The 56391-nt window shown below is 60.4% G+C and carries 53 protein-coding genes and 4 tRNA genes (2 of these 57 only partly in view); 30 read left to right on the forward strand and 27 right to left on the reverse strand.

Translation table 11 applies throughout. The features are described from left to right. From msrQ to LOY31_RS24550, 6 genes are all read right to left on the reverse strand, one after another. Positions 1-540, reverse strand: partial view of a protein-methionine-sulfoxide reductase heme-binding subunit MsrQ gene (msrQ, locus tag LOY31_RS24525; protein WP_221535427.1) — the 5' portion only. 84 nt of this gene lie to the left of the window's left edge; only the first 540 of its 624 coding nucleotides appear in the window; it begins with the start codon at positions 538-540; the stop codon falls past the left edge of the window. Continuing rightward, positions 540-1553, reverse strand: coding sequence for a protein-methionine-sulfoxide reductase catalytic subunit MsrP (gene msrP, locus LOY31_RS24530; protein WP_085608663.1), 1014 nt, complete (start codon positions 1551-1553; stop codon positions 540-542). Before msrP ends, msrQ begins: the two co-directional genes overlap by 1 nt. Before the next feature lie 62 nt (positions 1554-1615). Then, positions 1616-2473 carry a CDP-diacylglycerol--serine O-phosphatidyltransferase gene (gene pssA, locus LOY31_RS24535; protein ID WP_007959662.1) on the reverse strand — a complete coding sequence of 286 codons (858 nt, stop codon included), beginning with the start codon at positions 2471-2473 and terminating at the stop codon, positions 1616-1618. A 147-nt stretch (positions 2474-2620) separates the two neighbouring features. Next, positions 2621-3637, reverse strand: coding sequence for a ketol-acid reductoisomerase (ilvC, locus tag LOY31_RS24540; protein WP_007959661.1), 1017 nt, complete (start codon positions 3635-3637; stop codon positions 2621-2623). A gap of 48 nt (positions 3638-3685) precedes the next feature. After that, positions 3686-4177 (reverse strand): acetolactate synthase small subunit, encoded by a 492-nt coding sequence (gene ilvN / locus LOY31_RS24545; RefSeq protein WP_003176102.1) that lies wholly within the window; start codon positions 4175-4177, stop codon positions 3686-3688. Between the two features lie 2 nt (positions 4178-4179). Further along, positions 4180-5904 (reverse strand): acetolactate synthase 3 large subunit, encoded by a 1725-nt coding sequence (locus LOY31_RS24550; protein WP_085608788.1) that lies wholly within the window; start codon positions 5902-5904, stop codon positions 4180-4182. Positions 5905-6304: 400 nt separating this feature from the next. Between LOY31_RS24550 and LOY31_RS24555 the strand changes: the two genes are divergently transcribed. After that, positions 6305-6721 carry a DUF4124 domain-containing protein gene (locus LOY31_RS24555; protein WP_007959651.1) on the forward strand — a complete coding sequence of 139 codons (417 nt, stop codon included), beginning with the start codon at positions 6305-6307 and terminating at the stop codon, positions 6719-6721. Between the two features lie 18 nt (positions 6722-6739). Here LOY31_RS24555 and LOY31_RS24560 read toward each other — a convergent pair whose 3' ends face one another. The 3 genes from LOY31_RS24560 to mrcB are packed head-to-tail and all read right to left on the reverse strand — an operon-like array spanning position 6740 to position 10162. Then, entirely contained in the window at positions 6740-7075 is a 336-nt protein-coding gene (locus tag LOY31_RS24560; RefSeq protein ID WP_064599443.1) for a YqcC family protein, read from the reverse strand. Then, the gene (locus LOY31_RS24565; protein WP_007959642.1) at positions 7075-7821 is read right to left on the reverse strand and encodes a hypothetical protein; all 747 of its coding nucleotides are present in this window, start codon (positions 7819-7821) and stop codon (positions 7075-7077) included. The genes LOY31_RS24560 and LOY31_RS24565 overlap by 1 nt, the downstream gene beginning before the upstream one ends. 16 nt (positions 7822-7837) lie before the next feature. Beyond that, complete coding sequence (gene mrcB, locus LOY31_RS24570; RefSeq protein ID WP_007959641.1) at positions 7838-10162, reverse strand: penicillin-binding protein 1B; 2325 nt, start codon at positions 10160-10162, stop codon at positions 7838-7840. A 118-nt stretch (positions 10163-10280) separates the two neighbouring features. Between mrcB and LOY31_RS24575 the strand changes: the two genes are divergently transcribed. From LOY31_RS24575 to LOY31_RS24590, 4 genes are all read left to right on the forward strand, one after another. After that, positions 10281-11837, forward strand: coding sequence for a bifunctional aminoglycoside phosphotransferase/ATP-binding protein (locus LOY31_RS24575; RefSeq protein WP_221535425.1), 1557 nt, complete (start codon positions 10281-10283; stop codon positions 11835-11837). 91 nt (positions 11838-11928) lie between these two features. Then, the gene (locus tag LOY31_RS24580) at positions 11929-12273 is read left to right on the forward strand and encodes a pentapeptide repeat-containing protein (protein ID WP_007959639.1); all 345 of its coding nucleotides are present in this window, start codon (positions 11929-11931) and stop codon (positions 12271-12273) included. Between the two features lie 220 nt (positions 12274-12493). Further along, positions 12494-12766 (forward strand): TfoX/Sxy family protein, encoded by a 273-nt coding sequence (locus LOY31_RS24585; RefSeq protein WP_003228231.1) that lies wholly within the window; start codon positions 12494-12496, stop codon positions 12764-12766. 15 nt (positions 12767-12781) lie between these two features. Then, positions 12782-13564, forward strand: coding sequence for a Crp/Fnr family transcriptional regulator (locus tag LOY31_RS24590; protein ID WP_221535424.1), 783 nt, complete (start codon positions 12782-12784; stop codon positions 13562-13564). Between the two features lie 226 nt (positions 13565-13790). On the opposite strand, the gene LOY31_RS24595 is transcribed toward LOY31_RS24590, so the two are convergent. The 4 genes from LOY31_RS24595 to LOY31_RS24610 are packed head-to-tail and all read right to left on the reverse strand — an operon-like array spanning position 13791 to position 17337. Then, positions 13791-14642 (reverse strand): ChaN family lipoprotein, encoded by an 852-nt coding sequence (locus LOY31_RS24595; protein WP_221535423.1) that lies wholly within the window; start codon positions 14640-14642, stop codon positions 13791-13793. 21 nt (positions 14643-14663) lie between these two features. Next, a complete protein-coding gene (locus tag LOY31_RS24600) occupies positions 14664-15431 on the reverse strand; it encodes a heme ABC transporter ATP-binding protein (RefSeq protein ID WP_085608668.1) in 768 nt (255 codons plus the stop codon). Next, positions 15431-16414: an iron ABC transporter permease gene (locus LOY31_RS24605; RefSeq protein WP_176247740.1), complete on the reverse strand. Its 984-nt coding sequence runs from the start codon at positions 16412-16414 to the stop codon at positions 15431-15433. Before LOY31_RS24605 ends, LOY31_RS24600 begins: the two co-directional genes overlap by 1 nt. Before the next feature lie 50 nt (positions 16415-16464). Next, the gene (locus LOY31_RS24610) at positions 16465-17337 is read right to left on the reverse strand and encodes a hemin ABC transporter substrate-binding protein (protein WP_221535422.1); all 873 of its coding nucleotides are present in this window, start codon (positions 17335-17337) and stop codon (positions 16465-16467) included. A gap of 162 nt (positions 17338-17499) precedes the next feature. Between LOY31_RS24610 and LOY31_RS24615 the strand changes: the two genes are divergently transcribed. After that, positions 17500-17817 (forward strand): Rieske (2Fe-2S) protein, encoded by a 318-nt coding sequence (locus tag LOY31_RS24615; protein WP_221535421.1) that lies wholly within the window; start codon positions 17500-17502, stop codon positions 17815-17817. Here LOY31_RS24615 and sfsA read toward each other — a convergent pair. Beyond that, positions 17814-18527 (reverse strand): DNA/RNA nuclease SfsA, encoded by a 714-nt coding sequence (sfsA, locus tag LOY31_RS24620; RefSeq protein WP_221535420.1) that lies wholly within the window; start codon positions 18525-18527, stop codon positions 17814-17816. The two genes, LOY31_RS24615 and sfsA, sit on opposite strands and share 4 nt — an antisense overlap. After that, on the reverse strand, positions 18527-19699 hold the full coding sequence (locus LOY31_RS24625; RefSeq protein WP_007959618.1) for a pyridoxal phosphate-dependent aminotransferase: 1173 nt from the start codon (positions 19697-19699) through the stop codon (positions 18527-18529). Before LOY31_RS24625 ends, sfsA begins: the two co-directional genes overlap by 1 nt. Before the next feature lie 334 nt (positions 19700-20033). On the opposite strand from LOY31_RS24625, the gene dksA reads away from it, so the two are divergent. The 14 genes from dksA to LOY31_RS24695 all read left to right on the forward strand — a co-directional run bounded on the left by dksA (position 20034) and on the right by LOY31_RS24695 (position 39276). Beyond that, the gene (dksA, locus tag LOY31_RS24630; protein ID WP_007959616.1) at positions 20034-20477 is read left to right on the forward strand and encodes an RNA polymerase-binding protein DksA; all 444 of its coding nucleotides are present in this window, start codon (positions 20034-20036) and stop codon (positions 20475-20477) included. 83 nt (positions 20478-20560) lie between these two features. Beyond that, a complete protein-coding gene (gene gluQRS / locus LOY31_RS24635; protein WP_085608673.1) occupies positions 20561-21457 on the forward strand; it encodes a tRNA glutamyl-Q(34) synthetase GluQRS in 897 nt (298 codons plus the stop codon). A 77-nt stretch (positions 21458-21534) separates the two neighbouring features. Next, positions 21535-21711: a hypothetical protein gene (locus tag LOY31_RS24640; protein ID WP_003176118.1), complete on the forward strand. Its 177-nt coding sequence runs from the start codon at positions 21535-21537 to the stop codon at positions 21709-21711. After that, positions 21695-24649 (forward strand): sensor histidine kinase, encoded by a 2955-nt coding sequence (locus tag LOY31_RS24645; protein ID WP_007959612.1) that lies wholly within the window; start codon positions 21695-21697, stop codon positions 24647-24649. The genes LOY31_RS24640 and LOY31_RS24645 overlap by 17 nt, the downstream gene beginning before the upstream one ends. A 22-nt stretch (positions 24650-24671) precedes the next feature. Then, positions 24672-26108, forward strand: a complete 1437-nt coding sequence (locus LOY31_RS24650; protein ID WP_258712311.1) for a sigma-54 dependent transcriptional regulator — start codon at positions 24672-24674, stop codon at positions 26106-26108. A 734-nt stretch (positions 26109-26842) separates the two neighbouring features. Further along, positions 26843-28243 carry a polynucleotide adenylyltransferase PcnB gene (locus tag LOY31_RS24655; RefSeq protein WP_007959609.1) on the forward strand — a complete coding sequence of 467 codons (1401 nt, stop codon included), beginning with the start codon at positions 26843-26845 and terminating at the stop codon, positions 28241-28243. A gap of 3 nt (positions 28244-28246) precedes the next feature. Continuing rightward, positions 28247-28732: a 2-amino-4-hydroxy-6-hydroxymethyldihydropteridine diphosphokinase gene (gene folK, locus LOY31_RS24660; protein ID WP_258712312.1), complete on the forward strand. Its 486-nt coding sequence runs from the start codon at positions 28247-28249 to the stop codon at positions 28730-28732. Positions 28733-29052: 320 nt separating this feature from the next. After that, a complete protein-coding gene (gene panB, locus LOY31_RS24665; protein ID WP_039771642.1) occupies positions 29053-29853 on the forward strand; it encodes a 3-methyl-2-oxobutanoate hydroxymethyltransferase in 801 nt (266 codons plus the stop codon). Next, a complete protein-coding gene (gene panC / locus LOY31_RS24670; RefSeq protein ID WP_221535416.1) occupies positions 29850-30710 on the forward strand; it encodes a pantoate--beta-alanine ligase in 861 nt (286 codons plus the stop codon). Before panB ends, panC begins: the two co-directional genes overlap by 4 nt. A gap of 349 nt (positions 30711-31059) precedes the next feature. Beyond that, positions 31060-32724 (forward strand): glucose-6-phosphate isomerase, encoded by a 1665-nt coding sequence (pgi, locus tag LOY31_RS24675; RefSeq protein WP_007959603.1) that lies wholly within the window; start codon positions 31060-31062, stop codon positions 32722-32724. Positions 32725-32838: 114 nt separating this feature from the next. Then, the gene (acs, locus tag LOY31_RS24680; RefSeq protein ID WP_258712313.1) at positions 32839-34776 is read left to right on the forward strand and encodes an acetate--CoA ligase; all 1938 of its coding nucleotides are present in this window, start codon (positions 32839-32841) and stop codon (positions 34774-34776) included. 102 nt (positions 34777-34878) lie between these two features. Beyond that, positions 34879-35895 (forward strand): class I SAM-dependent rRNA methyltransferase, encoded by a 1017-nt coding sequence (locus LOY31_RS24685; RefSeq protein ID WP_258712314.1) that lies wholly within the window; start codon positions 34879-34881, stop codon positions 35893-35895. A 133-nt stretch (positions 35896-36028) separates the two neighbouring features. Continuing rightward, positions 36029-38980 (forward strand): DUF748 domain-containing protein, encoded by a 2952-nt coding sequence (locus tag LOY31_RS24690; RefSeq protein WP_258712315.1) that lies wholly within the window; start codon positions 36029-36031, stop codon positions 38978-38980. Next, on the forward strand, positions 38980-39276 hold the full coding sequence (locus LOY31_RS24695; protein ID WP_258712316.1) for a DUF2845 domain-containing protein: 297 nt from the start codon (positions 38980-38982) through the stop codon (positions 39274-39276). The genes LOY31_RS24690 and LOY31_RS24695 overlap by 1 nt, the downstream gene beginning before the upstream one ends. A 167-nt stretch (positions 39277-39443) precedes the next feature. Here LOY31_RS24695 and LOY31_RS24700 read toward each other — a convergent pair whose 3' ends face one another. Together LOY31_RS24700 and LOY31_RS24705 are read right to left on the reverse strand one after the other, a co-directional pair. Then, positions 39444-39800: a BON domain-containing protein gene (locus tag LOY31_RS24700; RefSeq protein ID WP_007959598.1), complete on the reverse strand. Its 357-nt coding sequence runs from the start codon at positions 39798-39800 to the stop codon at positions 39444-39446. Positions 39801-40097: 297 nt separating this feature from the next. Then, positions 40098-40520, reverse strand: a complete 423-nt coding sequence (locus LOY31_RS24705) for a pilin (protein WP_007959597.1) — start codon at positions 40518-40520, stop codon at positions 40098-40100. A 226-nt stretch (positions 40521-40746) separates the two neighbouring features. On the opposite strand from LOY31_RS24705, the gene pilB reads away from it, so the two are divergent. From pilB to yacG, 5 genes are read left to right on the forward strand one after another with little or no spacing between them, the layout of a single operon-like run. Further along, positions 40747-42447 carry a type IV-A pilus assembly ATPase PilB gene (gene pilB / locus LOY31_RS24710; protein WP_221535412.1) on the forward strand — a complete coding sequence of 567 codons (1701 nt, stop codon included), beginning with the start codon at positions 40747-40749 and terminating at the stop codon, positions 42445-42447. Between the two features lie 2 nt (positions 42448-42449). Then, the gene (locus LOY31_RS24715) at positions 42450-43667 is read left to right on the forward strand and encodes a type II secretion system F family protein (protein WP_258712317.1); all 1218 of its coding nucleotides are present in this window, start codon (positions 42450-42452) and stop codon (positions 43665-43667) included. Between the two features lies 1 nt (position 43668). Further along, the gene (locus LOY31_RS24720; RefSeq protein WP_258712318.1) at positions 43669-44541 is read left to right on the forward strand and encodes an A24 family peptidase; all 873 of its coding nucleotides are present in this window, start codon (positions 43669-43671) and stop codon (positions 44539-44541) included. After that, complete coding sequence (gene coaE, locus LOY31_RS24725; protein WP_007959586.1) at positions 44538-45161, forward strand: dephospho-CoA kinase; 624 nt, start codon at positions 44538-44540, stop codon at positions 45159-45161. The genes LOY31_RS24720 and coaE overlap by 4 nt, the downstream gene beginning before the upstream one ends. Further along, the gene (gene yacG, locus LOY31_RS24730; protein WP_007959585.1) at positions 45158-45358 is read left to right on the forward strand and encodes a DNA gyrase inhibitor YacG; all 201 of its coding nucleotides are present in this window, start codon (positions 45158-45160) and stop codon (positions 45356-45358) included. Before coaE ends, yacG begins: the two co-directional genes overlap by 4 nt. 6 nt (positions 45359-45364) lie before the next feature. Here yacG and LOY31_RS24735 read toward each other — a convergent pair whose 3' ends face one another. Together LOY31_RS24735 and LOY31_RS24740 are read right to left on the reverse strand one after the other, a co-directional pair. After that, positions 45365-45580 carry a hypothetical protein gene (locus LOY31_RS24735; RefSeq protein WP_007959584.1) on the reverse strand — a complete coding sequence of 72 codons (216 nt, stop codon included), beginning with the start codon at positions 45578-45580 and terminating at the stop codon, positions 45365-45367. 65 nt (positions 45581-45645) lie between these two features. After that, a complete protein-coding gene (locus LOY31_RS24740; protein WP_221535409.1) occupies positions 45646-46335 on the reverse strand; it encodes an energy-coupling factor ABC transporter permease in 690 nt (229 codons plus the stop codon). Between the two features lie 133 nt (positions 46336-46468). Here LOY31_RS24740 and LOY31_RS24745 point away from each other — a divergent pair, with 133 nt between their 5' ends. The 5 genes from LOY31_RS24745 (at position 46469) to LOY31_RS24765 (ending at position 49825) form a co-directional block, all read left to right on the forward strand. After that, on the forward strand, positions 46469-47095 hold the full coding sequence (locus LOY31_RS24745) for a DUF1780 domain-containing protein (protein ID WP_007959580.1): 627 nt from the start codon (positions 46469-46471) through the stop codon (positions 47093-47095). Further along, a complete protein-coding gene (locus LOY31_RS24750) occupies positions 47092-47619 on the forward strand; it encodes an MOSC domain-containing protein (protein ID WP_258712319.1) in 528 nt (175 codons plus the stop codon). Before LOY31_RS24745 ends, LOY31_RS24750 begins: the two co-directional genes overlap by 4 nt. 51 nt (positions 47620-47670) lie before the next feature. Next, positions 47671-47844, forward strand: coding sequence for a DUF3094 domain-containing protein (locus LOY31_RS24755; protein ID WP_007909875.1), 174 nt, complete (start codon positions 47671-47673; stop codon positions 47842-47844). 63 nt (positions 47845-47907) lie between these two features. Further along, positions 47908-49206, forward strand: a complete 1299-nt coding sequence (locus LOY31_RS24760) for an NAD(P)/FAD-dependent oxidoreductase (RefSeq protein ID WP_064599500.1) — start codon at positions 47908-47910, stop codon at positions 49204-49206. A 211-nt stretch (positions 49207-49417) separates the two neighbouring features. Then, the gene (locus LOY31_RS24765) at positions 49418-49825 is read left to right on the forward strand and encodes an EF-hand domain-containing protein (protein WP_258712320.1); all 408 of its coding nucleotides are present in this window, start codon (positions 49418-49420) and stop codon (positions 49823-49825) included. A 72-nt stretch (positions 49826-49897) separates the two neighbouring features. Here LOY31_RS24765 and LOY31_RS24770 read toward each other — a convergent pair whose 3' ends face one another. From LOY31_RS24770 to rluD, 8 genes are all read right to left on the reverse strand, one after another. After that, a complete protein-coding gene (locus LOY31_RS24770; RefSeq protein WP_258712321.1) occupies positions 49898-51523 on the reverse strand; it encodes a methyl-accepting chemotaxis protein in 1626 nt (541 codons plus the stop codon). A 160-nt stretch (positions 51524-51683) separates the two neighbouring features. Next, positions 51684-51760: transfer RNA gene (locus LOY31_RS24775), tRNA-Pro, on the reverse strand. Positions 51761-51857: 97 nt separating this feature from the next. Continuing rightward, positions 51858-51933: transfer RNA gene (locus LOY31_RS24780), tRNA-Lys, on the reverse strand. A 5-nt stretch (positions 51934-51938) separates the two neighbouring features. Beyond that, positions 51939-52015, reverse strand: a tRNA-Pro gene (locus LOY31_RS24785). 9 nt (positions 52016-52024) lie between these two features. Next, positions 52025-52100 (reverse strand) — tRNA-Asn (locus LOY31_RS24790). 298 nt (positions 52101-52398) lie between these two features. Beyond that, positions 52399-54963 carry an ATP-dependent chaperone ClpB gene (gene clpB / locus LOY31_RS24795; RefSeq protein WP_258712322.1) on the reverse strand — a complete coding sequence of 855 codons (2565 nt, stop codon included), beginning with the start codon at positions 54961-54963 and terminating at the stop codon, positions 52399-52401. A 129-nt stretch (positions 54964-55092) separates the two neighbouring features. Next, complete coding sequence (pgeF, locus tag LOY31_RS24800; RefSeq protein ID WP_258712323.1) at positions 55093-55815, reverse strand: peptidoglycan editing factor PgeF; 723 nt, start codon at positions 55813-55815, stop codon at positions 55093-55095. Continuing rightward, positions 55812-56391, reverse strand: the 3' portion of a protein-coding gene (gene rluD, locus LOY31_RS24805; protein WP_007959567.1) for a 23S rRNA pseudouridine(1911/1915/1917) synthase RluD. 383 nt of this gene lie beyond the right edge of the window; 580 of the gene's 963 nt are visible here — the last part of the coding sequence; the start codon falls outside the window, past its right edge; its stop codon occupies positions 55812-55814. The genes pgeF and rluD overlap by 4 nt, the downstream gene beginning before the upstream one ends.

Genomic DNA, 56391 nt, shown 5'->3' on the forward strand with positions numbered 1-56391 from the left:
AAGGAAAACACCTATAAAGGCATAGATTGCCCACTCCTTAAGATCAGCACGCACAATCCACAACATATGCAGCAATCCCAACCCGAGAATCACATACACCAGCCGGTGCAACTTCTTCCAGCGGGTACCTAAACGGCGCTGACTGTATCGGTTGGAGGTAATCGCCAATGCAAACAACCCCAGAAAACCCAGAGCACCCACAATGATGTAGGGACGTTTGCGCAGCTCGACACCGAGTTGCGACCAGTCGAAACCGAGAATGAACGCCATATAGCTGCAAAGATGCAGAACCACATAGGCAAAACACCAGAGCCCCAACTGACGGCGCACGGCAATCCACCCGGCCCACCCCGTAAGTTTCTGCAGCGGCGTCATACTCAGGGTGATCAACAGCAATACCAATGTCCCAAGCCCTAGCCGATCAACCAGAACCTTCCCCGGATCTGGCCCAAGCAGATCCGCAAAAGCCTGATAGAACCACAACAGCGGCCAGATCGCCGCAGCCAGGAAAACGCCTACGCGCCAGATCGGATATCGCATCAGTAGTTCTTCCGCAGATCGAGCCCTGTATATAAAGAAGCGACCTCATCCGAGTAGCCGTTGAACATCTGCGTATCACGCACATTCGGCTTGAACAGACTGTTAGGCAGTCGCCGCTCCCGCGCTTGAGTCCAGCGTGGATGGTCGACAGTAGGGTTCACATTCGCATAGAACCCGTACTCATCCGCAGCAATGCTCTGCCAGGTTGTCTTCGGCTGTTCGCTGACCAGACTGATCCGCACGATGGATTTGACGCTTTTGAAGCCGTACTTCCAAGGCACCACAAGACGCAACGGCGCACCGTTCTGGTTTGGCAATTCGCGGCCATACATACCCACCGCCAAAATCGCCAAGGGATTCATCGCCTCATCCAGACGCAAACCTTCTACATAAGGCCAGTCGATCAGGGCAAATCCCGAACGCTGTCCGGGCATGCTCTTCGGATCCTGCAAGGTTTCGAAGCGAATGTATTTGGCATTCGAAGTAGGTTCTACCTGCTTCAACAGTGCCGAGATGGGAAAACCGATCCAGGGAATCACCATCGACCACGCCTCGACACAACGCAGGCGATAAATACGCTCTTCCAGCTGGTAAGGCTTCATGAAGTCTTCCAGGGCATAACGCCCAGGCTTACCCACCTCCCCGTCCACGACAACAGTCCATGGTTCGGTTTTCAAGGAAGCGGCATTGGCCGCCGGATCACCCTTGTCGGTACCGAACTCATAGAAGTTGTTGTAATGGGTGGCGTCCTTGAAAGGTGTGATCGCCTCATTCTTGACGTTCACCGCGCCCCATTTGACAGAGGGCAACTTCTCGGCAAACCAGGCGGGCGCTTTTCCGGCCTCTACATCGGCATAGCGGGCAGCCTCTTCGGCACTGGCCCAGCGCGGCAAAGTGCTCACGGCCAAACCGGCCGCAGTCGCTCCGAGCAATTGTCGGCGAGAGAGATAAATGGATTCAGGCGTTACGTCCGACTCATGGCAATCGGACGCTTTGGGGACTTTGATCAGCATGGCAACTCCGCAGCTTTGGAGGACAGATGCACCATAGACTGCGGAGTATGAGGGAAATTACATCACTCGGCGTGTTTGTGACGACGAAGATGCAACAGATACTGCACCGGGCCCGACGCGGCATAAGCGAGGAACACCAGCAGCAGAATGCGAGGCGGATCGCTGAACACCACGGCAAAGACCAGCACCACCGCAAGGATCGCCACGAAAGGCACGCGCCCCTTCAAATCCAGCTCCTTGAAGCTGTTGTATTTGATGTTGCTGACCATCAGCATGCCGGCAGCCGCCACCATCAGTGCAACCAGGAATGACATCTTCGAACCCTGGATCCCGTAATCACTGAACGCCCAGACAATACCCGCGACCACACCAGCAGCAGCCGGGCTGGCCAGGCCGATGAAGTAGCGCTTGTCGGCGGTACCTACCTGAGTGTTGAAGCGCGCCAGACGCAATGCCGCACCCGCCACATAAATGAAGGCAACCATCCAGCCGACCTTGCCCATGTCACCCAGCGCCCAGCCGAATGCCAGTAATGCCGGCGCGACACCAAAGGCGACCATGTCCGACAGCGAGTCGTACTCGGCGCCGAAGGCGCTTTGGGTATTGGTCATGCGCGCTACGCGACCATCAAGACCGTCGAGCACCATGGCGACAAAAATCGCGATGGCAGCAAAGGCAAAGTACTTGCTCGCATTCGCCGAGTCACCGGCGCTCAGCGCAGCCTGGGCACTCATCGAGTTGATGATGGAATAGAACCCTGCGAACAGGTTCGCAGTGGTGAACAGATTCGGCAGAAGATAGATACCACGATGCCGGACTTTACGGCCTTCTGCGTCATGCCCTTCTTCGATGTGCTCATCGATGGGCAGCAGGCTTTCGGCGTCGGAAGCCTGGTTCGGCTCTTCGGGACGTTCGCTCATGGACAGTACCTTGCAACGGATTGGACATTTTCGACAGGTGTCTGGGACGACGGTTCGGCCACAAACGATGCAGCTTTATACCAGAACCGCCCGCCCATACGAAAAAACGCGGCCGAGGCCGCGTTTTTTCATACAAGGTTCGACGACTTAGTTTTTGGCTTTGTCGACGATCTTGTTGGCACCGATCCACGGCATCATGGAGCGCAGTTGCTCGCCGATGATTTCGATACCGTGAGCGGCGTTGTTACGACGCTTGGCGGTCATCGAAGGGTAGCCGGTTGCGCCTTCGCTGATGAACATTTTGGCGTATTCGCCGTCCTGAATACGTTTCAGGGCGTTGCGCATGGCCTGACGGGATTCGGCGTTGATCACTTCCGGACCCGTCACGTACTCGCCGTATTCAGCGTTGTTGGAGATCGAGTAGTTCATGTTGGCGATACCGCCTTCGTACATGAGGTCAACGATCAGTTTCAGTTCGTGCAGGCACTCGAAGTAGGCCATTTCCGGCGCGTAGCCAGCTTCAACCAGGGTTTCGAAACCGGCTTTTACCAGCTCGACGGTACCGCCGCACAGAACGGCTTGTTCGCCGAACAGGTCGGTTTCGGTCTCGTCCTTGAAGGTGGTTTCGATGATGCCGGTACGACCGCCACCCACGCCGGCGGCGTAGGACAGTGCAACGTTCTTGGCATTGCCCGAAGCGTCCTGGTAGATCGCGATCAGGTCAGGGATACCGCCGCCCTTCACGAATTCGGAACGTACGGTGTGGCCCGGGGCTTTCGGCGCGATCATGATCACGTCGAGGTCCGCACGCGGAACAACCTGGTTGTAGTGGATCGCGAAGCCGTGGGAGAAGGCCAGAGTGGCGCCTTTCTTGATGTTCGGCTCGATTTCGTTCTTGTACAGCTGGGACTGGAACTCGTCCGGGGTCAGGATCATGACCAGGTCGGCGCCGGCAACAGCGGCAGCCACGTCGGTCACTTTCAGGCCATGGGCTTCAGCCTTGGCAACGGTGGCCGAACCTTTACGCAGACCGACGGTAACGTCGACACCGGAATCTTTCAGGTTGCACGCCTGGGCGTGGCCCTGGGAGCCGTAACCGATGATGGCAACTTTCTTGCCCTGGATGATCGACAGGTCGCAGTCTTTATCGTAGAAAACTTTCATGAATTTCCCCTTTATATCCAGGCCGTTCAGGCCATTCGCTAATTTGGTTTAGATGCTGAGTACTTTGTCGCCGCGGGCAATACCGGTGACGCCACTGCGGACGGTCTCCAGAATCGATGCGGTGCCGATGGACTGAATGAAGCTGTCGAGCTTGTCGCTGGTACCGGTCAGTTGAACGGTATACACGCTGGCACTGACGTCGACGATCTGTCCACGGTAAATATCGGTGGTGCGTTTGATCTCGGCGCGCTGGGCGCCAGTGGCCTTGACCTTGACCAGCATCAGTTCGCGCTCAATGTGAGCACTTTCCGACAGGTCCACCAGCTTGACCACTTCGATCAGCTTGTTCAGGTTTTTGGTGATCTGCTCGATGACTTCATCGTGGCCAACAGTGGTCAGCGTCAGACGCGACAGGGTCGGGTCTTCGGTTGGCGCCACGGTCAGGCTTTCGATGTTGTAGTTGCGCTGCGAGAACAGGCCGACTACGCGAGACAAAGCACCGGGTTCGTTTTCCAGAAGCAAGGAAATAATGTGCCGCATGATTAGGTACGCTCCGTCTTGCTCAGCCACATATCGCGCATGGAGCCGTCTTTGATCTGCATCGGATAGACGTGCTCGCTGGTGTCGACCGAAATATCGATCACCACCAGGCGATCTTTCATGGCGAACGCCTCTTCCATCTTCGACTTCAAATCTTTCGATTCGGTGATGCGCACGCCGACGTGGCCATAGGCTTCAGCCAGCTTGACGAAGTCAGGCAAGGATTCCATGTAGGAGTGCGAGTGACGGCTGCCGTAACTCATGTCCTGCCACTGACGAACCATGCCCAGAACACCGTTGTTCAGGATGACGATCTTGACCGGCAAACCGTATTGCAGGCAGGTCGACAATTCCTGGATGTTCATCTGGATACTGCCTTCACCGGTGACGCACGCAACATCGGTGTCAGGGAAGCTCAGAGCGATACCCATCGCGGCCGGCAGACCGAAGCCCATCGTGCCCAGGCCACCGGAGTTGATCCAGCGGTTCGGCTTGTTGAACTTGTAGTACTGCGCAGCAAACATCTGGTGCTGGCCCACGTCGGAGGTCACAAAGGCGTCGCCCTTGGTCACTTCGCACAGGGTTTCGATCACGGTCTGTGGCTTGATCTTGCTGCCGTCGCCCTTGTCGTAAGGGAACAGGCCGCGATCACCGCGCCACTCATCAACCTGCTTCCACCAGCTGGCGACCGCTTCCTTGTTCGGGGTTTCGCCGATTTCCTTGAGGATCGCGACCATTTCGGTCAGGACGCTCTCCACCGGACCCACGATTGGCACGTCGGCCTTGATGGTCTTGGAAATCGAAGCCGGGTCGATGTCGATGTGAATGATCTTGGCGTTCGGGCAGAACTTCGGCGCGCCGTTGATCACGCGATCGTCGAAACGCGCACCGACCGCCAGGATCACATCGGCATGGTGCATCGCCAGGTTCGCGGTGTAGCTGCCGTGCATGCCGAGCATGCCGATGAACTGACGATCAGTGCCAGGGTAGCCACCCAGGCCCATCAAGGTATTGGTAACCGGCAGGTTGAGCATTTGCGCCAACTCGGTCAGCGGCGCGGAGCCGTTGCCGAGGATCACGCCACCGCCGGAGTACAGCACAGGACGCTTGGCCGCCAGGAGCATTTCTGCCGCCTTGCGGATTTGCCCGGAGTGACCGCGAACGGCCGGGCTGTAGGAACGCAGTTTGGCTTTCTTCGGGAAGATGTATTCGAACTTCTCGGCCGGGTTGGTCATGTCTTTCGGGATATCGACCACGACCGGGCCCGGACGACCGGATTGCGCCAGGTAGAAGGCCTTCTTCATGACTTCCGGGATTTCGGACGCGTGCTTGATCATGAAGCTGTGCTTCACGATCGGCCGGGAGATACCGATCATGTCGGTTTCCTGGAACGCGTCGGTGCCGACCATGGTGCTTGGCACCTGACCGGAAATGATCACCATTGGAATCGAATCCATATAAGCGGTGGCGATACCGGTGATGGCGTTTGTGGCGCCTGGACCGGAAGTCACCAATACCACGCCGGCTTTACCGGTGGCACGGGCGTAGCCGTCAGCCATATGGGTAGCCGCTTGTTCGTGACGAACCAGGATGTGGGTCACTTCCGGTTCTTTGAACAGGGCATCGTAAACATGAAGGAGAGCACCACCCGGGTACCCGTAGATATATTTGACGCCTTCGTCACGCAAAAAGCGGACGAGCATCTCACCGCCAGATAAAAGCTCCACGTTGTTCACCTCTAAAACGCCAGAATACCGTCCACAAAAAAGCGAACGGGTCTTAATAGGTTTACTTCTCGGCAGAGCATGAGCGACGGTGGTCGCCGACTACGTCAGCACTGACTGAGCAAGTATTGGGATCGTCCCAAGTGTTGCGGGCCTTTCCCACCCAGCGCGAGGTAACGCGTTGCGGGTGTAACAGGTCGACGCGGATATGCGCCTCATGATCTGCCGAGAGGGTCTGCTTCTGGCAGTCCCTGTACAGCGGACTTTGGATTCTTCTGTTTCGCCCTCTGCAAGTCAAGTCGTCTATGTGCTTAATTGTGGGTAAGCACATGAGAACGCAAGAAAAAACCTGGAAACCGCTACTCTGTTAGCTTCAATTGCGCAGTTTTGCCAAGGAATCAGCATGCGAACGCTTCTCTTAACTCTGCTAATCGGCGCCAGCCCATGGTGTATGGCCGGTCAGATCTACAAATGGGTCGATGCCCAGGGCGTCACCCATTTCGATCAGCAGCCACCACAAGGGCAGTCATCCACCGCCGTGAAGACGCCCTCCTCTACCGCACCAATACCTGCCGCATTACCTGGCAGCGGCGCGCTGGGCGACCAGAAAGCCATCGATGACAAGGTCAAGAAGCAAGTGGCCGAGCAACAGAATCAGCTCACGGCATTTTGCGAACAGGCGCGCACGAATCTCGCGCAACTGCAGAACAATCCGCGTTTGAGGGAGGAGGTAGAGGGAGAATTGCGGCGGCTGAGCGACGACCAGCGCCAGCAACGTACTGCGGAGGCACAAAAACAGATTGCGGAAAACTGCCAGTAACCACTGGCAGTTTCCGGTTCAGCGCGAAGCGGTGATCAGCAGGTCGAACTCTTTGAGCAATACCTGAAGCTGCCGATCTTTGCCCTGCAGATTGCGCTGGGCAAAAACCATCTCGGCCATTTCCTGAATGCCCGAGGCATTGGGCAATGGCAGATCCTGTTCGAGGATCATCTTCATCCGCGGCAGGAAGATCCATTGCAGCCACTGCTCGAAATCGAGGGTGTCGACCGAAAACGGCTCGACACTGCTCAAGGCTTCGACCGAGGGCTGGACGTCATCCCACCAGCCCTGGGCGCGCAGTTCACGCTCGATCAAGAGCAATTGATCGGCGACCTTGGAGAAACGACTGTCCATCACAGCGAAACCTTGGCCTTCTGACGGGCCAGAGTGGCGCCGGCGGAATCACCTTGCTTCTCACGTGCCTGAGCGATCAATTCCCACAGACTGGCCTGCAAGTCCGGACGACCATTGGCCATGGTCAGTGCACGGCGAGCGGTCTGCTCGGCTTGCGGCGCATCGCCCTGGGCCATGCGCACCTGCGCCAGACGGTAAAGCACTTGCGGCTCGCGCGGCGCTACACGCTGTGCACGCTCCAGGCTGGAAGATGCGCCGTTGAGGTCGCCACCGGCCTGCTGCTGTTGCGCAGTACTCAACAGTGCGAGAACCGGGCCGTCCAGTTGTTCATCGGCAGACAGACCGCCGCCACTGCTGGCCGAAGGAATGCCGCTGGGCGTCGAAGGCATGCTGTAGCTGCCGGAGCTGATCGGCGCCGACTCGACCGCCGAAGGGTTGTACGGCCCCGGCGTGATGCCGCCGGACGCCGGGCCCGGAACGATCGGCGAAGAGCTGATCGGTGCCGAAGCCGCTGCGCCGCCCGGCACCATCACTACCACACCGGTATCACCTTGCGGGATCGCCTGGGTCTGGGCCTGTGCAGGACGTTTCACCGTCGTTTGACGGAAACCGCCATTGGCCGAAATGCGCTCGCTGTTGGATACGGCAGTGCCGGAGTCCACAACCGGAATCGAACCACGCTGTACGGTGGAGCAGCCGCTGAGCAAAGCCACGGCGGTCACCGCTGGAATCAACCACTTGTTCACTTGAAACCCTCTTTGCTTAATTCATCCAGCCCTTGACCCAATCCATCACCGACTCGCCCGATGCCGGGCTTTCGCCCGCGCAGGAGGCGCCGGGTGGCGGTTCGCTGCCGCGAATATACGGCATCTGCACGGCGCCCGGACAGTTGGCATCGGAGCCCTGGCCGGTACGCGAATCGACCCAGGCCTGCACCACGTTATCCGGCTGCGGCATGTCCAGCGGCAGCGGATCGGCTTTGCGCATGAAACTGGTCCAGACCTGCAACGCACCGGTAGCGCCGGTGAACGGCGTCTTGCCGTTGTCGTCACGGCCGAGCCAGACCACCGCCAGCAGATCCTGGCTGAAGCCGGCGAACCAGCTGTCGCGCGAATCGTTACTGGTACCGGTCTTGCCCGCCAGTGTCAGGGTTCTTGGCAACACGTTATAAACCGAACTGCCGGTACCTTCACGCATAACCCGCTGCATGGCGTTCTGGATCAGATAGATAGAGGCCGGATCGAACCGTTGCTCGATCTGGAACGGATAACGTTTGAGCGGCTCGCCATCGGCAGTCAGCACGCTGCGGATCCCGCGCATAGGCGTATTGAACCCACCGTTGGCCAGGGTCTGGTACATGGTCGCGACTTCGATCGGGGTCATGCCGCCAGCGCCGAGCAACATCGACGGGAACGCCGGAAACTCACGGGTCACGCCCAGTCGCGCGAGCGTCTTGAGGACATTCGGAACACCGACCGCCAGACCGAGACGCGAGGTCGACAGGTTGTAGGAATGCGCCAGCCCCTGATATAGGAACACTGTGCCGTGGGAGCGGCGGTCATAGTTCTGTGGTTTCCAGACCTGACCGTCCGCGCCTTTGATCGAAAGCGGGTCGTCCGACAGCCAACTGGTCAGCGTGTACTGGCTCGGTTTCTCCAGCGCCGTCAGATAAACCGCCGGCTTGATCAGCGAGCCGATCGGCCGCACGGCATCCAATGCGCGGTTGAAGCCGGCAAAACTCGCCTGACGGCTGCCGATCATGGCCTGGACTTCACCGGTTTCCGGGTTGGTCACGACCATCGCCGCTTCCACGTCGTCGGAACCCTTGCGACCGGACAGGCGCTTGAAGGTGTCGTTGACCGACGCTTCGGCTTTCATCTGCAGGATCGGATCGAAACTGGTGAAGATCCGCAGGCCCTCTTCGGTCAAGTCTTCGTCGCGGTAGTCTTCACGCAACTGGCGTTTGACCAGATCGATGAAGCCCGGGAAAGAACTGTCGGCCAGCTTGCCGCGCGTGGTCACGCCCAGCGGCATTTTCTTCGCGGCGGCCACTTGTTCGGCGGAAGCAACGCCCTGCTGCTCAAGCACGTCGAGCACCAGATTACGTCGCTCCAGCGCCCGCTCCGGGTTGCGACGCGGGTTGTAATAGGACGGACCTTTGACCATGCCGACCAACAACGCTACCTGGTGCAGCTTCAGCTCAGACAAAGGCTGAGCAAAGAAGAACTGGCTGGCCAGACCGAAACCGTGCACCGCACGCTGGCCGTCCTGACCGACAAAGACTTCGTTGAGGTAAGCCTCAAGGATTTCCTTTTTGTCGTAATGCAGCTCAAGCAGCATCGCCATCATCGCTTCGGTGAGCTTGCGGGTCAGGCTGCGTTCGTTGGTGAGGTAGAAGTTCTTGACCAGTTGCTGGGTCAGCGTACTGCCGCCTTGGGTCATCTTGCCGCCCGAAGTGTTGACCCAAACGGCACGGGCAATCGATTTCGGCGACACGCCCCAGTGGCTGTAGAAATCCCGGTCTTCCACGGCGACCAGGGTTTCCAGCAGATACGGCGGCACCTGATCGAGCTTGATCAGAATCCGGTCTTCGAGGTTTTTCGGGTAGATACCGCCGATCATCAGCGGCTCCAGGCGTACCACGGAGAGCTTCGAACCGTTGGTCGCCGAGAGTTCGGCCACGTAATCGCCGGAGAAACGCACGCGCACCGGCTGCGGTTTCTCAAGGCCTTCGTAGAACTGGAAGCCACGGGTATTCAGATCAACCGTGTTGCCGTTGACCGCCGCCGCGCCGGGACCGTTGCTCACGGCTTCGCGGCGATAGCCCAGGGCATCGAGTTCGGTGAGGAAATCGTCCTTGCTCAGCTTCTGTCCGACGAACAGCTCGAGCGGACGCGCGTACACCTTGGCCGGGATGGTCCAGCGCTTGCCGGAGAACTTCTCCTGCACCACGGCATCGAGGTAAACGGCGAAGCCGGCCAGCACCACAAGGCCGACCAGACTGAGTTTAAGGGCCCAGCCCAACCATGGGCGCAGGCCCCGGGAAGCTGGTTTTTTAGGGGTACGGGGGGATCGAGTACGAGTCATGGCGGCGGATTATACGCACTTTATTCATACTCAACAGGAGCGCTCCGAGGTTTGCGTCGGGCTGGCGAGCGGCCATAATGAGCGCCTTGAATTTCCCCCAGTCTCTGAAGGATCGTCCGTGAGCCAGTCCCTGATCGCTGCCCTGCAAAACCCGGCCCTCTACCCGCACCCCGTCGAAGGGTTCCAGGTCATCGAAACCCATATCTCGTGGGTACTGCTCACCGGCCCCTACGCCTATAAAGTGAAGAAGCCGGTGAATTTCGGCTTCCTTGATTTTACCGCTCTCGATTCCCGTGAACACTTCTGCGGCGAAGAGCTGCGTCTGAACCAGCGCCTGACCGAAGATTTGTATCTGGAAGTGATTCCAGTGACCGGCAGCGCCGAAGCCCCGCAACTGGGTGGCGAAGGCCCGGCCATCGAATACCTGCTGAAAATGCGCCAGTTCCCGCAGACCGGCCTGCTCAGCACCCTGCAAGCCAACGGCGAGCTGACCGCCGCGCACGTCGACGCGATGGCCGAGCAGATCGCCCGCTTCCACCTCAACGCGCCGAAAGTCCCGGCCGAACACGACGCCGGTACGCCTGACAGCGTGATGGCGCCGGTGCGCCAGAACTTCGAACAGATCCTGCCGTTCCTCAGCGACAAGAACGACCTGCTGCAACTCGACGCCCTGCAAGCGTGGGCCGAAAGCAGCTTCGATCGCCTGAAACCACTGTTCGCCCAACGCAAGGCAGACGGTTTAACTCGCGAATGCCACGGTGACATTCACCTGGGCAACGCCACGCTGATCGACGGCAAAGTCGTGATCTTCGACTGCATCGAATTCAACGAACCGTTCCGTTTCACCGACGTCTGGGCTGACACCGGTTTCCTGGCGATGGACCTGGAAGACCGTGGCCTGAAATCCCTGGCCCGTCGTTTCATCAGCCAGTATCTGGAACTGACCGGCGACTACCAAGGCCTGGAAGTGCTGAACTTCTACAAGGCTTACCGTGCGCTGGTACGTGCAAAGGTTGCACTGTTCAGCATGCCGGCCGACGCCACTCCGGTGCAGCGCGCCACCACCCTGCGCCAGTACCGCAACTACGCCAACCTGGCGGAAAGCTACAGCACCATTCCTTCGCGCTTCATGGCGATTACCCACGGCGTGTCCGCTGTAGGCAAAAGCCATGTGGCCATGCGCCTGGTCGAAGCGCTGGGCGCGATCCGTCTGCGCTCCGATGTCGAGCGCAAACGTCTGTTCGGCGAGCAAACCGTTGCCAATGATGTTCAGGCCGGGATCTACAGCGCCGATGCCAGCACTGCGACTTATGCTCGTCTGCATGAAATCGCCGAAGTGATCCTGCACGCCGGTTTCCCGGTGGTGATCGACGCCACTTACCTCAAGCGCGAACAACGCGACAACGCCGCCAAGGTCGCCGAAGCCACTGGCGCGCCATTCCTGATCCTTGACTGCAATGCTCCGCAGGCCGTGATCGAGAGCTGGCTGGCGATTCGTCAGGCGGACAAGAAGGATCCGTCCGACGCGACCCTCGCCGTGATCGAAGCACAACAGGCCAACCGCGAAGCCCTGACGCCGGAAGAAATCCTGCGCAGCAAGCGCGTGCAGACCAATGAATCCGGCACCCTCGACACCGTCGTGGCGCAGATTCGCCAGCGCCTGCCAGGTCTGTAAGAAACTATTTCGGCCGTGAAGCCCTCGCTCGCTTCACGGCCGTCAAATAGTGGCACTATACTGGCGTCATAAAACCAACAGGTGATTTGACATGAGCCAGCCGAAACTTCTCGACACCCCGCTTTATGCCTTGCTGCACAAAGACGACATCACAGGTTTCAACAATGAACGCCCGAAAGACGGCCCGATCGACATGGTTGGTGGTGATTTCCGTGGCCTCGACCTGCGTGAACTGAACGCCGATGGCGTGGATTTCCGGGACGCCTACTTCCGTTCCGCCGACCTGCGCGGCATCGACTTTCGCAACGCCTCGCTGGAAGGCGCGAGCCTGGCTCATGCGCAGATTTCCGGGGCCTACTTCCCGCCGGAGCTGAGTGCCGACGAAATCCTGATGTCGATGAATTTCGGTACACGCCTGCGTTATCGCACCCGCTGAAGCTTTTAAAAACCTGAACCGTCCAGCGCCCCCGCTTTGCGCTGGACTGCGTGCTATTGGTAATTCTCCCTCGCCCTCCCCGTCCTGATTCATCAGTGAAAACTGACGTTTCTTAGAAGCGTTTGCGTTGAATCCGACCAAACAACCACGCTTTTCCTACTGATGGCTACACTCCTGAGAAGCTCGCCCACGCACCATTCGGCCGTCGCAAGGAGGCTTGATGAATGATGAACTGCAACACCTGAAGAATCTTGGCAAGACGTCGGCGCAATGGCTGCATGCCGTGGGCATCCATAGCGCCTCCGATTTGCGTCGCCTCGGTGCGGTGGATGCCTACCGGGCCGTGCGCACTCGCGGGTTCCGGGCGTCGAAGGTGTTGTTGTACGCGATCGAAGGGGCGTTGATGGATGTGCACTGGAACGACATTCCCGCCGAACGCAAGGATGCGCTGAACAAGCAGCTGGAAGCCATTTCCTCTCGCCACAAGAACTAACGGGCACTGAACGCCATGTACCTGCTCGGGGAACAATCGGCCCAGGCCGATGCATTGATCAACCACTTGCAGAGCTTGCCTGCGCAATGGCTTGAAGGCCTGTCGCCGTGCGGGCCAGCGCTGGAACTTGAAGCCACGGATGATCTGTTGGCACGTTTGCCGGACGACCAGTTGTTCTTGCTCACTCAAGGTGTCGTCACCGGCCGGCTGGGTGGACGTGGTCTGTTCTATTGGCATGAGGGCGATTTGATCGGCCTGCAACAGGGTCCGGAATGGGCGGATTGCACGCTGTACTCGGACAGCCCGCTGACATTACTGCCCTATCGCCGAAGCGATTTGTTTCAACATGTGTACGGCGAAACGTCGCGATCGGAGCAGTTTCTGCGCTACCTGCTCGGGCAGATGGCGTTGCTGGCGCACGCAGTCGCCGAGTTCAAGCCGCGCGAATTTCGCAGCACCAACGGTTTCAAGCGGGTTGAAGCCGGGGACGTTCTGATCCGCGAGGGCGATGTCGCCGACCATGTGTTCGTGATTATCGAAGGACACGCCGAAGCATTTGTTAACGGGCACAAGGTAGGCGACGTGCCCAGGGATGAAATATTCGGCGCAATGGCGGTGTTTACTGGCGAGCCGCGCAACGCGACGGTCATTGCCCGGGAGGCGAGCACCGTAATGCTGATTCCCGGCGATCAGTTTCTGAGCATGACCCGCACCAATCCGAAAATCGCCCACAGCCTGATCGAAAGCATGGCGAGGCGTATCGACCAGCTCAACAAGCAGCTCACAGCCCAGATCTGACGCCCGGATTCACCGGGCGTTTACGCCATTGCCGGGACAAAACGACAGAAATGAAAAAACAGCAGTTGACTTGGTAATGAGAATCGCTATGATTATCACAACTGGTCGCGAGATCAGTCGATATTCTGAAAAGCCCTTGGTTCGGACTCTCAGATTATCTCCTCATCAGGCTAATCACGGTTATTTGACCCGGTTTTTACCGGGTCTTTTTTTGCCTGTGGAAAAGTCATTTTTTACTGAACTGTTTACGCATCTCGGCGCAATAATCCGGTTTCGGGGTGGCTGGTGTGTACCAGACATAATCAGCCATCGCCGCCGTAACCTGACTGCCCTGCTCCGCCAGCATCAGCACCGTCGGCGCTTCCGGCGCGCCCAGATCCAGCACATGCAGCGGCACACCCACATCCTTGCGCGCGTGATACGCACCCGCCAATAACAAGGCAGGCGCAGGCGCCGCCAACAAACGCGAGGCCATGCGCCGATCCCGTTGTTGTTGAACGGCCAGCATCGCCGGCATTTGTGATGACGGCAGCAAGCCGCAGTGAGAATCGCCGATCTGCTCCAACAGCGTCTCTTTCACGGATTTGGCGTTGCTGCGCTCACCGCTCAAAACCGGAGGATCGCGATAGAACGCACGAATTTCGATGTTATCGAGGTTGGCTGCCAGCAACGGCCAGGATTGCGTCAGGGCGAACCGCACAATCGGGCCGTAGAGATTCCAGTCCCAACCGTCCTGCCAGGCCAATGCAGCGGGAAGATCAACCGGTGGCGTTGTGGCATGTCGCACATCATCAACCCGCGACTGTTGATCGGGCGTCAGCATTTCCAACAGGAGACTGCCTTGGGGTCGCGTTTCTTCGAGGTTCTGCAACAACCACAATTGAAGGGCATGGTGATCGGCGTTGTCATGCTGTTCGCCAATGATTAGCCGCGTCGGCCTGCTCAGTTGCGTCAGTAATTGCTGCGCCGTCAGACTCTCGCCGCTACGCAGATCACGGATCTCGCCCACGACCGGCGGCTCCGCAACATGCTGGCAACCCGCAAGCCACAACACCGCCAACAGCAGAATCCCGCGCATACCCTCACCTCGATGACGACATCAGCGGGCGATGATCAGCGGATGCCCGCGCTCCGGGTGCGGCTGCACCAATACTTCCAGACCGAAAACCGCCTTCAGCGATTCAGGGCGCAACACCTGTTGCGGCGTATCCAGTGCGACCGGGAGACCGCCTTCAAGCAGCAGGATGCGATCACAATAGCGCGCCGCCAGATTCAGATCATGCAGGATCACCAGAACTGCCGCGCCGCGATCGGCAAATTCGCGCACTGCCTGCAGCGTCGTATGTTGATGCAATGGATCGAGCATCGAGGTCGGCTCATCGAGCAGCAACGTCTGCCCCGCCTGTCCTGGCCAGAGCTGCGCCAGCACCCGCGCCAGATGCACGCGCTGACGCTCGCCGCCGGACAACGCCAGATAACTGCGGCCACTCAGGTGCCCGGCATCGGCCGCCCGCAATGCGGCAGCGACGATCTCGTCATCGCGCACCCGCCCGCTCTGATAAGGCAGACGCCCCATGCCGACCACTTCTTCAACACGAAAGGCGAAATCCAGGGTCGATACCTGCGGCAACACCGCCAGCCGCTGCGCGCGCTGAGTGCCACTCCAATGACTCAAGGCCTCACCGTCCAGCAGCACTTCCCCCTCGTGCGCGCTCAGCTCACCGCACAGCGCGCCGAGCAAGGTGCTTTTGCCGGCGCCATTCGGCCCCAACACGCCAAGCACTTCGCCCGGTTCGAGTTGCAGGCTGACATCGGCCAGAACGGTCTTGCGGCCACGGCGGATGTGCAGATTGTGCGCACGCAGCATCAGGCACGCCCTCGCAGCAACAGATAAAGGAAGAACGGCGCACCGATGAACGCCGTGACGATGCCGATCGGCAGTTCCGCCGGCGCCAGCGCCAGCCGCGCCACCAGATCCGCCAGCAGCAACAGACTCGCCCCGGCCAGCACCGATGCCGGCAGCAACACCCGATGATCAGGCCCCGCGAGCAAGCGCACCAGATGCGGCACCACCAGCCCGACAAAACCGATCATGCCCGCCGCTGCCACCGCCGCACCGACACCCAGCGCCGTGCAGAACACCAGCTCGCGCTTGAGCCGTTCTACATCGATCCCCAGATGCCCGGCTTCCGATTCGCCGAGCAGCAACGCATTGAGCGCCTTCGCCCGCCGTGGAAGCCAAAGTGCAACACCGGCGGTGATGATCAGCAGCGGCCACAACCGCGCATAGCTCGCGCCGTTAAGGCTGCCCAGGTTCCAGAACGTCAACGTGCGCAATGTGGCGTCGTCGGCCAGATAGGTAAACAGCCCCACCGCCGAACTGGCCAGCGCCGTCAGAGCGATACCCGCCAGCAACATGGTCGCAACATTCGTCTGCCCGTTACGGCGACCGAGTCGATAGACCAACGCCGTTACGCCGAGGCCACCGAGAAACGCGCAAACCGACAGCAGATAAGGCCCGAACCACTCCGGCAATCCGCCAAAAAACGAACCGCCGACAATCGCCACCGCCGCGCCCAACGCCGCACCGCTCGAGACGCCGACCAGCCCAGGATCGGCCAGCGGATTACGAAACAACCCCTGCATCGCCACCCCGGACAGCGCCAGCACACCGCCGACTGCCAGCCCGAGCAACGTACGCGGCAGACGAATCTGCCCGAGAATCAGTTCAGCCTGTTCCAGCCCGTCCGGCGCCAGCGGCACACCGATCAAGCGCAGCGCAGCGCGCAAGGTATCGAACAACGGCAGACTGACCGGCCCCAACGCCAGCGACAGCCAGATCGCCAGCAGGCACAGCAAGATCAGGCCGATGAACAAGCCACGGGGTTTGACCAGCGTGGTCATTGGCCGCTCTGGGCCGGGTAGAAACCGTCAGACAGGGTCTTGAGCGCAGCCGGCAAACGCGGCCCGAGCCCGCCCACCAGCAGCGTCGGATCCAGCTCCAGCACGCGTCCGGTCTTGGCCGCACGGCTGGAATTGAGGATCGGGTTTTCCTTGAACAGCGCCGTTTTCGCCGCCTCGCCGGTCAGCGCACGGTCAGCGAATACCAGCACTTCAGGATCGAGGCTGGCCAGGGATTCCACAGAAAACGGCTTGTACCCGGTGTGGGTCGCAAGGTTATGCCCGCCCGACTGTTGCAGCAGCCAATCGGCGGCGGTGTCTTTGCCGGCGATCAGCGGTTTGCCGCCGGCATGTCCGAGCAGCAACAGCACGCCCGGCGCTTTCTGCTGGGTCTGCGCTTCAGCCACTCGCGCCTTTTGCGCATCAAGCTGCTGTTGATAACTTTGCAGCAATTGCGCGGCCTGGCTTTCGGCGCCCAGCAACTGACCCAGATGGGTGACATTTTTTTCCAGTGTCGGCAGATCCGGCTGAGCCGAAAACAATTCCACCTGCACCTTGGCACTGCGAACCTGCGAGATCACCAGGGGCGGGCCCATTTCTTCGGTGCCGATCAGGATGTCCGGGCGCAGGCTGAGAATGCCTTCGGCCGACAGGCTGCGCTGATAGCCGATGCTCGGTAGCGACTTGAGAGACTCGGGATGCTGGCTGGTGGTGTCGACGCCTACCAGTTTGGCCTCGCCACCCAGCGCACTCACCCACTCCGACAACGCACCGCCGGCGCTGACCCAACGTTGCGGCAACTCGGTCGCTGCAGCCTGGTGGCTGACCAACAGTCCGACACACAGCACGGCAACGCGGGTACTCAGGCGCATAGACAGCTTCCTTGAAAGGTTTTCCCGGACATCGGGACGGCAGGCCAAGTATCCTCGGCAGCGGTCACCTCGCCACGGGTGAAGGCGGCCATTTGATAATTGTTTGCATTTGAACGTCAAGCTCGGACATATCCAGACACGAGCCGACATTTGAGGATAGCCATGAAGTTTCTTTGCGCGGGCGCCGATCTGGTTGAGGACGGCAGTCGCGGTTTCGATATTGACGGGAAAAAACTGTTTGCCGTGCGCCGCGCGGGGCGGGCTTACGTCTATCTCAATCGCTGCCCGCATCGGGGCGTCGGACTGGAATGGCAGCCCGACCAGTTTCTCGACCCAAGCAACAGCCTGATCCAGTGCGCCACCCACGGCGCACTGTTTCTGATCGAAGACGGTGAATGCGTCGCCGGCCCGTGCGCCGGGCAATCGCTGACGGCCATCCCTTGCCGTGAAGACGCGCAGGGGCTGTGGATCGATGTTTAACCGTTGAGCAGCACATCCAGGCGCCGGTCGATCACCATCTCTTCATGGCTCAAACGCACGCCGTACGCCAGGACTTCGACCCCGCACGCCACCGCCTCACGCAGCGCAGCGGCGTAGGCCGAGTCGATTTCCTCGGCAGGACGCACCGCTTCGATACCGGTGAGATTGACGCAGTACAACTGCACCGCGCGAATCCCGTCCCTGGCCAGATGCGCCAGCTCACGCAAATGCTTGGCGCCGCGCTCTGTCACCGCATCGGGAAACGCTGCCACTGCCGTGCCGTCGAAACCGAGCGTGACGCTTTTCACTTCCACGTAGGCCGGGCCCGTCGGATAGTCGAGGCGAAAATCGATCCGGCTCTTTTCCTGTCCGTATGCCACTTCGCGCTTGAGCCCGGTAAAGCCGTTCAGTTCACTGATTACGCCCGCCTGCAAGGCCTCTTCGACCAGTGCGTTGGCGCGCCCGGTGTTCACGCAAAACAGCCGGCCCTGCGGTGTTTCGCCGACTTCCCAGGTACCGGGCAGCTTGCGCTTCGGGTCATTGGAGCGGCTGAACCAGACCTGCCCGCCCTCAACCTGGCAATTGAGCATCGAGCCGGTGTTCGGGCAATGAATGGTCAGCAACTCGCCGCCAACGGTTTCGATATCGGCGAGAAAACGCTTGTAACGGCGGATCAACCGGCCTTCTTCAAGAGGAGGATGAAAGCGCATCAGCCTTGCCAGCTCTTCAAGCCACGGGCGATGCGTTCCACCGCTTCCTGTAGGCGAGGGAGGTTTTGCGTGTAGGCAAAGCGCACATGATGCCCGGCCTGATAGCGGCCGAAATCCAGCCCCGGAGTGAATGCCACATGTTCGGTTTCGAGAAAATGCCGACAGAACGCGAAGGCATCGCCGCCGAACTGGCTGATATCGGCATACAAATAGAACGCGCCTTCCGGCTCCACGGCAATGTTGAAACCCAGTTCACGCAATGCCGGCAGCAGGAAGTCGCGACGACGGCCGAACTCGGCGCGGCGCTCTTCGAGAATCGCGATGGTGTCCGGCTCGAAACAGGCCAGCGCTGCGTGTTGGGCCATGCTTGGCGCGCTGATGTAGAGGTTCTGCGCGAGCTTTTCCAGCTCACTGACCGCCGCATCCGGCGCCACCAGCCAGCCGAGGCGCCATCCGGTCATGCCGAAATATTTGGAGAAACTGTTGAGGACAAATGCACTGTCATCGACTTCCAGCACACTGGCTGCGTCGGTGCCGTAAGTCAGGCCGTGATAGATCTCGTCCACCACCAGATGCCCGTGACGCGCCTTGATGGCTGTGGATAAACCGGCCAGCTCATCGCGTGTCAGAATCGTACCGGTCGGGTTGGCTGGCGAAGCGACCAGCGCGCCGACGCTGTCGTGATCCCAGTGGCGCGCCACCAGGTCCGGCGTCAGTTGATAGCGAACGTCCGGGCCGACCGGCACAAGCTGCGCCGCGCCTTCGACCAGTCGCAGAAAATGCCGGTTGCAAGGATAGCCGGGGTCGGCCAGCAGCCAGTGCTTGCCCGGATCCACCAGCAACGCGCTGGCCAGCAGCAACGCGCCGGAGCCGCCCGGCGTGATGAGAATCCGTCGGGGATCGATGTTGAGGCCATAGCGCGTTTGATAGAAGCCGGAAATCGCCTCGCGCAGCTCGGGAATGCCACGGGCCGCGGTGTAGCGGGTTTTCCCGTCTGTCAGGGCTTGCTGACCCGCGCGGATGATCGGCTCGGCGGTGGTGAAGTCAGGTTCGCCGATTTCCAGGTGGATCACATCGTGGCCGGCGGCCTGCAATTCATTGGCCCGCGCCAGCAACGCCATCACATGGAACGGTTCGATCGCACGACTGCGCGCACTGTAGGGCTGAGCCATTGGCCTTCCTTCAACGAGGGAAAAGAAACGATTCTACCCATCTGCCGGAACGAGCGAGAACCCGCAACGGTCACAGCCTCAAGAACACTGGACTGTAACGACCCGGGCGTACGCTCCAGGATTGACTAAAATCAGTGATTGAGCAGGTCTGCAACATTGCCGGACATGGCTTGGCAAACATTTGCAAGCCCCACTGGCCGCGCGCTCGACATCCGGGAGTAGCGCGGGCCGAATTGATCTGGTAAGTTCGCCCGCTTGCAGCCGCAGGGCCGGCAGGTGTCGGTGATGGAGCAATCCTGCGCAATGGATTACAAGAGTAGAGGCGGTCCATTTCATGCCCACCCAAGCAAAGCAACAGGCAAGTCAGACACTCAGCGGTTTCGAACCCTACGTCCCGAAAGCGGGCGAAGAGTACATGGGCGCTCCAATGCGCGCGCACTTCACCAAGATCCTGACCAAGTGGAAACTGGACTTGATGCAGGAAGTCGACCGCACTGTTGATCACATGAAAGACGAAGCGGCCAACTTTCCTGATCCGGCCGACCGTGCCAGTCAGGAAGAAGAGTTCGCCCTCGAGCTGCGCGCCCGCGACCGCGAGCGCAAACTGATCAAGAAGATCGACAAGACCCTGCAACTGATCGAAGACGAAGAGTACGGCTGGTGCGACTCTTGCGGCATCGAGATCGGCGTCAAGCGCCTCGAGGCCCGTCCGACTGCCGACATGTGCGTCGACTGCAAGAACCTGGCGGAAATCAAGGAAAAGCAGGTCGGCAAATAATCCCGGCCTGAACGAAAAACGGAGCGTGCGAACGCTCCGTTTTTGTTTCTGCTGTTCTTTGACTCTCAAGTAACATCGCCCTCATGACTGCCAACACCTCCCCCGCCTACATTGGCCGCTTTGCCCCGACCCCCAGTGGACACCTGCACTTTGGCTCGCTGGTAGCGGCGCTCGCTTCTTATCTGGATGCCCGCTCGGTGAATGGCCGCTGGCTGGTGCGCATGGAAGATCTCGATCCGCCTCGCGAAGAGCCGGGCGCGCAAGCGGCGATTCTCAAGGCACTGGAAAGCTATGGCTTCGAATGGGACGGCGAAATGGTCCGCCAGAGCGACCGGCACGAAGCCTATGCTCAAGTCCTCGACAGCCTGTTCAATCACGGCCTGGCCTACGCCTGCACCTGCTCGCGCAAACAACTGGAGCCGTACCACGGCATTTATCCGGGACTGTGCCGCAATGCCGGCCATGGTCAGGAAGACGCCGCGATCCGCCTGCGCGTGCCAGAGCTGGAATACCACTTCATCGACCGGGTGCAGGGCGAATACCGCCAGCACCTGGGCCGTGACGTGGGAGATTTCGTGATCCGCCGCCGCGACGGCCTCTACGCCTACCAACTGGCGGTGGTACTGGACGACGCGTGGCAGGGCATCACCGACATCGTGCGCGGTGCCGATCTGCTCGACTCCACGCCACGCCAGCTCTATCTGCAGGAATTGCTGGGCCTGCGCCAGCCGCGCTATCTGCATCTGCCACTGATTACCCAGCCGGACGGCAACAAGCTCGGCAAGTCCTATCGCTCGCCACCGCTGGAAGCCGATCAGGCCACACCATTGTTGCTGCGGGCCTTGCGCGCACTGGGGCAAAACCCGGGGCTCGAACTGGCCCACGCCTCGCCGCAGGAACTGTTGAACTGGGGCAGCGCCCACTGGGATGCCTTGAAAATCCCGCGCACACTGACCCTGCCCGAAGCGCAACTGCTGTGACGACACTTGCAGTGGCGCGCCCATCCGTTACCATCGCCGCACGTTTTCGGGCACGCGCATAAAAAAGAGAGGCCGGGATGTACATCTATCGCTTGGTCCTGCTTCTGGTCGTGGGGATCTACCTGTTTTCTCCCGCCATCATGGATTGGTGGATCGACGCTACGGGCGCCTGGTATCGCCCTTATCTGCTCTGGCTGATCCTGATTGTCGTGACCTTCATCCTGCAGAGCCAAAAAGATGCCGATGAGCTTTAGCCTGACCCAGATGCTGCTGATCAGCGCCGCCTACCTGGCCGCGTTGTTCGGGGTGGCCTGGATCAGTGAACGGGGCATGATCCCGCGGGCGATCATTCGCCATCCGTTGACCTACACCCTGTCGCTGGGGGTCTACGCCAGTGCGTGGGCATTCTATGGCACGGTCGGTCTGGCCTATCAGTACGGCTACGGTTTTCTGTCCAGTTATCTCGGGGTATCCGGCGCGTTTCTGCTGGCGCCGGTGCTGCTGTATCCGATCCTCAAGATCACCCGTACTTATCAACTGTCGTCGCTGGCGGATCTGTTCGCCTTCCGCTTCCGCAGCACCTGGGCTGGTGCGCTGACCACGATTTTCATGCTGATCGGCGTATTGCCGCTACTGGCGTTGCAGATCCAGGCCGTGGCCGATTCAATCGGCATCCTCACCGGCGAACCTGTGCAGAACCGCGTGGCCCTGGCGTTCTGCGCACTGATCATCCTGTTCACGATCTTCTTCGGCTCCCGTCACATCGCCACCCGTGAAAAGCACGAAGGGCTGGTGTTCGCGATTGCTTTCGAATCGGTGATCAAACTGGCCGCCCTCGGCGGCGTCGGCCTCTACGCGCTGTACGGCGTATTCGACGGCCCGCAGCAACTTGAACTGTGGCTGCTGCAGAACCAGACCGCCCTCGCCGCTCTGCACACACCGTTGCAGGAAGGCCCGTGGCGCACGTTGCTGCTGGTGTTTTTCGCCTCGGCGATCGTGATGCCGCACATGTATCACATGACCTTCACCGAAAACCTCAACCCACGCTCGCTGGTCAGCGCAAGCTGGGGCCTGCCGCTGTTCCTGCTGCTGATGAGCCTGGCCGTGCCGCTGATTCTCTGGGCCGGCCTGAAACTCGGCGCCACCACCAATCCGGAATACTTCACCCTCGGTATCGGCATCGCCGCCAACAGCAAGTCGCTGGCGTTGCTGGCCTATGTCGGCGGACTGTCGGCAGCCAGCGGCCTGATCATCGTCACCACGCTGGCGCTGTCGGGCATGGCCCTGAACCATCTGGTGCTGCCGCTCTACCAGCCACCGGCCGAGGGCAATATCTATCGCTGGCTGAAATGGACCCGCCGGGCACTGATCGTCGCGATCATCATGGCCGGCTTCTGCTTCTATCTGATGCTGGGCGCCGAGCAGGATCTGGCCAACCTCGGCATCGTCGCCTTCGTTGCGACCCTGCAATTCCTGCCGGGTGTGCTGTCGGTGCTGTACTGGCCGACCGCCAATCGCCGCGGCTTTATCGCCGGTCTGCTGGCGGGGATTGTGGTGTGGGTCGTGACCATGCTGTTGCCGCTGGTCGGCAATCTGCAGGGTTTCTATATTCCGCTGCTGAACATGATCTACGTGCTGGACGACACCAGTTGGCACATGGCGGCCATCGCCTCGCTGGCAGCCAACGTCCTGATGTTCACGCTGATTTCGCTGTTCACCAATGCCAGCCCCGAAGAGGCCAGCGCCGCCGAAGCCTGCGCGGTGGACAACGTACGTCGTCCGCAGCGCCGCGAATTGCACGCCGCCTCGCCGCAGGAATTCGCCACGCAACTGGCCAAACCGCTGGGCGCCAAGGCTGCGCAGAAAGAAGTCGAGCAGGCCCTGCGCGACCTTTATCTGCCATTCGACGAGCGCCGCCCTTATGCCTTGCGCCGTCTGCGCGACCGGATCGAAGCCAACCTCTCCGGTCTGATGGGCCCGAGCGTCGCCCAGGACATGGTGGAAACCTTCTTGCCCTACAAGGCCGGCGGCGAAAACTACGTCACCGAAGACATCCACTTCATTGAAAGCCGCCTCGAGGATTACCACTCGCGTCTGACCGGGCTGGCCGCCGAACTCGACGCCTTGCGCCGCTACCACCGCCAGACCCTGCAGGAACTGCCGATGGGCGTCTGCTCGCTGGCCAAGGATCAGGAGATCCTGATGTGGAACAAGGCCATGGAAGAACTGACCGGGATTGCCGCGCAACGGGTGGTCGGCTCGCGCCTGAGCACCATCGCCAATCCGTGGAAAGATCTGTTGCAAGGCTTCATCCACCTGCCCGACGAGCACTTGCACAAGCAGCACCTGGCTCTCGACGGCCAGACCCGCTGGCTGAACCTGCACAAAGCGGCCATCGACGAGCCGCTGGCACCGGGCAACAGCGGCCTGGTGCTGTTGGTGGAAGACCTGACCGAAACCCAGATGCTCGAAGACAAACTGGTTCATTCCGAGCGTCTGGCCAGCATCGGTCGACTCGCAGCGGGTGTTGCTCACGAAATCGGCAATCCGATCACCGGCATCGCCTGCCTCGCGCAAAACCTGCGGGAAGAGCGCGAAGAGGACGGTGAGCTGACGGAAATCAGCGGCCAGATCCTCGAGCAGACCAAGCGCGTTTCACGCATCGTCCAGTCGTTGATGAGCTTCGCCCACGCCGGCAGCCATCAGCACAGCGACGAGCCCGTCTGTCTGGCGGAAGTCGCCCAGGACGCCATCGGCCTGCTGGCCCTGAACCGGCGCAATTTCGAAGTCCAGTTCTACAACCTGTGCGATCCCGATCACTGGGTCGAAGGCGATCCGCAGCGGCTCGCCCAGGTTTTGATCAATCTGCTCTCCAACGCCCGTGACGCCTCGCCTGCCGGCAGTGCGGTACGCGTGAAGAGTGAAGCCGGCGAACACACGGTCGATCTGATCGTCGAAGACGAAGGCAGCGGTATTCCGTCGAGCATCATGGATCGATTGTTCGAACCCTTCTTCACCACCAAGGATCCTGGCGAAGGCACCGGTCTGGGCCTTGCACTGGTCTATTCCATCGTTGAAGAGCATTATGGACAAATCACCATCGACAGCCCGGCTGATGTTCAGAGCCAGCGCGGCACCCGTATCCGGGTGACATTGCCGCGCCATGTCGAAGCGACGTCCGCTGTGAACTGAGACCGTCGAGAGTATCGAATCAATGCCGCACATTTTGATCGTCGAAGACGAAACCATTATCCGCTCCGCCTTGCGCCGCCTGCTGGAACGTAACCAGTACCAGGTCAGCGAAGCCGGTTCAGTGCAGGAAGCACAAGAACGCTTCAGTATTCCCACATTCGATCTGATCGTCAGCGACCTGCGACTGCCGGGCGCTCCGGGTACCGAGCTGATCAAGCTCGGCCAGGGCACGCCGGTGCTGATCATGACCAGCTACGCCAGCCTCCGCTCGGCGGTCGACTCGATGAAGATGGGCGCGGTGGATTACATCGCCAAGCCTTTCGACCACGATGAAATGCTTCAGGCTGTCGCGCGGATCCTGCGTGATCGCCAGTCGGCGCCTGCCGCCGGCGAAGCGGCTCCTGCCAAACCGGCCAATGGCAGCGGCAAATCCGCCATCGACAACAGCAATGGCGAAATCGGCATCATCGGCTCGTGCCCGCCGATGCAGGACCTTTACGGCAAGATCCGTAAAGTCGCGCCGACCGATTCCAATGTGCTGATCCAGGGCGAATCCGGTACCGGTAAAGAACTGGTGGCCCGCGCCCTGCACAACCTGTCGAAACGGGCCAAGGCACCGATGATCTCGGTGAACTGCGCCGCCATCCCGGAAAGCCTGATCGAGTCCGAACTGTTCGGTCACGAGAAAGGTGCGTTCACCGGTGCCAGCGCCGGTCGCGCCGGTCTGGTGGAAGCGGCGGACGGCGGCACGCTGTTCCTCGACGAGATCGGTGAATTGCCACTGGAAGCCCAGGCTCGTTTGCTACGCGTACTGCAGGAAGGCGAAATTCGCCGGGTTGGCTCGGTCCAGTCGCAGAAGGTCGATGTCCGGTTGATCGCCGCGACCCACCGGGACCTCAAGAGCCTGGCGAAAATCGGTCAGTTCCGTGAAGACTTGTACTACCGCCTCCATGTGATCGCGTTGAAACTGCCGGCCCTGCGCGAGCGTGGCGCCGACGTCAACGAAATCGCCAATGCGTTCCTTGCTCGTCAGAGCGCCCGCATCAACCGCACCGACCTGAAATTTGCCGCCGATGCCGAACAGGCGATCCGGCACTATTCCTGGCCGGGTAACGTGCGGGAGCTGGAAAACGCCGTCGAGCGCGCCGTGATTCTGAGCGAAAGCCCGGAAATCTCTGCCGACCTGCTGGGCATCGACATCGAGCTGGGCGACCTGGAGGACGACGAATTCATCGGCCTGCCGGCTCAACAGCCCGGTAACGCCAGCAACAGCAGCCACGAGCCGACCGAAGATCTGTCACTGGAAGACTACTTCCAGCATTTCGTACTCGAGCATCAGGACCACATGACCGAGACCGAACTGGCGCGCAAACTGGGCGTCAGCCGCAAATGCCTGTGGGAGCGTCGTCAGCGTCTGGGCATTCCACGGCGCAAGACCGGGGTCGCCAGCGAGAGCTGAACGTTACCTGTCGAGTGGGCGGGTAACGGTTGAGGATGTGAAAAAACTGTTACCTCAGTCTTTTCACGTAACAGAAGCCGGGGTTATCGGTAACGAAACCCCGGCTTTTTTTCGCCCTGCGAAAACGGTTATATCGACCTAACCCCTTGTTTTATTGGGGTTCGCAAAAGTTGGCACGGCACCTGCTATATGTTTGGTACAAGAACAATAACAAGCAATGCACAAGACAATAAAAATAAGACGAATCGACTCACGCACAATAAAAACAAGACGGCGAGAGGCGCAGCTAACTGATTCTTTTGGAGAGGCGTTGTATTTGGGGCTAGCCCCACGACCAGGCCGAGAACAACAAAAACTGTCTTAAGACAGAGCCTGTACTGGTTGGATCGCAAGATCACTGCAACACAGCGACCAAAGCAATCCGTTTGCTCTTGGCTCCCGATTGGGAGGGTCATGAAGGAAAAGCTTCATGGCGAGGGCACTCAACAAAAACAAGAAGCCCGAATCAATAATAAAAAGAGCACGCAACTACTTCTTGGGGAGCTTCGGCTCCCCTTGTAGTTTCTCCTTTACGGTAAATCCCCCCTTCTGATGCATCTTCACCCCCTCTAGCCTGCGGCTTGCAGCGCAAAACGGCAGCGTCCTACACCATCCCTCGACTAAATGCTAGAATCCCGGCCCATCATGCGGTCATTCTCTGGTATGGCCGAACATTCCTTCAAACAGTGCATCCCATGCTGAAGAAGCTGTTCCAGTCATTCCGAACTCCCCTGCGTCGTACGCAACACATCCGTAGCACGCCTGAAGTCCTCAACAGCGGCCAACATTCGCTGCAGAAGGCGCAATTCAGCCGTTACGCGGTCAACATCGTCGAACGTCTGCAGGGCGCCGGCTACCAGGCCTACCTGGTTGGCGGTTGCGTGCGAGACATGCTGCTGGGCATCACGCCCAAAGACTTCGACGTCGCCACCAGCGCCACCCCCGAGCAGGTTCGCGCCGAATTCCGCAATGCGCGGATCATCGGCCGCCGCTTCAAGCTGGTACACATCCATTTCGGTCGCGAAATCATTGAAGTCGCGACCTTCCGCGCCAATCACCCGCAAAACGAAGACGACGAAGACAGCAACCAGTCTTCGCGCAACGAGAGCGGGCGCATTCTGCGCGACAACGTCTACGGCACCCTGGAAGAAGACGCGCAACGCCGCGACTTCACCATCAACGCCCTGTATTACGATCCGGTCAGCGAGCGCATCCTCGACTACGCCAACGGCGTGCACGACATCCGCAATCACCTGATCCGTCTGATCGGCGACCCGAAACAACGCTACCAGGAAGACCCGGTGCGAATGCTGCGGGCCGTGCGTTTCGCCGCCAAGCTCAATTTCGGTATCGAGAAGCACACCGTCCAGCCGATCCGAGAACTGGCGCCAATGCTGCGCGAGATCCCGTCGGCCCGCCTGTTCGAGGAAGTGCTCAAGCTGTTCCTCTCCGGCCACGGTGCCATCACCTTCGAGATGCTGGTCGACCTGCAACTGTTCGCGCCGCTGTTCCCGGCCAGTGCCGATGCGCTGGAACACAACCCGGAGTACACCCACACGCTGATCAGCGAAGCACTGACCAACACCGACCTGCGGATCAAACAGAACAAACCGGTAACCCCGGCGTTCCTGTTCGCCGCGCTGCTGTGGCCTGCCCTGCCGGCCCGCGTGTTGCGTCTGCAAGAGCGCGGCATGCCGCCGATTCCGGCCATGCAGGAAGGCGCTCACGAGCTGATCGCCGAACAGTGCCAGCGCATCGCGATTCCAAAACGCTTCACCATGCCGATCCGCGAGATCTGGGACATGCAGGAACGTCTGCCACGCCGCAGCGGCAAACGTGCCGACCTGCTGCTGGACAATCCGCGCTTCCGCGCCGGCTACGATTTCCTGCTGCTGCGTGAGAGCGCCGGTGAGCAGACCGATGGCCTGGGCGAATGGTGGACCGATTATCAGGACGCCAACGACAGCGAACGTCGCGACATGATCCGCGACCTCAGCGGCAAGGGTGATGACGCCAGTGGCGCACCGCGCAAGCGTCGCCGCAGCAGCGGTTCCAAACGCAAACGCGCTGGCGCACCGAGCGCCACGGGCGAATAAGGCATGGAACGCATCTACATCGGCATGGGCAGCAACCTGGCTGACCCGGCTGAACAACTGCGCAGCGCGGTCGACGCGCTGGGGCAATTGCCCGACACCCAACTGGTCGGCGTGTCTGCCTTCTACCATAGCGACTCGCTACTGCCGGGACAACCGCGTTACACCAACGCGGTTGCCGCACTCGACAGCGCGCTCGCCCCGCTGGATCTGCTCGATGCCTTGCAGGCGATCGAAAATGATCAGGGCCGCGAACGCCTGGAGCGTTGGGGCCCGCGCACGCTGGATCTGGACATTCTGCTGTTCGGTGATCGCCTGATCGACGAGCCGCGCCTGAAAGTCCCGCATTACCACATGCAGGAACGCGCGTTCGTTCTCTATCCCCTGGCCGAACTGGCGCCCGAAGATCTGCGTCTGGCCGATGGCCGCACCCTTGCCGATCTTCTTGCAGCCTGCCCGTTCGTCGGCCTCGAACGCCTCTCCCACGCCTGATACAAACCGCTGATGCGGGAGCCCATCGGCTCCCGCATTTTGCTTTCTTGTAGGACAAAAACCCCGCAGATCAGGCCCGCCGGCCCGCTGAATCGCATCAGTAACGCCGGTAACACTCCCCTCGTAACAATGCGGTAACACATGCAATTGACTTCCTGAGGCCTCATCACGACTATAGGCGTCCCGCTGCCGCCAACCCGGCATACAAGGGCGCAATCCAGGCCTTATAAGCACGACAAAAGAGCGTGCGCCTGAATAGATGACGAATCACGCGCGTTACTCGCAGTAGTTTCCAAAGCGCCTGAACGAGGATTTCTTACATGCCAGCCATCACCCTGACCACGCTCCAGAGCCTCAAGCAGAAAGGTGAAAAGATCACCATGCTGACCTGCTATGACGCGACCTTCGCCCACGCCTGCAACGAGGCCGGTGTCGAAGTGCTGCTGGTGGGCGACTCCCTCGGCATGGTCCTGCAGGGTCACGACAGCACCCTGCCGGTGACCACCGCAGAAATGGCCTACCACGTTGCCAGCGTCAAACGCGGCAACTCTGATGCCCTGATCCTGGCCGACCTGCCGTTCATGGCCAACGCCACCCTTGAGCAAACCATGACCAACAGCGCCCTGCTGATGCAGGCCGGCGCGCACATGGTCAAGGTCGAAGGCGCCTTGTGGCTGGCGGACTCGATCCGCCTGCTGGCCGAACGCGGTGTGCCGGTCTGCGCCCACATGGGCCTGACCCCGCAAGCCGTGAACATTCTCGGTGGCTATAAAGTGCAGGGTCGTAACGAGAACCAGGCACGCCAGATGCGCGCCGACGCGATCTCGCTGGAGCAGGCCGGTGCAGCCATGTTGCTGCTCGAATGCGTGCCGAGCGAACTGGCGGCTGAAATCAGCCAGGCCGTGAAAATCCCGGTGATCGGCATTGGCGCCGGTTCGGATACCGACGGTCAGGTGCTGGTACTGCACGACATGCTCGGCCTGTCGATCAGCGGCCGTGTGCCGAAATTCGTGAAAAACTTCATGCAGGGTCAGGACAGCATCCAGTCCGCGCTGAAGGCTTACGTCAGTGAAGTCAAAGCCACCACTTTCCCCGGAATCGAACACGGATTCTCTGCATGAACACCGTCAAAACCGTACGTGAACTGCGCGCCGCCGTGGCGCGCGCCCGCAGTGAAGGCAAGCGCATCGGCTTCGTGCCGACCATGGGCAACCTGCACAGCGGCCACATCGCGCTGATCACCAAAGCCACCCAGCGCGTGGACTTCGTGGTCGCGAGCATTTTCGTCAACCCGCTGCAGTTCGGCGCCGGCGAAGACCTCGACAAGTACCCGCGCACCCTGGCGGCGGATCAGGAAAAACTGCTGGAAGCCGGATGCGATCTGCTGTTCGCCCCGACCGTCGAGGAAATGTACCCCGACGGCATGGCCGGTCAGACCCGGGTCAGCGTGCCGCAACTGTCCGAAGGCCTGTGCGGCGCCAGCCGTCCGGGGCACTTCGAAGGCGTGGCGACGGTAGTCAGCAAGCTGTTCAACATGGTCCAGCCGGACCTGGCGATCTTCGGCCAGAAAGACTTCCAGCAACTGGCAGTGATCCGCGCGCTGGTGCACGACCTGAACATGCCGATCCAGATCATTGGCGAGCCGACCGTACGCGCCGCCGACGGTCTGGCGCTGTCGTCGCGCAACGGATTCCTCAGTGAAGAACAGCGCGCCGTGGCGCCGGTGGTCTATCGCACCCTGAGCAGCATTGCCGAGTCGATCAAGCAAGGCGAGCGCGACTTCCCTACCCTGATCCAGGCGCAACGCCAGCAACTGGAAGCCGCCGGCCTGCGTCCGGACTACCTGGAAATCCGCCACGCCCTGACCCTGCGTCCGGCAACGGCGGAGGATCGCGATCTGGTGATTCTGGTCGCGGCCTTCCTCGGCACCACCCGGTTGATCGACAACCTGCATCTGAATCTCGATACCCCCGCCTGAACACCGGCAAACGCTGTGGGAGCAACCCCGCTCCCACAGCGTGTGCACGCACTTCCAGACCGTATTGCTGAGCACCTGCCCATCGGGCAAACTTCCTGCCGTTCGACGCCACGCGATAAGCAGGGACTTGCTCGCATTACTCGCCGTCTGTCGGCCCCGTCTGTTATCAATGTTAAAAAAGTACCGAAAACAGGTCAGACAAAGCCAAGACAGATCGCGGCGCTGGGTTTACTGTATTCGCCCTGCGCCAAAGTAATCGTGTCGACGCAGTTGCCCCCTCGCCCAAACATGGCGGGGAGGTCTTTTCAGAGTTCAAAAGGCCGTTCAAGTAAAAAGGAAAACCGCAGCGATGGCGTACTACCGCACTCCTCATGACGTTACCGCTCTGCCTGCCTGGCAAGCGTTGAAAGATCACCGCCAAGCCATGCAGGATTTCAGCATGCGCGAAGCCTTCAACGCCGATCCGCAGCGCTTCAATCAGTTCACCCTCAGCAGCTGCGGACTGTTTCTCGACTATTCGAAGAATCTGATCAACGCCGAGACCCGCAACCTGCTGGTGGGTCTGGCCAATGAAGTCGATCTCAAAGGCGCGATCAAGGCACTGTTCGACGGCGAAATCGTCAACTCCTCCGAAGGCCGCCCGGCGCTGCACACCGCCCTGCGTCGCCCGGTCGGCGACAAGCTGTCGGTCAACGGCGTCAACGTGATGCCTGAAGTTCACAAGGTGCTGAACCAGATCACCGATCTCGTGGGCCGCATCCACGACGGTCTGTGGCGCGGTTACACCGAGAAGCCGATCACTGACGTGGTGAACATCGGCATCGGTGGCTCGTTCCTCGGCCCCGAGCTGGTCTCCGAAGCCCTGCTGTCCTACGCCCAGAAAGGCGTGCGTTGCCATTACCTGGCGAACATCGACGGCAGCGAGTTCCACGAGCTGACGCAGAAACTGCGCGCCGAGACCACGCTGTTCATCGTTTCGTCGAAGTCGTTCAACACCCTCGAAACCCTGAAAAATGCCCAGGCCGCACGTGCCTGGTACCTGGCCCAGGGCGGTTCGGAAGCCGAGCTGTATCGCCACTTCATCGCCGTATCGAGCAACAATGCCGCCGCCGTGGCCTTCGGTATCCGCGAAGAGAACATCTTCCCGATGTGGGACTGGGTCGGCGGTCGTTACTCGCTGTGGTCGGCCATCGGCCTGCCAATCGCGCTGGCCATCGGCATGTCAAACTTCAAGGAACTGCTGTCCGGTGCCTACACCATGGACCAGCATTTCCAGAGCGCGCCGTTCGAACAGAACATGCCGGTACTGCTGGCCCTGCTCGGCGTGTGGTACGGCAACTTCTGGGGCGCGCAAAGCCACGCGATCCTGCCGTACGACCACTACCTGCGTAACATCACCAAGCACTTGCAACAGCTGGACATGGAATCCAACGGCAAGAGCGTACGTCAGGACGGCACCCCGGTGTCGACCGACACTGGCCCGGTGATCTGGGGCGGCGTCGGCTGCAATGGTCAGCATGCTTACCACCAGTTGCTGCACCAAGGCACCCAACTGATTCCGGCCGACTTCATTGTGCCGATCGTCAGCTTCAACCCGGTCTCCGACCACCACCAGTGGCTGTACGCCAACTGCCTCTCGCAGAGCCAGGCGCTGATGCTCGGCAAGACCCTGCCGGAAGCCGAAGCGGAACTGCGCGACAAGGGCATGAGCGAAGACCAGGTGCAGAAACTCGCACCGCACAAGGTGATCCCGGGCAACCGTCCGAGCAACACCCTTGTGGTCGAGCGCATCAGCCCGCGCCGTCTCGGCGCACTGGTGGCGATGTACGAACACAAAGTCTTCGTGCAAAGCGTGGTCTGGGGCATCAACGCCTTCGACCAGTGGGGCGTGGAGCTGGGCAAGGAACTGGGCAAAGGCGTGTACAACCGTCTGGTCGGCAGCGAAGAAACCGCCGCTGAAGACCCGTCCACCCAAGGCCTGATCAACTACTTCCGCGGCCGTCACCGCGGCTGATCCTGCCCTGAATACACCCCCTCGCCATGAGGGGGTGTTTGTTTACAGGTATTGAACCCTCTCGGCTCTCGGCGCATCTTTATCCTTGTCGCACAACAAGAATAAGGAACCGTCATGTTCGATATCAGCACGTTCCCCAAAGCCGATGCCGTCCGCCGGGCTGCACAGTTGAGTCAGGACGACTACCAGCGCCTGTACCGCGAATCCATTGAACACCCCAGCACCTTCTGGGCCGAACAGGCTACCCGCTTCCTCGACTGGAGCACGCCGTGGCAGACCGTCCAGCGCTATGACCTGAAGACCGGCGACGCCGCCTGGTTTGCCGGTGGCAAGCTGAACGTCAGCTACAACTGCATCGACCGCCATCTGGAAACGCGCGGCGATCAGACCGCCATCCTCTGGGAAGGCGACGACCCGGCCGAGTCGACGCAAATCACCTACAACAAACTCCATCACCACGTCTGCCGCCTGGCCAACGTGCTGAAAAGCCGTGGCGTGAAAAAAGGCGACCGGGTGTGCATCTACATGCCGATGATCCCCGAAGCCGCCTACGCCATGCTCGCCTGCGCACGGATCGGCGCGATTCACTCGGTAGTGTTTGGCGGTTTCTCCCCGGACTCATTGCGCGACCGCATTCTCGACGCCGACTGCCGCACCGTGATCACCGCCGACGAGGGCGTGCGCGGTGGCAAATTCGTGCCGCTGAAACAGAACGTCGACAAGGCCCTCCAGAGTTGTCCGAATGTCAGCACCGTCGTGGTGGTCGAGCGTACCCAGAACAAAGTCGACTGGGTCGAAGGCCGCGACCTCTGGTATCACCAGGCCGTGCGCGACGTCAGCGACGATTGCCCGCCGGAACCGATGGACGCCGAAGACCCGCTGTTCATCCTCTACACCTCCGGCAGCACCGGCAAACCCAAGGGCGTGCTGCACACCACCGGCGGTTACCTGCTGCAAGCGGCGATGACCTTCAAGTACGTCCTCGATTATCGCGACGGTGAAGTGTTCTGGTGCACCGCCGACGTCGGCTGGGTCACCGGCCACAGCTATATCGTCTACGGCCCGCTGGCCAACGGCGCCACCACGCTGATTTTCGAGGGTGTGCCGAGCTACCCGAGCACTTCGCGTTTCTGGCAGGTGATCGACAAACACAAGGTCAACATTTTCTACACCGCCCCCACCGCCCTGCGCGCGTTGATGCGTGAAGGCGCCGGCCCCTTGCAGGAAACTTCGCGACAAAGCCTCAGATTGCTCGGCAGTGTCGGTGAGCCGATCAACCCGGAAGCGTGGGAATGGTATTTCAACGTCGTAGGCGAACAACGCTGCCCGATAGTCGATACGTGGTGGCAGACCGAAACCGGCGGCATCATGCTCAGCCCGCTGGTCAGCGCCCAGCGGATCAAACCGGGCTGCGCCACACAGCCGATGTTCGGCGTGCAACCGGTGCTGCTCGATGAGCACGGCAAGGAAATCAAAGGCGCCGGCAGCGGCGTGCTGGCGATCAAGTCGAGCTGGCCGGCGCAGATCCGCAGCGTATACGGCGATCCGCAGCGCATGGTCGACACCTACTTCAAGCCCTATCCCGGTTACTACTTCACCGGCGACGGCGCCCGCCGCGACGAGGACGGCGATTACTGGATCACCGGGCGCATCGATGACGTGATCAATGTCTCCGGCCATCGCATCGGTACCGCCGAGGTGGAAAGTGCGCTGGTGCTGCACGACAGCATCGCCGAAGCCGCCGTGGTCGGTTATCCCCACGACGTCAAAGGCCAGGGGATTTATGCGTTCGTCACACCGATGAACGGCACCGAGCCCAACGACGAGCTGAAAAAGGAACTGCTGGCCCACGTCAGCAAGGAAATCGGCAGCTTCGCCAAACCGGACCTGATTCAGTGGGCCCCGGCCCTGCCGAAGACCCGCTCGGGCAAGATCATGCGGCGGATCCTGCGCAAGATCGCCTGCAACGAACTCGACAGCCTCGGCGACACCTCGACGCTGGCGGATCCGAGCGTGGTGCAGGGCTTGATCGATAAACGCCTGAACCAGTAAGCGCAACTGCAAGTGGCGAGCCTCAAGCTTTTGAAGCTCGCCGCTTGCAGCCGAGTTGCTGCTAAACTCCCGCGCCCCGATTCCCTCCAGCAAGGCGCCCGCATGTCTTCCTTGAACCTGGCGCTGCGCGCCGCCCTCGATCAACGCCAGGATCTGCTCGCCGAGCTGCACCGCCAGGGCACCGACTGCTATCGGTTGTTCCATGGCAGCCAGGAAGGCGCCGGCGGCCTGACCATCGACCGCTACGGCCCGCAACTGATGGTGCAAAGTTTCCACCAGACCCTGGCGCGCGAAGACCTGCTGCAACTGCACGCCATGGTCAACCAGACCCTGGGCCTTGAAACCCTGCTGGTCTACAACGACCGCTCCCGTGGCAACTCGCGAATCGACCGTGAAGACAGCGTCTACCGCGCCGACGACGCCGCGCTGGCCAATCTGGTCGGCCACGAATGGGGCCTGAATTATCGTGTGCGCGGACGCCACGCCGGGCAGGATCCGCTGCTGTTCCTCGACCTGCGCAACACCCGCGGCTGGGTCAAGGATCACGCCAAGGGCAAAAGCGTGCTCAACCTGTTTGCCTACACCTGCGGCGTCGGTCTGAGCGCAGCGGCCGGCGGGGCGCACGAAGTGTGCAACCTGGATTTCGCCGAGGGCAATCTGGCAGTGGGGCGCGAGAACGGTCAGCTCAATCCGCAACTGCCTACCATGGAATTCATCCAGTCCGACTACTTCCCGGCGATCCGCCAACTGGCCGGCCTGCCGATCAGTCAGCGTCGCGGGCAGAAACTGCCGAGCTATCAGCGCCTCGAACAGCGCCAGTACGACCTCGTGCTGCTCGACCCGCCCGCGTGGGCCAAGAGCGCGTTCGGCACCGTCGACCTGCTGCGCGATTATCAAAGCCTGCTCAAGCCGGCCCTGCTGACCACCGCCGAGAATGGCGTGCTGATCTGCTGCAACAATCTGGCGAAAGTCAGCATGGATGACTGGCGCGAACAGGTGCTGCGCTGCGCCGAAAAAGCCGGGCGGCCGGTGCGTGAATGGAGCGTGATGACGCCAGGTGCCGACTTCCCTTCGCGGGATCAACAACCGCCGTTGAAGACACTGATTCTGCAGCTCTGACCTTTACCCCTGCAGGAGCTGCCTTCGGAAGCTCCTACAGAAATTGCAGACAAATCTGAACAATCCTGTCTCGCGCGATGTACTTCGGAACCGGAATCGCGTGCCATACTCCAAGGCACTCCGATTCAGACAGATGAAGCCGCACATGCCCAAAGGATTGATTCGCGCGATTGGCGCCCTGTTGACTGCCCTGGCCCTCTACAGCCTGCTGGGGTTCCTGATTTTGCCGGGCATTGCGCTCAGGGTGGTGAATCAGCAACTGGCCAACTACGCCACGGTGCCGGCGCATCTGCAGCGCATCGAACTCAACCCGTTCAGCCTTGAACTCACACTGTGGGGCCTGGTGATCGGCGAGCCGGGCAAGGAACAGGTCGGCTTCGAACGTCTGTACGCCAACCTGCAACTCGACAGTCTGTGGACCAAAGCCCTGCATCTATCCGACATCGAACTGGAAAAATCCAAAACAGAGATCCTGTTCGCCAAGGACGGTCAGCTCAATCTTCTCGGTCTGTTCAAGCTCCCGGCCAGCGAGCCCACCCCGGCCGATCCCGACGCCAAACCCTTTCCACTGCGCATCGACCGGATCCAGCTGGCCGGCGGCAACCTGCACTTCGTGGATGCGCGCCCCAGCGAGCCGATCGAATTCGTTTACGACAAACTCGATTTCGAGCTGAAAAACCTCAGCACCCTGCCTGAAGACAACGCCGACATGACCCTCGTCGCGATCGGCCCGGCCGGTGGGCAGATCGACTGGAAAGGCAATTTCAGCCTGGTTCCGATCGCCTCCGAAGGCACCCTCAAGATCACCGACGGCAAGATGAAAGCCTTCTGGCCTTACGTGCGCGACGCCGTGCCACTGGTGCTGGAAGAGGGTGTCGTCAGCCTGAGCACCGACTACAAGCTCAACCTGTCCAAGGAAACCGAACTGCTGCTGAGCAACGTCGCGGTCAACATCGCGCCGTTCGCCATCAAGGCGCCGGACGGACGTCAACTGGCGAAACTCGAGCGTCTCGACGTCAGCGACACCACCGTGGACCTGGCCAAACAGCAAGTGGTGGTCGGCAAGATCCGCAGCCAGAAACTGGAAACCTGGGCAGCCCTGGAAGCGGACGGACAACTGGACTGGCAAAAACTGTTCGCCAGCCAGCCATCGAAACCTGCCGCCAAAGCGGCTGCGGAACCTGCAAGCACACCAGCGGCCGCCGACTCGCCGAAACCCGAGCCGACCGCGCCGAGCAAGCCGTGGCAAGTGCTGCTCAAGGACGTGCAACTGCGTGATTACAAAGTGCATCTGGCCGACCGCTCGGCGAAGCCCGAAGTCACCCTGGATGTCACGCCGCTGAACGTCGATCTGCAAAATTTCGACAGCCTCAACGGCTCACCTTTCAATCTCAAACTCGACACCGGCCTGGGCAAGCAAGGCAAGATCAGCGCCGACGGCGTGGTCAACCTGGCCCCGGTCACCGCGCAGCTCAACGTGAAAACCCAGGACATCGACCTGCGGGTCGCCCAGTCCTACATCAACCCGTTCATTCGCCTCGAACTGCGCAGCGGCATGCTCGGCAGCGACCTGAAAGTGAACCTGAAAAGCACTGACCCGCTGGCCCTCAGCGTCACCGGTCGCGCTCAGGTCGATCAACTGCACACCCTCGACACCCTGAAAACCCGCGACTTCCTCAAGTGGCAGCAAGTGGTGGTCGAAGGCCTGAATTATCAGCACGGCGACAGCCTGTCGATCGACAAGGTCAACCTGTTCCAGCCGTACGCGCGGTTCATGATCAACGATGACCGCACCACCAACATCGACGACCTGTTGATCCCGCAACCGGCGGATTCCGGGGCGAAGACCGCCGCGCCGAAGCCGGCGAGCAATGACAAACCTCTGGGCATTCACATTGGTGGCATAGCGATTAATGACGGCTCGGCCAACTTCGCCGACTTCAGCCTGACCCCGAACTTTGCCACCGCGATCCAGCAACTCAACGGCCAGATCGGCACCATCGACAGCCGTCAGGCGAAGCCCGCCAGCGTCGACGTCAAAGGCAAGGTCGACCGCTATGCGCCGGTGACCATCAAGGGCGCGGTCAACCCGTTCGATCCGATGGCCAGCCTCGACATCGCCACCAGTTTCAAACGGGTCGAGCTGACCACCCTGACGCCCTACTCCGGCAAGTTCGCCGGCTACCGGATCCGCAAGGGCCGGCTCAACCTCGACCTGCATTACCTGATCACCAAAGGCCAGCTCAAGGCGGAGAACAAGGTGGTGGTCGAGCAGCTGCAACTGGGTGAGAAAGTCGACAGCCCGGATGCCGTGAGCCTGCCGCTGAAACTGGCGATCGCCCTGCTCAAGGACGTCGACGGCAAGATCTCCATCGAGCTGCCAGTGACCGGTGACCTGAACAACCCGCAATTCAGCGTGATGCCGATTGTCTGGCAGACCCTGCGCAACCTAATCGTCAAGGCCGCCGCCGCACCGTTCAAGCTGATTGGCGGACTGGTCAGTGGTGGTGGCTCGGAAGACCTCGGCACCGTGTCCTTCGCACCGGGTTCCAGCGACCTGAGCAAAGACGCCGAAGCGGCACTGGTGAAACTGTCGCAAGCGCTGAAGGAGCGGCCGGCCCTGCGACTGGAAATCGAAGGCACCGCGGCAAAAAGCAGTGACGGTCCGTTGCTCGCCGAACAGCGCCTGGAACGCGAATACCAGTACAACTACTACAAGATGCTCCAGCGCCGGGGCGACAAGGTGCCGGCTCAGGCTTCGCTGATTCAGGTACCGGACAACGAAAAAGGTCCATTGCTCGAAGGCATCTACCGCACACGTCTGAAAACCCAGCCCCCGGCCGAATGGAAGGATCTGGGCAAGGAAGAACGCACCGCGAAAATGCGCGCCGATGTGATCAAGTTCTGGAGCTCCAGCGACGTGCTGCTGCGCCAGCTCGGTCAGGACCGGGCCAGCAGCATCAAGGATTACCTGGTGGACAAGGGCCAACTGGCTGACGATCGCGTGTACTTCATCGACGCCAATCTCGGCGAAGCGGAAAGTGACGGCCGGGTGGTGACGCAAATGCATCTGGATGCCGAGTGATGAACTGCAAATGGCTGGCTGCACTGGGGCTGGCGTTGATCGCCAGCCAGGCTGCGGCGTCCGATACCCTGCGTTGCGGCAGTCAACTGGTGAGCCTTAACGACCGCGCCAGCGAGGTGCTGCAGAAATGCGGTGAGCCGGTCAGTCGCGATCTGCTCGGTTACAAGCGCAGCGCCAACCGTCGTGAAGAATTTCAGGTCGAAGAATGGACCTATGGCCCGAGCAACGGCATGTATCAATACCTGCGCTTTGAAGGCAATCGCCTGAAACAGATCAACAGCAAGCGCGGCAACTGACCTCCCCCGATTTTTCCTCCCCTGAAATAGAACAGGCCCCGACACAAGTGCCGGGGCCTGTAATGGCCACATTCCGTGTGGCCGTTCGCATGAACTCTAAAGTGCGGCAGACGTATTGCTCGGCCCGCCTGTCGCGTCTTCTCCCGGTTCAGGCGAGAAGTCTTGCCTTACTCGGCTTTCAGGCCGTCAGCGGAGACCGCTTTCACGCCTTTGATTTTCTTGGTGATGTTCACGGCGGTGGTTTTCTGGGCTTCGGTGATGGCGACCTCAGAGGACAGGGAAACCACACCTTTGTTGGTTTCGACTTTGATGTCGGTACCAGGAATGCCTTTTTCGGTTACCAGGTCGCTTTTGACTTTGGTAGTGATCCAGGTATCGGAAGTAGCTTCTTTAGCCTTGGTGACTTCACCGGCAGCCAGGGTCATTGGCGCCTGAGTGGCCTGAGTCGATTGAGCAAATGCACCGGAAGCCATGGTCAGGGTCAGCGCGGTAGCAGCAGCGGCAGTGATAGCGAACTTCTTCATACGAGTAACTCCTGTTTTTCTGGAAAGTCTGCTGGTTGTCTTGTCAGCAGGGTTACTGGAGATATTGCGAACGCTGTGCCAACTTTTAAAATCTTAATAAATCCTTATAAATCAATAACTTAAAAACGATGAATATTTTCGGAATCATGCAAATTGCATGACCGGTGAAATATCTACATGCAAGTTGCGGCTTTTCGGAAAGTTCCTAACACGCTGAAATTATTGAAGCTTTTGCCAGGTAGTCGACATAACGAAAATGCCCCGCAGTGCGGGGCATCATTCGGACTTCCAAGCGGATCAGGTACCGCTTGCTGCACAGCCTTTAGGGGAGTAGTCCGGCGCAACGGTCGTTGCACACGACCAGCCGTTGGCAGCAGTACGCGTGAGCGTAATGGTTTTGCCCACCACGGGTGCTGGCGCATTGGCCAGCGTACAAACGATGCTGCCCGCTCCATCAGCAGCGGTGCCCGAGGCGGTCAGCGCACAGTTCGAGGTGGTAGTGCCCGCATCGCCTTTAACGGCAGCCAGTGTGGGGTTCGTTCCTTGATTGATGATGTCTTCGAACGGCACTTTCATCGCCGAGATCTCGGCCAGCCCCGCCGTCACCTTCGACCGCGCCTGGTATTTGGAGTACTGCGGCAGCGCCACAGTCGCGAGAATACCGATGATCGCCACAACGATCAGCAGCTCGATCAGAGTGAAACCTTGTTGTTTCTTCATAGACACGCTCCATGCATGAGTCGGAATCTCATGATCTGAACAGGACTCAGCACAGCCCGTGCCAAGCGCTCGCAGCCCCGGCCTGCTGGGTATGAACCGGACGTCGTGCCGATTCCTACAACCCGTAACCGCACTATCTGACACTTTTTGTCACCTGCACCCCGCGTGTTTGGCGCTGTCACTTGACTAGGCTATAAGTCATGAACGGCAAGCATGTGGAAACCCCATGAATGACATCGCTTTGAGCGGTCTGGCCAAACAACTGGTCCAGGCTGAATTGCTCACGGAAAAGAGTGCCCAGCAAGCCTGGCAACAGGCGCAGCGCAATCGCCTGTCGCTGGTCAGTTACCTGGTGCAGAACAAACTGGTGAAGAGCTGGCAGGTCGCCGAAATAGCCTCGGAGCATTTCGGCATGGCATTTCTCGACCTCAACTGTCTCGACAAGGAAACCCAGCCCAAGGGCCTGGTCAGTGAAAAACTGGTGCGTCAGCACCACGCCCTGCCCCTCTGGCGGCGCGGCAACAAACTGTTCGTGGGGATTTCCGACCCGAGCAATCATCAGGCGATCAATGACATTCAGTTCAGCACCGGGCTGAGCACCGAAGCCATTCTGGTCGAGGACGACAAACTCACCGACGCCATTGAAAAATTCTTCGACACCCACGCCACCGGCCTGGAGGAGATGGCCGATGTCGACCTCGACGGGCTGGATATCGAATCGGTCGACGACAGCAAGCAGGACACGCTCGGCGGGATCGATGCGGACGATGCCCCGGTGGTGCGCTTCGTGCACAAGATGCTGCTGGACGCGATCAAGAGCGGCTCGTCCGACCTGCACTTCGAGCCTTACGAAAAGAATTACCGGGTGCGGGTGCGCACCGACGGCATTCTGCGGGAAGTGGCCAAGCCGCCGATTCAGCTCGCCGGGCGCATTGCCGCGCGCCTGAAGGTCATGGCCAGCCTCGACATTTCGGAGCGGCGCAAACCCCAGGACGGGCGGATCAAGATGCGTCTGTCGAAGAGCAAGTCGATCGATTTCCGGGTCAACACTCTGCCCACGCTCTGGGGCGAGAAAGTGGTGATGCGGATCCTCGACCCGTCCAGCGCCCAGATCGGCATCGATGCCCTCGGCTACGAGCCGGAGCAGAAAGACCTGTACATGGCCGCCCTCAAGCAGCCGCAAGGCATGATTCTGGTGACCGGCCCCACCGGCTCGGGCAAGACCGTGTCGCTGTACACCGGGCTGAACATCCTCAATACCGTCGACATCAACATTTCTACCGCCGAAGACCCGGTGGAGATCAACATGGAAGGCATCAACCAGGTCAACGTCAATCCACGCCAAGGGTTGGACTTTGCCCAGGCCCTGCGCTCGTTCCTGCGTCAGGACCCGGACGTGATCATGGTCGGCGAGATCCGCGACCTCGAAACCGCCGAAATCGCGATCAAGGCCGCCCAGACCGGGCACCTCGTGTTGTCTACCCTGCACACCAACAGCGCAGCGGAAACTCTGACCCGCCTGCACAACATGGGCATTCCCGGCTTCAACATCGCGACCTCGGTGAGCCTGATCATTGCCCAGCGCCTGGCGCGAAAACTCTGCAGCCACTGCAAGAAACCCATCGAAATCCCTCGCGAAACCCTGATCAAGGAAGGTTTCCCCGAGGAACGCATCGGCCATTTCACGATCTATGAGCCCTCTGGTTGCGATCACTGCAACGGCGGGTACAAGGGTCGCGTGGGGATTTATGAAGTGGTGAAGAACACCCCCGAACTGCAACGGCTGATCATGGCCGAAGGCAACTCACTGGAAATCGATACCCAGATGCGCCGGGACGGCTTCAACGACCTGCGCACCTCGGGCCTGATCAAGGCCATGCAAGGCATCACCGGCCTTGAAGAAATCAACCGGGTCACCAAGGACTGAACATGGCGGTCAAGGCAGCGAAAATCAGTGTCTACGCCTGGGAAGGCACGGACCGCAAAGGCAGCAAGGTGACCGGCGAGCTGAGCGGCCAGAACCCCGCACTGGTCAAGGCCCAGTTGCGCAAGCAGGGCATCAGCCCGGGCAAGGTACGCAAGAAATCCGCCTCGCTGCTGAGCTTCGGCAAGCGCATCAAGGCCCAGGACATTGCCCTGTTCACCCGGCAGATGGCGACCATGATGAAGGCCGGCGTACCGCTGTTGCAGTCGTTCGACATCATTGGCGAAGGCTTCGAGAACCCGGCCATGCGCAAGCTGGTCGACGAGGTGAAACAGGAAGTCGCCGCCGGCAACAGCTTCGCCGCCGCGCTGCGCAAGAAGCCTCAGTATTTTGACGAGTTGTACTGCAACCTGGTGGATGCCGGTGAGCAGTCCGGCGCGCTCGACACCCTGCTGGAACGGGTCGCGACCTACAAGGAAAAGAGCGAAAGCCTCAAGGCCAAGATCAAGAAGGCCATGACCTACCCGTCCGCAGTGGTGCTGGTGGCAGCGGTGGTTACCGGGATTCTGCTGGTCAAGGTGGTGCCGCAGTTTCAGTCGGTGTTCTCTGGCTTCGGTGCCGAACTGCCGGCCTTCACGCTGATGGTGATCAGCCTGTCCGAATTCATGCAGCAATGGTGGTGGGCGATTCTCGGTGCGCTGGTGGCGGCTTTTTTCGGCACCCGCCATGCCCTGAAAAAATCCCAGGCGCTGCGCGACCGGCGCGATGCCTGGTTTCTCAAGCTGCCGCTGGTGGGCACATTGATGTACAAGTCCGCCGTGGCGCGGTTTGCCCGGACCCTGTCGACCACCTTCGCCGCCGGCGTGCCGTTGGTGGAAGCGCTGGACTCGGTGGCCGGTGCCACCGGCAACGTGGTGTTCAAGCGTGCCGTGCTACGCATCCGCCAGGACGTCTCTACCGGCATGCAGCTGAATTTCTCGATGCGCTCCACCGGCATCTTTCCGAACATGGCGGTGCAGATGACCGCCATCGGCGAAGAGTCCGGCGCACTGGACGAGATGCTCGACAAGGTCGCAGGTTTCTATGAGGACGAAGTGGACAACATGGTCGACAACCTCACCAGCCTGATGGAGCCGTTCATCATGGTGGTGCTGGGGGTGATCGTCGGCGGTCTGGTGGTGGCGATGTACCTGCCGATCTTCCAACTCGGCTCAGCGATCTGACATGCCTATCGACGAACTCTTCAGCCTCTATCCGCTGGCCTTTGTTTTCACCGCCCTGCTGCTGGGGCTGGTGGTCGGCAGTTTCCTCAACGTGTTGATCTGGCGCCTGCCGAAAATGCTCGAGCGGGAATGGCGCCAGCAGGCTCACGATGTGTTGGGGCTGCCCGGTGAAGCGCCGTTGCCCACCTACAACCTGATGCTGCCGCACTCGCAATGCCCGCACTGTGGCCACCGGATCCGCGCGTGGGAAAACATTCCCCTGTTGAGTTACGTGTGCCTGCGCGGGCGCTGTTCAAGTTGCACCGCACCGATCAGCAAGCGTTACCCGCTGACCGAACTGGCCTGCGCTCTGCTCTCGGCGTTCATCGCCTGGCACCTGGGTTTCGGCTGGCCGGCGTGCCTGTTGATCGTGCTGACCTGGGGCCTGTTGGCCATGAGCCTGATCGACACCGAACATCAATTGCTGCCCGACGTGCTGGTGCTGCCGCTGCTGTGGCTGGGGCTGATCGTCAACAGCTTCGAGTTGTTCGTGTCACTGCACGACGCCCTGTGGGGCGCGGTGCTGGGTTACATGGCGCTGTGGTCGGTGTTCTGGCTGTTCAAACTGATCACCGGCAAGGACGGCATCGGTCACGGCGATTTCAAGCTGCTGGCGCTGCTCGGGGCCTGGGGCGGCTGGCAGATTCTGCCGCTGACCATCCTGTTGTCGTCACTGGTGGGCGCCGTGCTCGGGGTGATTTTGCTCAAGCTGCGTGACCAGAAAACCTCGACGCCGATCCCCTTCGGCCCGTATCTGGCAATTGCCGGCTGGATTGCCTTGCTCTGGGGTGGTCAAATAACCGGCTTCTATTGGCAGTTTGTCGGTTTGAAATGAATACCCCTGTGGAAAAACCCTGGATTCTCGGCCTGACCGGCGGCATCGGCAGCGGCAAAAGCGCCGCCGCCCAGCACTTCATCGATCTTGGCATCCACGTGGTGGACGCCGATCACGCGGCGCGCTGGGTGGTCGAGCCGGGCCGCCCGGCGCTGGCGAAGATCGCCGAACACTTCGGCCCTGATGTGTTGCAGGCCGACGGCACGCTGGATCGTGCGGCACTGCGCAAACTGATCTTTGAGGTGCCGGAGCAACGGCGCTGGCTCGAAGCGCTGCTGCATCCGCTGATCGCCGAGGAAATCGCCCATCACCTGGCGCTGGCACAATCGCCTTACGCGATTCTGGTCTCGCCGCTTTTGATCGAATCCGGGCAATACGCGATGACCCAACGGATTCTGGTGATCGACGCCCCGCAACAACTGCAGATCGAACGCACCTTGCAGCGTGACCAGACCAGCGAACAGCAGGTTCAGGCGATCCTCAAGGCCCAGTCCAGCCGCGAAGACCGCGTCAGCCGTGCCGACGACGTGGTGGTCAACGACCGCGACCTCGCCTGGCTGCACAGCGAGGTCGAGCGCCTGCATCACTTTTACCTGACTTTATCCGGAGGCCAGTCATGAGCCAGATCCCAACCGTAGAATGCCCAACCTGTGGCGCCCCCGTGGAATTCACCCCCGAGAACAAATTCCGGCCGTTCTGCTCGGACCGCTGCAAACTGATCGACCTCGGCGCCTGGGCGTCGGAAGAACACAAGATTCCCGTGGCCCCGGATGCCGAGGACGAACTGTTTTCCGGCGATTTCGATCCGCGTCACTGATCCCGTTCAGGGCCGCATGAAGCCGTAGTCCTGATCGTCGTCGAGGTTTTCCGCCAGAAAACGCAACTCGTCGGCCAGGTCTTCGGCGTTGCGCACCGCCTTGCTCTGCTGCACCACCGCACTGAGCAAGGCGCGCAGGCTCAGGCCCGGATCGAACCCCACCTCCTGTGCCATCTCCAGACTTTGCCGGGTTTCCTGCCTCGCCCACTCGTACACGCTCATGCCGCTGCTCCTGAAGGGATTTGGCCGAGCATGAAATGCGGCGAGCTGGGTGGATTTGATGTGGATCAAGACTTGGGATCGTCGTCCTTCCACGGCGCCGAAAGGTAGCGTGTGCGGTTGAAGGTCTCCAGCCATTCCGGGCAGAACACCACCAAGGCGCTGACCACCATGCCGTTGATGAAGGCTTCGGGGAAAATCAGCAGCCACAGGTAACCGATGAAATCCTCCAGCCATTCGGGCATGGCAAAGAGGCCGTCGTACCAGAGCAACGTCAGGCTCAGCGTCAGGCAGAACAACGCCGACAGCGCGGCGGCGAAAAAGCCGGAACAGAAGATGTACACGAACGGATTGCGCGGCTGGGCGCGCTCGACCAGGATCGCCACGCATTCGGTGATCAGCACCGGCAACAGGATCAGCAAGGCGCCGTTGACCCCGACGGCCACCAGATCCTGACGTCCCAACAAGACCAGTCCCAGTTGCGCCACCAGTCCGCCGACGATCGCCAGCGGCCAGTCCAGCAGCAGCGTCACCGCTGTCATGCCGATGAAGTGGTAAGACACACCGGTATCGAAATCCCTGCGCACCAGCCACAGCAGAAACAACGCAAACACCGTGCCGAACAGCAAGTGCTGACGGCGGTTGTCGCTGAACAGCTCGACCCACGGTGCGCGGACAATCGCCCAGAGCAGCACCGGCAGGTAAATCAGCCATCCGAAAGTAAGACTTGTCGATGACAGCAGTTCTGCACCGATCATGATCCCATCACCTTCATTCGCACCGCAGACTTCCTTGATTGGCGCTCCTGCGGCGAAGTCTACACCTGCACGGCGGGACATCTGCCGATGCAAAGCTTTCTGCTTGTCGCAATTGAACGCTAAGCTTGGGCCTATGGATGATTCAGATTATTTACGCCTGCTGACCATCGCGGCCGAGCAAGCCAACGCCTTCCTGTCCAATGCCCGCAAATGGGAGCGTGAGCGTTGGGTCTGCCAGCGCCTGCTGCAAGGCTTGAATATTCCTTATCGCGCCGACGAATTCGCGCCCGCCGGTGAGCCGCCGGACGTGTTGTTTCGCGACGCCAATTTCGAGGTGTTTTTCGTCCTCGACGAGGGCCGTCGGCTCAACGACGAATGGCGCGATGAGCTGCAACGGCGGCGCAGTGCGTTTTCCCTCAGCCAACTGGTGCGGCGTGAAGCCAAGCCACGGCGGATTCCGGCCAATGAATTTCTGCTGAGACTGGCGCCGACCTTGCGCAAGAAAGCGCACAACTACAAGGAACGCGGCATGGATCTCGGCGAGCTGGACATCATTGCCTTCGCCAGCCTCAAACGCGAAGTGCTCGACCTGAACAGCCATTTTCCGCCGCCCACCGAATACCTGCGTCAGGGCTGGCGCTCGCTGTCGCTGGTCGGGCCGACCTTTGCCCGAGTGCTTTTCGCCCATCCCGATGCCCCGGATTTCCTGCGCGGCAACCTGGGGCGCAGCATTGTGTTCGATGTCGGGATCAGCCTGTGACACCACTTCAACAATTGATTGCCGATGTCCCGCAGATCGGATCCGTGCGCTGGATTGGCGTGCGCCCCGAGTCACGGGGGCCGATGCTCGCACTCGATGCGGTGGAGGCGCGGCTTGAAGCCGGGCTCACCGGCGATCACGCTCGGCCCGGGGTACGCAATGCGCGGCAGGTGACGCTGATTCAGTGGGAACACCTGGCCGTGATCAGTGCCCTGATGGGCCGGTCCGCCGAACAACCGGTCACGCCTGAAGATCTGCGGCGCAATCTCGTTATAAGCGGGATCAACCTGTTCAGCCTCAAGGGGCGGCGCTTTCGCATTGGTCAGGCGATTTTCGAAACTACAGGCTGGTGCCAGCCGTGTGCGCGTCTGCAAAACAACCTTGGCCCCGGAACGTTCCAGGCCGTGCGCGGGCATGGCGGAATCACCGCGCGAGTGTTACAAAGCGGGATCATTCGCCTCGGGGACAGTGTGTCTGTCGAACCGGTCCCGGACAGTGGCTATGCTGCGTTCAATCCCGGTTGAAAACCGCTGTAGCGTGTTCTCATTCAGTAACGTCTACCTGACGAGGCCTTTATGACCAGCCGCCTGAACCCCGAAGACCAGAAGCATGTCGAAGAGTACCTGCAGTTGTCCCAACACCGTGTCGAGCGCCGGCCATTCCGGCCGTGGATGCTCCTGGTGCTGGTGCTGGCAGTGACCATTGGTCTGGGCCTGTTGAGCCGATTTATCAGTTACCTGACGCTATGAGCTGCATCGCGCTCGCTCGGGTAGCCGTACCGATTTCCTTTCAAAACCTTGCGAGCTATCCCTATGTCCCATCGTATTGTCATTGTCGGCGGCGGCGCCGGCGGTCTGGAGTTGGCTACCCGTCTGGGTAAGACTCTGGGCAAACGCGGCACCGCCAGCATCATGCTGGTCGACGCGAACCTCACGCACATCTGGAAACCGCTGCTGCACGAAGTGGCCGCCGGATCGCTGAACTCTTCCGAAGACGAACTCAACTATGTCGCCCAGGCCAAATGGAACCACTTCGAGTTCCAGCTGGGGCGCATGAGCGGGCTCGATCGTGAGCAGAAGAAGATCCAGCTGGCTGCCACCTACGACGAAAACGGCGTCGAGCTGGTCCCGGCGCGGGAAGTGCCCTACGACTCGCTGGTGATCGCGGTCGGCAGCACCACCAACGATTTCGGCACCCAGGGCGCCGCGCAGCACTGCCTGTTCCTCGACACCCGCAAACAGGCCGAGCGCTTCCACCAACAACTGCTCAATCACTATCTGCGTGCTCACGCCGGGCAAACCGATGTGGTCCAGCAAATCAGCGTGGCTATCGTTGGCGCCGGCGCCACGGGTGTGGAACTGGCGGCCGAGCTGCACAACGCCGCCCATGAACTGGCGGCTTACGGTCTGGACCGGATCAAACCGGAAAACATGCACATCACCCTGATCGAAGCCGGGCCACGGGTGCTGCCAGCCCTGCCGGAGCGGATCAGCGGGCCGGTGCACAAGACCCTGGAGAAGCTTGGTGTCAACGTAATGACCAACGCCTCGGTCAGCCAGGTCACCGCCGACAGCCTGATCACCGCCGATGGCAACGAGATCAAGGCCAGTCTGAAAGTCTGGGCCGCCGGGATCCGCGCACCGGGTTTCCTCAAGGACATCGACGGCCTGGAAACCAACCGCATCAATCAGCTGCAAGTGCTGCCGACGCTGCAGACCACCCGCGACGAAAACATCTTCGCCTTCGGTGACTGCGCCGCGTGCCCACAACCGGGCTCCGATCGCAACGTTCCACCACGGGCCCAGGCTGCGCACCAGCAGGCGTCGCTGCTGGCCAAATCGCTGAAATTGCGGATCGAAGGCAAGACCCTGCCGGAGTACAAATACACCGACTACGGCTCTTTGATTTCGCTGTCGCGTTTTTCGGCGGTGGGTAACCTGATGGGCAACCTGACCGGCAGCGTGATGCTTGAGGGCTGGCTGGCGCGGATGTTTTACGTGTCGCTGTACCGCATGCACCAGATGGCGCTGTACGGGCCGTTCCGCACGGCGATGCTGATGCTGGGCAGCAAGATCGGACGCGGCACCGAGCCTCGCCTGAAGCTGCACTGATGTAAAAAACACCGTGGGGGCTGGCTGGCCCCCACGGTGTTTTGTTTTCTACTGTATCTGCCCCTCCTTTCCCCACCTTCGCTTACAAACGCCCCGCTCCTCGACACAGACGCGATACACCGCCACCGCTTAATGGCCACACCCGAGCACACCTGCTCCGGCTTGATCGCCCTTAACGTGTGGTTGCGCTGTGCAACCGAAGGAGAATGCAATGTCCCGTACTTCGAAAATCAGCAAAAACTCCCTTAGCCTGGTCGGTGCCGTACTGGCCGGCGGCCTGATGCTGTCCGGCTCGGTGTTCGCCGCGCAACCGCTGGCCCAAGGTTATATGGTCGCTTCGGCCGAGACCTCGGTGAAAACCCCGGAAGGCAAATGCGGTGAAGGCAAATGCGGCGATGCGTCGATGGCCAAGACCGACACCGATGGCGACGGCAAGGTCTCCCGCGCCGAATTTCTGAAAGTTGCGCCGAAGTCCGACTTCGACAAGATCGACACCAACCACGACGGCTTCATCGACGAGCAAGAGGCGTATAACAACGTCAAAGCCAACTTCGAAGCCAATGGCAAGAAAATGCCGAAAGGTCTGTTCGAACACCTGAAAGACCAGGACGGTGCCTGATTTTTCAGACGCCCGACAAAACAAAGCCGCGCTTTCTCTGACGACAAGCGCGGCTTTTTCACGCCTGCATGATTACAGCTGGAAGCGCCGCACCATGCCTTGCAGGGCGTTGGCCAGTTGCGACAGTTCATGACTCGACGCGTTGGTTTGATCGGCACCCGCCGCCGAGCGCACTGACAGATCGCGAATGTTCACCAGATTGCGATCCACTTCCCGCGCCACCTGCGCTTGTTCTTCGGCGGCGCTGGCGATCACCAGATTGCGCTCGTGGATTTCGTGTACCGAGGCCGTGATCGTCTGCAACGCTTCACCGGCCCGCTCGGCCAGCACCAGCGTGGTGGCCGCCCGCGAGGCACTGGCCTGCATCGACTCCAGCGCCAGGCTCGAACCGTTGCGCATGCCCTGCACCATCTGCTCGATTTCCTGGGTCGATTGCTGCGTGCGATAAGCCAGCGCCCGGACTTCATCGGCAACTACCGCAAATCCGCGTCCACTCTCCCCGGCCCGGGCCGCTTCGATGGCAGCGTTGAGCGCCAGCAGGTTGGTCTGTTCGGCGATCGCCCGGATCACGTCCAGCACTTTGCCGATGTCCTGCGACTGATTGGCCAGTGATTGCACCAGCTCGCCGGTGTGTTCGACTTCGCTGGCCAGAGCGTTGATGGCGCCGGCGGTTTCGCTGACCCGCTCCTGGCCCAACTGCGCGGATTCGCTGGACTGGCGGGTGGCGTCGGACGTCGACACCGCATTGCGGGCGACTTCCTCGACCGCCGTGGTCATCTCGTTAACGGCGGTGGCAGCCTGTTCGATTTCGTTGTTCTGCTGTTGCAGCCCTTGCGTGCTGTCGTGGGTGACCGCGCTCAGTTCGTCGGAAGCGGTCGCCAGTTGCGTGGCCGAGCCGCTGATGCCCTGCAGGGTTTCGCGCAGGTTCTGCTGCATGGTTGCCAATGCCTTGAGCAACCGGCTGACTTCATCGTTGCCGTGAGTTTCGATCGGGCGGGTCAGATCGCCTCTGGCGACGTGCTCGGCCGCATCGACGGCGGCGCTCAGGGGGCGAACGATGCTGCGGGTCAGCAACATGGCCAAAGCCACAGTGGCCAGCGCCGCCAGCGCGATGAACAGGGTCACGATGGTACGCGAGGTTTCGTAGTGGGCGGCAGAGTTCTGGCTTTCGGCGGCGACCTGGCGGGCGAACAGGTCGGCCAGGTCATTGAGTTGTTTGCCGGAGCCGTCGACCACGGTTTTCATGTCGACCAGCAGCAGTTTGGTCAGCTCATCGCGCTTGCCTTGTTCGGCGAGGGTGAACGACTGGGCGATGCCGGTGCGGTAGGCAGCAAAAGTTTTCTTGAACTGATCGTACAACTGCTGCCCTTCCGGGGTGGTCACCAGTCGATCATAGGCGGCGATTTTTTCGCTCAGCTCCTTGTCGCGGGTGTCCATCTGGCTGCGGTACGTGGCGATGTTGGCCGGATCCTGATCCAGCGCCATGCGCAGGGAGATGGTGCGGATGCGCAGCATGATCTCGCGAATTTCGTCGCCGCCACGAATACTCGGCAGCCACTGGGTCTCCACCGCCACTTCACTGTCGCGGATGCTCGACATCTGCCCCAGCGCAAACACTCCGAGCAACGCCACGAGTACCGCGATCAGGGCAAAACCCAGGGCGGCACGGGGAGCAATATTCAACTGACGAAGCAACATGACGAACGCCCTTTTTCTTGTATTGGCAGAATTCAGGGGCGTTTGATGCGGCAGGCCCCTTTCGTTAGCGGGCTATCGGCAAGTTGTATGACGACTTGAATGAAACATTTCCGGAGGGCAAAAAAAATCCCCGTATCTTTCGATACGAGGATTTTTAATATGGTCGGGGTAAGGGGATTCGAACTCCTGACATCCTGCTCCCAAAGCAGGCGCGCTACCGGACTGCGCTATACCCCGGTAAAAAAAAGGCGATCTTTCAAAGATCGCCTTCTTCGATCAGCGCTTTTGGCCTCTGATCTTAAGATTCGATCCCAGTATTACCTGGTTTCAAAAATGGTGGGTCGTGTGGGATTCGAACCTACGACCAATTGGTTAAAAGCCAACTGCTCTACCAACTGAGCTAACGACCCAAAAATGGTCGGGGTAAGGGGATTCGAACTCCTGACATCCTGCTCCCAAAGCAGGCGCGCTACCGGACTGCGCTATACCCCGGTTTGAAATTGGCTCCGTGACCAGGACTCGAACCTGGGACCCAATGATTAACAGTCATTTGCTCTACCGACTGAGCTATCACGGAACTACATATTTCAATTTACAACGGTGAAACTTGCAGCTTCTCGACATCGTTTTCGCATCGCTGCGTTCGTGTGTCTGAGGCGCGCTATTCTACAACCTAGAACACCTCTGTCAACCCCCTAAATTGCTTTCAAGTTAATGATTTGCAACTTATTTCAGATTTCTGCCCAGTGAGCTGAAACCGTCTTGGTGACTGACTGCGGGGCGAACTTTACAAGCCTTTTCCTTTGAGTTCAACAGCCTGGCGAAAAAAAAGGCCTCGCAGTGCGAGGCCTTGATTACTTCACCACCGTCGAGCGTCAGTTGAACGTGATCTCGTCGTTCTCCACGACGCCGGTCGCGGTCTCTCCTGGCAGGAAACGTCCCGACAGGATCAACTGCGCCAACGGGTTCTCGATCCAGCGCTGGATCGCCCGCTTCAGTGGCCGTGCGCCATAGACCGGGTCGTAGCCGACGGCAATCAGCTTGTCCATCGCTTCCGGGCTCAGCTCCAGCTTCAGCTCGCGCTCGGCCAGACGGCTGCGCAGACGGCCCAGCTGGATCTCGGTAATGCCCGCGATCTGATCCCGCGCCAATGGCTCGAAGATCACCACTTCGTCGACCCGGTTGATGAACTCCGGACGGAAGTGGGTGGAAATCGCATCCATCACCGCTGCCCGTTGCGCTTCACGATCGCCTACCAGTTCCTGGATCTGCATCGAACCGAGGTTGGAGGTCATGACGATCACGGTATTGCGGAAGTCCACCGTACGGCCGTGGCTGTCGGTCAAGCGTCCATCCTCCAGCACTTGCAGCAGGATGTTGAACACGTCCGGGTGCGCCTTCTCGACTTCGTCCAGCAGGATCACCGAGTAAGGCTTGCGCCGTACCGCTTCGGTCAGGTAACCACCCTCTTCGTAGCCGACGTAGCCCGGTGGCGCACCGATCAGCCGTGCCACGGAATGTTTCTCCATGAACTCGGACATGTCGATCCGCACCATCGCCTCTTCAGTGTCGAAGAGGAATTCGGCCAGCGCCTTGCACAGCTCGGTTTTACCGACACCGGTCGGGCCGAGGAACATGAACGAGCCGCTCGGGCGATTCGGATCGGACAACCCGGCACGGGAACGCCGCACCGCGTTGGCTACTGCCACCACCGCTTCGTCCTGGCCGATCACGCGTTGATGCAACAGGCTTTCCATCTTCATCAGCTTGTCGCGCTCGCCTTCGAGCATTTTCGACACCGGAATACCGGTCCACTTCGAAACGACTTCGGCGATTTCCTCTTCGGTCACCTTGCTGCGCAGCAACTGGTTTTCGCTTTTGCCGTGCTGGTCGACCATTTGCAGGCTGCGCTCAAGATCCGGGATCACCCCGTACTGCAACTCGGCCATGCGGTTCAGATCGCCTTTACGGCGCGCGGCTTCCAGTTCCTGACGGGACTGTTCGATCTTCTGCTGAATCTGTGCAGAGCCCTGCACCTCGGCTTTTTCCGAGTTCCAGATTTCTTCCAGATCCGAGTACTCACGCTCGTGGCGGACGATTTCTTCCTGGAGTTTTTCCAGGCGCTTGATCGCCGCTTCGTCGCTTTCTTTCTTCAGCGCCTGAGATTCCACCTTCAGTTGAATCAGGCGCCGCTCCAGACGATCCAGCACTTCCGGCTTGGAGTCGATCTCCATGCGGATGCGGCTGGCCGCCTCGTCGATCAGGTCGATCGCCTTGTCCGGCAGCTGCCGGTCAGTGATGTAGCGATGGCTGAGCTTGGCCGCCGCGATGATCGCGCCGTCGGTGATCGCCACCTTGTGGTGAACCTCGTAACGCTCTTTGAGGCCACGCAGGATCGCGATGGTGTCTTCTTCGCTCGGCTCGTCCACCAGCACTTTCTGGAAGCGCCGCTCGAGGGCCGCGTCCTTCTCTATATATTGGCGGTACTCGTTGAGCGTGGTCGCGCCGACGCAATGCAACTCACCACGAGCCAGGGCCGGTTTGAGCATGTTGCCGGCGTCCATCGAGCCTTCGCCCTTGCCGGCGCCGACCATGGTGTGCAGTTCGTCGATGAACAGAATGATCTGCCCTTCCTGCTTCGACAGCTCGTTGAGCAGCGCTTTCAGGCGCTCTTCGAACTCGCCGCGATACTTGGCACCGGCAATCAGCGCACCCATATCGAGGGACAGCAGACGCTTGCCGCGCAGGCCATCCGGCACTTCGCCGTTGATGATGCGCTGGGCCAGACCTTCGGCAATCGCGGTTTTACCCACGCCAGGCTCACCGATCAGCACCGGGTTGTTCTTGGTGCGGCGTTGCAGAACCTGAATGGTGCGACGGATTTCGTCGTCACGGCCGATCACCGGGTCAAGCTTGCCTTCTTCGGCGCGCTTGGTCAGGTCGACGGTGTACTTATCCAGTGCCTGACGCGACTCTTCGTGGTTGGCGTCGTTAACGGCTTCGCCACCGCGCAGGTTGTTGATCGCATTCTCCAGCGCTTTTTTGCTCACGCCCTGGCCGAGCAGCAACTTGCCGAGCTTGCTGTTATCGTCCATCGCGGCGAGCAGCACCAGCTCGCTGGAAATGAACTGGTCGCCCTTCTGCTGGGCCAGACGGTCGGCCTGGTTGAGCAGACGCGCCAGATCCTGCGACATATTCACGTCGCCGGTCGGGTTCTGGATTTTCGGTAATTGATCGAGCTCTTTGGTCAGCTCTTTACGAAAGCTGTTGACGTCGAAGCCCACCTGCATCAACAGGGGTTTGATCGAACCACCCTGTTGTTCAAGCATGGCTTGCATCAAATGCGCCGGTTCGATGGCTGGATGATCGTGGCCGACAGCCAAAGATTGGGCATCGGACAACGCCAACTGCAATTTGCTGGTTAAACGGTCTATACGCATGGGTCACCTTCCTTTTGAGCAGGCCGGACCTAAAAACCATCCTGAATAAAGAAACCTGCCAGATACCGCTATAGATGCGGTCGATTCTGGAAGATTCAAGCGTCAGGGAGTTGATGCAGATCAGAGAGTTTAGCGGGTAAGCCAGACTAAGGAGGCAAAGCGACCGGTACGTGACGCACGGCGATAAGAAAAGAAGCGCGGATCGGTCACGGTACAGAAACCGCCACCATAAACAGCGGTGACACCACGAACCGCCAGACGCAGCCGCGCCAGCTTATAGATGTCGGCCATGAACTTGCCGGCGTTGTGGCTCGGGACAAAGGCTGTCTCGGCTTCGGGCAATTGATTGATGAAGACTTCCCGGACTTCCGGGCCGACTTCGAAGGCTTGCGGGCCGATGGCCGGACCGAGCCAGACCAGAACGTCTTCGGCGGGCACGTCCAGACTGTCGAGGGTGGCTTCCAGCACGCCGGCCGCCAGCCCACGCCAACCGGCATGAGCCGCTGCCACGCGAGTACCGGCACGGTCGCAGAACAGCGCCGGCAGGCAATCGGCAGTCATCGCCGCACAAGCGATGCCGGGCGTTGCCGTCCAGCTGGCATCCGCCGTGGCCACCACGGACGGATCAGCATGCGCCACGGCAATCCCGTGCACTTGCTGCAACCAGGCAGGTTTAATAGAAAAGTGTTCGGTCAGGCGCCGACGGTTTTCGGCAACGGCCTCGGGACGGTCATCGACATGATCACCCAGGTTGAGGCTGTCGAACGGCGCCTCGCTGACGCCGCCCTCGCGGGTGGTGACACAGGCCTTGACGCTGGCCGGCGCGGGCCAGTCCGGCGTCAGCCAGTTCATCCGATGAATGCCTCGCGATCCTGCTTGAGCAGAGTCAGCAGCCACACCAGATCTTCCGGCAGCGGCGATTCCCAGCTCATGCGCTCACCGGTGGTCGGGTGATCCAGCTCAAGGAACCGCGCATGCAGGGCCTGACGCGGGAAGTGCTTGAGGGATTCGACCATGGTCTGGCTCGCGGCCGGCGGAATGCGGAAACGACCGCCGTATGCCGGGTCGCCGACCAACGGGAAGTTGATATGCGACATGTGCACGCGAATCTGGTGGGTACGACCGGTTTCCAGCTTCACCCGCACGTGGGTGTGGGAGCGGAAGCGCTCCAGCACGCGGTAGTGGCTGACGGCAGGCTTGCCGCCTTCCATCACCGCCATGCGCTGACGCTGCTGGCCGTGGCGGCCGATCGGGGCATTGATCTTGCCACCGGCGGTTACCACGCCGATCACGATGCACTCGTAGATCCGGCTGACGCTGCGGCTTTGCAACTGGGCGACCAGCTTGGTCTGCGCCTGAATGGTCTTGGCCACCACCATCAGACCGGTGGTGTCCTTGTCCAGACGATGCACGATACCGGCGCGCGGG

This window comes from Pseudomonas sp. B21-021 (assembly GCF_024749205.1).
GTDB classification, from domain to species: Bacteria; Pseudomonadota; Gammaproteobacteria; order Pseudomonadales; family Pseudomonadaceae; genus Aquipseudomonas; species Aquipseudomonas paraglycinae.

Bases quoted from the DNA above. Each gene is read 5' to 3' on its own strand.
- msrP (WP_085608663.1), bottom strand. From the start codon at position 1,553: ATGCTGATCAAAGTCCCCAAAGCGTCCGATTGCCATGAGTCGGACGTA.
- pssA (WP_007959662.1), bottom strand. From the start codon at position 2,473: ATGAGCGAACGTCCCGAAGAGCCGAACCAGGCTTCCGACGCCGAAAGC.
- ilvC (WP_007959661.1), bottom strand. From the start codon at position 3,637: ATGAAAGTTTTCTACGATAAAGACTGCGACCTGTCGATCATCCAGGGC.
- ilvN (WP_003176102.1), bottom strand. From the start codon at position 4,177: ATGCGGCACATTATTTCCTTGCTTCTGGAAAACGAACCCGGTGCTTTG.
- LOY31_RS24555 (WP_007959651.1), top strand. From the start codon at position 6,305: ATGCGAACGCTTCTCTTAACTCTGCTAATCGGCGCCAGCCCATGGTGT.
- LOY31_RS24560 (WP_064599443.1), bottom strand. From the start codon at position 7,075: ATGGACAGTCGTTTCTCCAAGGTCGCCGATCAATTGCTCTTGATCGAG.
- mrcB (WP_007959641.1), bottom strand. From the start codon at position 10,162: ATGACTCGTACTCGATCCCCCCGTACCCCTAAAAAACCAGCTTCCCGG.
- LOY31_RS24580 (WP_007959639.1), top strand. From the start codon at position 11,929: ATGAGCCAGCCGAAACTTCTCGACACCCCGCTTTATGCCTTGCTGCAC.
- LOY31_RS24585 (WP_003228231.1), top strand. From the start codon at position 12,494: ATGAATGATGAACTGCAACACCTGAAGAATCTTGGCAAGACGTCGGCG.
- LOY31_RS24590 (WP_221535424.1), top strand. From the start codon at position 12,782: ATGTACCTGCTCGGGGAACAATCGGCCCAGGCCGATGCATTGATCAAC.
- LOY31_RS24595 (WP_221535423.1), bottom strand. From the start codon at position 14,642: ATGCGCGGGATTCTGCTGTTGGCGGTGTTGTGGCTTGCGGGTTGCCAG.
- LOY31_RS24600 (WP_085608668.1), bottom strand. From the start codon at position 15,431: ATGCTGCGTGCGCACAATCTGCACATCCGCCGTGGCCGCAAGACCGTT.
- LOY31_RS24610 (WP_221535422.1), bottom strand. From the start codon at position 17,337: ATGCGCCTGAGTACCCGCGTTGCCGTGCTGTGTGTCGGACTGTTGGTC.
- LOY31_RS24615 (WP_221535421.1), top strand. From the start codon at position 17,500: ATGAAGTTTCTTTGCGCGGGCGCCGATCTGGTTGAGGACGGCAGTCGC.
- sfsA (WP_221535420.1), bottom strand. From the start codon at position 18,527: ATGCGCTTTCATCCTCCTCTTGAAGAAGGCCGGTTGATCCGCCGTTAC.
- LOY31_RS24625 (WP_007959618.1), bottom strand. From the start codon at position 19,699: ATGGCTCAGCCCTACAGTGCGCGCAGTCGTGCGATCGAACCGTTCCAT.
- dksA (WP_007959616.1), top strand. From the start codon at position 20,034: ATGCCCACCCAAGCAAAGCAACAGGCAAGTCAGACACTCAGCGGTTTC.
- gluQRS (WP_085608673.1), top strand. From the start codon at position 20,561: ATGACTGCCAACACCTCCCCCGCCTACATTGGCCGCTTTGCCCCGACC.
- LOY31_RS24640 (WP_003176118.1), top strand. From the start codon at position 21,535: ATGTACATCTATCGCTTGGTCCTGCTTCTGGTCGTGGGGATCTACCTG.
- LOY31_RS24645 (WP_007959612.1), top strand. From the start codon at position 21,695: ATGCCGATGAGCTTTAGCCTGACCCAGATGCTGCTGATCAGCGCCGCC.
- LOY31_RS24650 (WP_258712311.1), top strand. From the start codon at position 24,672: ATGCCGCACATTTTGATCGTCGAAGACGAAACCATTATCCGCTCCGCC.
- LOY31_RS24655 (WP_007959609.1), top strand. From the start codon at position 26,843: ATGCTGAAGAAGCTGTTCCAGTCATTCCGAACTCCCCTGCGTCGTACG.
- folK (WP_258712312.1), top strand. From the start codon at position 28,247: ATGGAACGCATCTACATCGGCATGGGCAGCAACCTGGCTGACCCGGCT.
- panB (WP_039771642.1), top strand. From the start codon at position 29,053: ATGCCAGCCATCACCCTGACCACGCTCCAGAGCCTCAAGCAGAAAGGT.
- panC (WP_221535416.1), top strand. From the start codon at position 29,850: ATGAACACCGTCAAAACCGTACGTGAACTGCGCGCCGCCGTGGCGCGC.
- pgi (WP_007959603.1), top strand. From the start codon at position 31,060: ATGGCGTACTACCGCACTCCTCATGACGTTACCGCTCTGCCTGCCTGG.
- acs (WP_258712313.1), top strand. From the start codon at position 32,839: ATGTTCGATATCAGCACGTTCCCCAAAGCCGATGCCGTCCGCCGGGCT.
- LOY31_RS24685 (WP_258712314.1), top strand. From the start codon at position 34,879: ATGTCTTCCTTGAACCTGGCGCTGCGCGCCGCCCTCGATCAACGCCAG.
- LOY31_RS24690 (WP_258712315.1), top strand. From the start codon at position 36,029: ATGAAGCCGCACATGCCCAAAGGATTGATTCGCGCGATTGGCGCCCTG.
- LOY31_RS24695 (WP_258712316.1), top strand. From the start codon at position 38,980: ATGAACTGCAAATGGCTGGCTGCACTGGGGCTGGCGTTGATCGCCAGC.
- LOY31_RS24700 (WP_007959598.1), bottom strand. From the start codon at position 39,800: ATGAAGAAGTTCGCTATCACTGCCGCTGCTGCTACCGCGCTGACCCTG.
- LOY31_RS24705 (WP_007959597.1), bottom strand. From the start codon at position 40,520: ATGAAGAAACAACAAGGTTTCACTCTGATCGAGCTGCTGATCGTTGTG.
- pilB (WP_221535412.1), top strand. From the start codon at position 40,747: ATGAATGACATCGCTTTGAGCGGTCTGGCCAAACAACTGGTCCAGGCT.
- LOY31_RS24715 (WP_258712317.1), top strand. From the start codon at position 42,450: ATGGCGGTCAAGGCAGCGAAAATCAGTGTCTACGCCTGGGAAGGCACG.
- LOY31_RS24720 (WP_258712318.1), top strand. From the start codon at position 43,669: ATGCCTATCGACGAACTCTTCAGCCTCTATCCGCTGGCCTTTGTTTTC.
- coaE (WP_007959586.1), top strand. From the start codon at position 44,538: ATGAATACCCCTGTGGAAAAACCCTGGATTCTCGGCCTGACCGGCGGC.
- yacG (WP_007959585.1), top strand. From the start codon at position 45,158: ATGAGCCAGATCCCAACCGTAGAATGCCCAACCTGTGGCGCCCCCGTG.
- LOY31_RS24735 (WP_007959584.1), bottom strand. From the start codon at position 45,580: ATGAGCGTGTACGAGTGGGCGAGGCAGGAAACCCGGCAAAGTCTGGAG.
- LOY31_RS24740 (WP_221535409.1), bottom strand. From the start codon at position 46,335: ATGATCGGTGCAGAACTGCTGTCATCGACAAGTCTTACTTTCGGATGG.
- LOY31_RS24745 (WP_007959580.1), top strand. From the start codon at position 46,469: ATGGATGATTCAGATTATTTACGCCTGCTGACCATCGCGGCCGAGCAA.
- LOY31_RS24755 (WP_007909875.1), top strand. From the start codon at position 47,671: ATGACCAGCCGCCTGAACCCCGAAGACCAGAAGCATGTCGAAGAGTAC.
- LOY31_RS24760 (WP_064599500.1), top strand. From the start codon at position 47,908: ATGTCCCATCGTATTGTCATTGTCGGCGGCGGCGCCGGCGGTCTGGAG.
- LOY31_RS24765 (WP_258712320.1), top strand. From the start codon at position 49,418: ATGTCCCGTACTTCGAAAATCAGCAAAAACTCCCTTAGCCTGGTCGGT.
- LOY31_RS24770 (WP_258712321.1), bottom strand. From the start codon at position 51,523: ATGTTGCTTCGTCAGTTGAATATTGCTCCCCGTGCCGCCCTGGGTTTT.
- clpB (WP_258712322.1), bottom strand. From the start codon at position 54,963: ATGCGTATAGACCGTTTAACCAGCAAATTGCAGTTGGCGTTGTCCGAT.
- pgeF (WP_258712323.1), bottom strand. From the start codon at position 55,815: ATGAACTGGCTGACGCCGGACTGGCCCGCGCCGGCCAGCGTCAAGGCC.